Below are 57,671 nucleotides of genomic sequence, written 5' to 3' on the forward strand. Positions count from 1 at the left end.
AGGGCTGTATGCTGATGCAAGCATACGATACTGAAAAAGGGGCAGGGACTATGAGCCCCTATACGTTCCTAAGAGCCATAGGACCGGAACCGTGGAACGCCGCCTATGTCGAACCGTCCAGGCGGCCGGCGGACGGACGTTACGGTGAGAATCCGAACCGGCTTTACCAGCACCACCAGTTTCAGGTGGTTATGAAGCCTTCTCCTGAGAAGATCCAGGAGCTTTATCTGGACAGTCTGAAAGCCCTGGGAATTGATCCGCTTCAACATGATATCCGTTTTGTGGAAGATAACTGGGAAAATCCGTCGCTCGGCTGTGCCGGTTTAGGCTGGGAAGTCTGGCTTGATGGGATGGAAGTTACCCAGTTTACCTACTTTCAGCAAGTAGGAGGACTGGAAGTGGATGCTGTTACGAGTGAGCTGACTTACGGCCTGGAAAGACTGGCTTCCTATATTCAAGACGTAGACAATGTCTACGATATCGAGTGGTCACCCGGGGTTAAATACGGCGAAATTTTCAAGCAGCCCGAGTATGAGCACTCGGCTTATTCTTTCGATTACAGCGATACAGCTTTTCTGTTTGATCAGTTTGCGGCATTTGAGACAGAAGCTTTGAAGCAGATTGAGAATCGGCTGGTGCATCCCGCTTACGATTATGTTCTCAAATGTAGTCACGCTTTCAACTTACTGGATGCCCGTGGTGCAGTATCAGCAACTGACCGTCCGGACTATTTGAAGCGTATCCGTCACATGGCTCGTCTGATTGCAAAAGTATTTCTGAATGAACGTGCCCACCTGTCCTTCCCACTCTTGAGCGAGGATCACAAGCAACAATGGCTTGACAAGTACGTTAGCAAGGAGGAAAAATAAATGACGCATACATTACTGCTTGAAATCGGACTCGAAGAAATGCCAGCCAAGGTGATTGTTCCGGGAGTAGAGTACTTGAAAGAAAAAGTCGCTGCACATTTCAGCGAGCATGAACTGAAATATGAGACCATCGAAACGTTCAGTACTCCCCGCCGCCTGGCGGTTAAGGTAAGCGGGCTGAGCGAAAAGCAAGCTGACAGAACTGAAACTGTAAAAGGACCGGCGAAACGTATTGCGCTAGACAAGGATGGCAACTGGTCCAAGGCAGCTATTGGCTTTACCCGTGGACAGAAAGCTACGGTAGAGGACATTGTCTTTAAAGAAGTCAAAGGGGAGGAGTATGTCTTTGTCCAGAAACATGTTAAAGGCCAAACGGCAGCAGAAGTGACCAGAAAGTTGTCCAAAGTCATAGCGTCCATCCCCTTCCCAGTGTCAATGAAATGGGGAACGCATGCTTACCGTTACATCCGTCCGGTCCACTGGCTGACTGCGATGCTGGACGAGCAAGTCGTTGACATGGATTTATTTGATGTTCAGTCCGGCAGAACAACCGAGGGTCACCGCTTCTTAGGTGGTCAAGTGACACTAACGCATGCAAAAGACTATCCACAAGCGCTTGAAGCAGAGTGGGTAGTGGCTGACCGGTCCCGACGACAGAATCTGATTAGAGAACAGATCAGTAGCCTTTGTAAGGCAAACAACTGGGAGAGTCCTTTGGACAATCAGGAGTTGCTTGATGAAGTCACTGACCTCGTCGAATACCCGACCGCTTTTTCGGGCGCGTTTTCTGCAGCCTTTTTGAACGTTCCAGAAAGTGTTCTGGAGACAGCTATGGCAGATCACCAGCGATACTTCCCAGTCAGAAAAGCAGATCAGAGCCGCTCCTTCCTGCCTTATTTCATTGGGGTCAGAAACGGGAATGCTCACGCTATCGACAAGGTTAAACAAGGAAATGAGAAAGTTCTGTCGGCCCGTCTGTCAGATGCAGCCTTTTTCTACCAAGAAGATCAGAAACTGACTATTGATGAGTTTGTTGAAAAGTTAGCTAGTGTGTCCTTTCATGAAAAGTTGGGCTCCTTGCTAGACAAGCAGCGCCGGCTGACTAAAATTGCTCAGCTGCTGTCTGATCCCTTCAACTTAGATACAGGCGAAACAGAACTGATCGAGCGGGCCGGTAGGATTGCCAAATTTGACTTGGTCACACAGACGGTCAATGAATTTACATCTCTTCAAGGAGAAATTGCTGGAATTTTTGCCGAGGAAAGAGGGGAAGATCCAAACGTTTCCACAGCTCTAGCTGAACAGTACCTACCTAAGAGCATGGATGGCAAACTGCCAAAAAGCCGCCTAGGTGCAGTGATTTCGGTCGCTGACAAGCTGGACTCCCTGTTGTCATTTTTCTCTGTCAATCTGATTCCCTCTGGATCTAACGATCCCTTTGCCTTAAGAAGACAAGCCATGGGTATCGTACGCATCATTAAAGCCTTCGACCTGTCTCTTTCTCTTGATGCACTGATTGATCAGATAGCAGAAACAGTCGATTCTACCGAGACGAAAGCAGCCTATATCCAGTGCAAGTCTCAGGTTATCCAGTTTATCAATGACCGGCTCGATCAGCTCTTGTCCGTTCAGTATAACCTTTCAGGTGATTACGACATTCGCCAAGCAGCATTGGGCTCCGTGGAGACTGATATCAATAAGACAGTGGAAGCCGCTTTGCTGCTGAAGGAAGTGAGAGAGCAGGAGAGCTTCAAAGCTGTCGTCGAGTCCTTGACCCGTGTATCCAATCTGGCGGGCAAGGTAGAAAAAGATGTCTCCTTGTCGGAAGCTTTACTGAAAAGTGAATCTGAACAGGCTCTTTATGCTCAAGTCCTGAAGTCCACTGAGCACTTTGTCGAAGAAAGCTCGGCTAAAGACAAGTGGGAAGTCCTATCCAGCCTTCACCCGCTGATTGATGATTTCTTTGATCAGAACATGGTTATGACAGATGATGAGGCAGTGAAAAACAATCGTTTGGCACTGCTGAAAGCCATCGACGGTCTGTCCCGCACTGTAGCAGCCTTTGACCGGCTTGTCATCAAGTAATAATACGCGAGAAAGAAGGCAGTTGGCTGATATCCCTGCCTTCTTTCTGCTTTATTTATAAAGAAAGAAGGAGATCGCCATCAGAATGCTCAAACATTTTATATCTTACTACAAGCCCTATAAATGGCTGTTTACACTAGACTTTTCAGCTGCTATCGTTGTAGCTGTTTTGGAACTGGCTTTCCCTATCATGGTCCAGCGGGTTGTCGATTCAATCCTGCCGACGGGAAACTGGTCACTGATTGTGTTGGTATCTATCGGTCTGTTTGCGGTCTATGCAGTCAACACCGTGTTGCACTATATCGTCACGTACTATGGACACAAGCTAGGGACCAATATTGAGACGGACATGCGGGGTGACTTATATAATCATCTGCAGAGGCAGTCCTTTTCTTATTTTGATAATCGGGAAACCGGCAAATTGATCACTCGACTGACTTCCGATCTTTTTGAAATTGCGGAGGTGGCTCACCATGGTCCGGAAGATATTTTTATCACACTCTTTACGCTGACCGGCGCTTTTCTGCTGATGCTCAGTGTGCATGTTCAGCTGGCAGTGATGACCTTTATTCTGGTACCTTTTATTGCTCTAGCAGTTGCTTTTTTCAATAAAAAGATGACTCAAGTCAATACCCGTATCTACGACGACCTGGCAGGCTTTAGTGCAGGTATTGAGGCGTCTGTTGGAGGGATTCGGGTTGTGCAGGCTTTTTCCAGAGAAAAGTTTGAGCAGGAGCGGTTTGGTCAGTTGAATACAGCTTACCGCAAGTCGAAATACTTGTTCTACAAGATGATGGCGGTCAGTCATTCTTACAACTATTTTTTGATGCGCCTGATTAGCCTGTTTGCTTTATTCTTCGGAGCTTACTTTACCATCCAGGGGGAAATCAGTTATGGTGATCTGGTTGCCTTTATTCTCTTTGCGAATGTGTTTGTCCGGCCAATCGAAAAAGTAAACACCATGATAGAAAGTTACCCTAAAGGCATTGCAGGCTTCCGTCGTTTGATGGAAGAAATGAACATCCGTCCTGACATAGCAGATGCCCAAAATGCACGGGATATACAGGGGCTTCAAGGAGACATCGTTTATGAGGACGTTTCCTTTAGTTACGAAGACAAGCAGACTATTTTAAAAGAAATCAGTCTTGAAATAAAAGCGGGAGAAACTGTCGCTTTTGTCGGCCCTAGCGGTGCCGGCAAAACGACACTCTGCAACCTGCTTCCCCGCTTTTATGAGATAGACAGCGGCACCATTATGATTGACGGCCATTCGCTTAAGGACATCAAGTTGAAGTCTCTTCGGGAGCAAATTGGTGTGGTCCAGCAAGATGTCTTTCTGTTCCCGGGCACTGTCCGCGAAAATATTCTATACGGCAAACTGGATGCCTGTGAAAGCAAAGTCTGGGAGGCCGTACGTATGGCTAATCTAGAAGAAGTTATCCAGCAGATGCCCAAAGGACTGGACACGGTCATTGGAGAACGGGGAGTTAAGTTGTCCGGGGGACAGAAACAGCGTTTGTCCATTGCACGAATGTTTTTGAAGAATCCAGCCATACTCATTCTTGATGAAGCGACTTCTGCCTTGGATACGGAGACAGAGCAAGCCATACAAGAAGCTTTGGACTCCCTATCCAGAGGCCGGACGACTTTGATTATTGCTCACCGTCTTGCTACAATCAAAAATGCAGACCGCATCGTGGTGGTCACCAGTCAGGGAATTGAAGAAGAAGGCAGCCATGATCAGCTAATCAGCAGAGGAGGAGCCTACAAGGCTTTGTATGATGCTCAGTTTGCCTGATCGTTACTTTGTCTAAAGGAGGAAGAATCATATGGAAGCAGCACAGAGAAGAGAAGCAATCCGGCAGAAGCTTGCAGAAGCACAGGAGGCGGTTGTTGCACGTGAGCTGGCCGAGTCTTTTGATGTCAGCCGCCAAATCATTGTAGGGGATATTGCCTTGCTTCGGGCAGCGGGACTGGACATCTTATCAACACCCAAAGGTTATCTGCTCAAAAAACAGTCGGAAGAGGGAGTCAGGCGGTCCATAGTCAGCCAGCACTTGCCTGAAGAGACCCACGACGAGCTTTATACAATTGTTGATTTGGGTGGAGAAATTCTGGACGTCACGGTGGAACACCCGATTTATGGTCTGATAAAAGGGGATTTAAATATATCCAGCCGGCTGGAAGTGGATGAGTTTATTGAAAAAATAGGCAAAAATCCTTCTGCACTGCTTTCCACCCTGACTGACGGCCTGCACATGCACACCCTAATAGCCAAAGATGAGTTGCGGATGACAACGATTCAAGAAGCCCTCAGAAAAAAAGGATACTTGTACGAATAAGCATATTGACAAAACCCGTGGATAGGGTATACTTATGAAGGTGTCAAGACACCTGTATACATATCTAGTAGGGAGATGTTTAATAATGAAACAAACCAATACACTGAGGCTGACGACTACAGCTCTGCTGACAGCCATTGCTATTGCTATACCTATGGTTATGCCGATCAGAGTCCTGATCGAGCCAGCTTCCTTTACTCTGGCCAGTCATGTGCCGATCTTCTTCGCCATGTTCCTGTCGCCCAAAATCGCGGTGGCCGTATCGCTAGGCTCTGCTTTCGGCTTTTTACTGGCTGGCTTTCCGATTGTTGTGACCATGCGTGCGATGAGTCATGTTGTCTTTGCTCTTTTAGGTGCTTTGTACTTGTCGGGCAAAAGAGAAGAGATATTGTCTTCTCCTTTCAAGAGTCAGCTGTTTTCCTTTGTCATTGCAATGATACATGCATTGGCTGAAGTACTAATTGTGTCACTTTTCTTCTTTGGTTTGATTGATGGACCAGGTTACCAGGATGGCTTCTTTTATGCCGTTTTCCTGCTGGTTGGTGTCGGGACAGTAATCCACAGTATGGTCGACTTTTTCCTGGCTCAGTTTATCTGGCAAAGCCTGGGCAAACGGATGACCCAGATTGCACAGAGAGTCTATTGATCTGCTTGTGTATGTGCCAAAAAGAGAGCCCGACTGATGGGGGCTCTTTTTTTTTGAAGTCAAGAACTGGGCAGCCGGATGTCAGATGTTGTTTCTCAGTTTTTAAAAGATAAGCGCTCTTATTTATCCTGACAGGCTTTCATTTACAATGAGGGGCATATTTGCTATAATATAAGTTGCTTATTATAGGCTAAGTGTGCCTATTCTTTATTTTATTTAATTGTCGAAGGGGGATGAATAGTGAGTAGAATTCCAGAAGAAACCATTCATGCCATTCGGGAGCAGACAGATATTGTTCAAATTATCTCTCAATACCTGCAGCTGCGGAAGTCGGGGCAAAATTATTTTGCATCGTGCCCGTTTCATGATGATAAGACACCTTCATTCTCCGTCAGTGAAAAAAAACAGATTTATCACTGCTTCAGCTGCGGCCGAGGCGGTAACGTCTTCAGTTTCCTTCAGGAAATCGATGGACTGACCTTTGTCGAAGCTGTCGGTAAGACTGCAGAGATGGCTGATATCAAAGTTGATCAGGCTGTTTTTGACCAGGCTAGACAGTCCAGACCTAAAGCCGATTCTACCCATGCTAAGCTGCTTTCTGTTTATGAAAAGGCTGAACATTTTTATCACCATATTCTAATGAATACACAAGCCGGGGAAGAAGCCTATCAGTATCTGATTGACCGTGGAATGTCAAAGGAAAGCATCGAAACGTTCAAGATTGGTTTTTCACCTCCGCAACGGCAGGCACTCAAGCTGTATCTGGACAATGAAGATCTGAATGATTCGGCTGTCCTGAAAAAATCAGGACTGTTTTCAGACCGGGATGATGATACTTTCGTTGACCGCTTTTCTAATCGCATCCTTTTCCCGATCAAAGATAAGCGCGGGCAGACCGTCGCCTTTTCGGGGCGGGCTTTTCTCGAGACAGAAAACAGCCACCGGACAGCTAAATACATGAACAGTCCGGAAACAGAACTGTTTAACAAGAGACGGATTCTGTTCAACTATGACAAGGCGCGTCCGGCTATTCGCCGGGAAGGGGAAGTCGTGCTGTTTGAAGGCTTCATGGATGTGATTTCGGCCTGGGAAGCTGGCGTCAAAAACGGGATTGCCACTATGGGAACCAGTTTGACGGAAGAACAAGTGCGCGTTCTGGATAAGGCTACCGACCATATTGTCTTAGCCTATGACGGAGACAGCGCCGGCATGGAAGCAACTAAGCGGGCAGCAGACTTTGTCAGTAAGGAAACCCATTTTTCAATAGAAGTGGCATCTTTTCCCGAAAACCTGGATCCGGATGATTTTATACAAACAAGAGGTCAGGAAGCTTTCAAAGAATTTCTGTCACACGGCCGGGATACACTAGTCAGTTTTTTGATGAAGTACCACAGGCGGGATGTCAATCTTAAAAACGAGAGTGAGCGTCTGAAGTATATTGAGGTGGTGCTTAAGGAACTGGCTCGTGTGACCTCAGCAGTGGAGCGCGAGCTTTACTTGAATCAGCTGAAAGATGAGTTCGATCTGTCGCTGGATGCTTTAAAAGAGCAGCTGCAAATGTTTGTAGTGGAGCAGCAGAATGCCCGCAGAAAAGAAAAGCGTCAAGACAAACAGAATCAGCAGCAGGAAGCCGAGCCGACAGTTGTATTCCATCACAACAAACCGGCCGTCACGTCTTTGATTCGTGCAGAAAAAGCTCTGCTTCATCGTCTGTTCACGCAGGATGAAGTCTGGTCAGTACTTTCGGCCAGTGAAAAAGATCTGATTTTCTCTGAACAGGACCACCAGCTCCTCTATCTGATTTATGATGAGTACTATCATTCCCGCGAAGAACGCTCGCTACAGGATTTTCTGGATTATCTGCCGGATGAGAAACTGAAAAGTAAAGCTTCAGAAATTGCCTGGATCTCCATGAGTGACGACATTGCTCCGGGTGAAATCGAAGACTACTTGAACGTGATCTGTGACCGTCAGCCGCTGGAAAACCAGCTCAAGCAGAAGCAGATGGAACTCAAAGATGCCCAGCGAAGCGGAGACAAGTCGAGACAGCAGTCGCTGAGCATTGAAATCATTAATTTAATCAAAAAAATGAAAAGCAAATAAAATTATCAGGAGGCATGTCATTACATGGCAAAAAACGATAAAACACCTACCCAAAAGCCCGAAGAAAAATATGAACTAGCCGTTGTCAGGTTCATCAAAGACATGAAAAAGCACCAGCAGCAGACGATTTCTTATGTGGATTTAACAGAAAAGCTGGCTGAACCGTTCGGGCTTGAAAAGGAGCAGATGGAAGATCTGGTCCAGAAGTTCGAAGACGAAGGGATTGGTGTTGTCGATCAGGACGGGAATCCGCTGGCCAAACAGCTGGATAAGGAAGAAGAAGTAGCTGAAGAAGCTAAAAAAGAAGAAATGATTGCTCCTCCTGGAGTTAAAATCAACGATCCGGTTCGCATGTACCTCAAAGAGATTGGTCGAGTTGACTTGCTGAGTGCCAAAGAAGAGATTGCTCTGGCAAAGCGTATTGAAGAAGGAGACACGGAAGCCAAACAGGAACTGGCGGAAGCCAACCTGCGTCTAGTTGTTTCCATCGCTAAGCGTTATGTTGGCCGCGGCATGAGTTTTCTAGATTTAATCCAGGAAGGGAACATGGGTCTGATGAAGGCCGTTGAGAAGTTTGACTACGAGAAGGGCTTTAAGTTCTCCACATATGCAACCTGGTGGATCCGTCAGGCCATCACGCGTGCGATTGCTGACCAGGCCCGTACAATCCGTATTCCTGTTCATATGGTCGAAACAATCAACAAGCTGGTCCGTATTCAGCGTCAACTGCTTCAGGACCTGGGTAGAGAACCAACACCGGAAGAAATCGGAGCAGAAATGGATCTGCCGACTGAAAAAGTCCGTGATATTCTAAAAATTTCTCAGGAACCTGTTTCTTTGGAAACGCCGATTGGTGAAGAAGATGACTCTCATCTGGGTGACTTCATCGAAGACAACGATGCGACCAGCCCGTCCGACAATGCGGCTTATGAACTCTTGAAGAGTGAGTTGGAAGATGTTTTGGATACCCTGACAGACCGGGAAGAAAATGTGCTGAGACTGCGTTTCGGGCTAGACGATGGCCGTCAGCGTACACTTGAGGATGTCGGTAAGGTCTTTGGCGTGACGCGTGAGCGTATCCGTCAGATTGAAGCGAAGGCATTGAGAAAGCTGCGCCATCCAAGCCGCTCCAAACAGTTGAAGGATTTCTTGGAATAAACAGCATAGGTATAGGCGGGAAAAGCGAAGCAAGAACTGTAAAGTAAAAGTTCTTGTCGCTTTTCTTTGCATTATCGTCACATTTTTGATATACTAATTTCTGGCTTGTTCAGTAATGACGTATGCTGTTTATTTAAAATAAAATCGTGGAAGGTGAAATTATATGAAGTTAGCTGCAACGAAACGTACAGAAACAGGAACATCCGCTTCAAAAAAAGCAAGAGCAGAGGGTAAAATCCCAGCTGCGATCTACGGTAAAGAAGTAGAGACCGTATCGGTTCTGATCGACGAGAAAGAGTTCGAAAAAACCATTAAAGAAGTAGGATACAATGGTGTATTCGACGTTGAAGTGGACGGCGATACGTATCACGTATTCGTTAAGGACCAGGCCAACGCTGCTATTAAACCCATCGTTTATCACGTTGACCTGCTGGCCTTCACTAAAGGTCAAAAAGTAACCATGTCTATCCCTGTTCACGTTTCAGGAGAAGAAGGAATCGACGAAGGAATTGTTTCCCAGTCTATTTCTGAACTGGAAGTAAACATTGCGCCTGCGGATGCTCCTTCAGAGTACATCGTGGATGTATCAGAACTTGAAATTGGCGACACGGTACATGTATCCGATATCGAACTTGGAGAAGGCGTTGAACTCCTGACAGACGAAGAGTCTACAGTAGTATCTGTAACTGCTCCTCAAATCGAAGAAGAGCCTGCTGAAGAAACAGATGAAATGCCTGAACCGGAAGTTATCGGTGAAGACAAAGACTCAGAAGAGTAATCTGTTTTTCAGTTAGTCAGCTTATTATGCTAATCAGTTGACTGAAAAGAGCATGCCCCACTGGGGTGTGCTCTTTTTTCTGCTTTTAAGACCCTTCAGAGAGACCCAAAGCCCAAACGAGGTGAATCAGAGGTCAGGATAAGGCGATTAAATTTAAATGCAGAACAAGCCTGTTTTCTAGCTTATGGCCGTCAACGCTTCAGGCTGTTCATTTCTTCCTAGATCACGCAGTGTCTGTTTTCTGGGGATCAAAACCCGGAGAAGCTCTTAATTAGAACAGGATTGTTCAGAATCACAGTCATTATGCTGTTATGCATGATGTCTTAAAGAGGTTGCATGATTTTACATACTGAACACAAGATTGATTTCAATCCGAAAGTAAACCTGTTAAAATAAGAAGGAAGACTTTAGTGAGGTGACGTCATAGATGAATTCTGTAAACTTATCAAAACGGCTGGAACAGGTTGCCGACTATGTAAAAGAAGGAGCGAGGCTGGCGGACATTGGTTCCGACCATGCGTACCTGCCGTGTTATCTGGCGGAAAAGAAACAAATCAGCTATGCGGTCGCAGGAGAGGTCGTTAAAGGTCCATATGAGAATGCTCTGAAGGAAGTCAGACGTAGCGGACACAAAGAGACGGTGGATGTCAGGTTGGGCAATGGCCTGCAAGTGATCGAGTCAGCTGATCAAATCGATACCGTAGTCATTGCTGGGATGGGTGGAGCACTGATTCGTTCAATCCTCCAAGATGGACAGGACCAGGGCAGGATAACCGGACAGGAAACCTTGATCCTTCAGCCCAATGTCTTTGAAGAGACGGTTCGCCAGTACTTGATGAAAAACGCCTACAAGATCGAAGCCGAAACGATCCTGGAAGAAAACGGTAAAATTTATGAAGTGATCAAGGCGGTACCCTCGAAAGAGCCCGTTACTTACAGTAAACAAGAGCTTCTATTCGGTCCGTTTTTAGGCAAGGAAAAAACAGATATCTTTAGGAAAAAATGGGCCCAGCATTTAAAGACAGATACCTTTATTCTGAAGCAGATCGAGCAGTCCAAAGAACCGGATGAAAAGAAAATAACTCAGCTGAAAGAAGAAATAGGGCTGATCAAGGAGATGATTGCATGACTGGCGTAAACGTCAAGACCTTGGCCGCTGAAATCGAAAAGCTGGCTCCGAAAAATCTGGCTGAAGACTGGGATCCAGTCGGCTTGTCTTTTGGCATGCTGAATCAGCCGGTAAAAAAAATTTTGCTGGCTCTGGATGTCGACCAGGATACGATAAGAGAAGCTAAGGAGATGGGGGTCGACCTGATGATCACCCATCACCCGGCAATCTTTAAAGGACAGAAAACCCTCAACGGCGAGGATGCTAGGCGCAGGGACTATATTGAGCTGATCAAGGCAGACATTGCAGTCTACTCGGCGCACACCAATTTGGATGCAGCTGAAAACGGCCTGAACGACTGGCTGGCTGATGCCGTTGGAATAAGTAAAGCAGACCGTCAGATCGTATCGGTTAGCTCACGGACAGGCTATAAAAAGGCAGTTGTCTATGTGCCGGACTATGCAGCAGATAAGGTCAGAGCCGCTATGCACCAAGCAGGGGCGGGAGAAATCGGAGACTATAAAGATGTCTCTTATACACTTGAAGGCTATGGCCGCTTCACTCCGCAAGAAGGTGCCCATCCAGCCGAAGGAAAAGTGGGCAAAGAAGCGCACATAAAGGAACAGCGTATCGAGATGCTGGTCGGTGAACGGGACGTTTTTGCTCTTATTTCAGCTATCCAGAAGAGTCATCCTTATGAAGAACCGGTCTTTGACTTGTTTACACTGGAAAACCTGTCCCGCTCATACGGTTTTGGCCGGGCCGGAAAGCTTGAAAAGCCGGCTACAGCCAAGGACATCGCTCAGCAGCTGCAGCAGACCTTTGAAGTAAACGGACTGCGTTACGGATGCAAAGACGAGTTGCGCATGCATGAAAAAATTGCCGTTTTCGGCGGCTCCGGGGCTAAATTTTATAAGGATGCGATAGCTCAAGGGGCTACGCTGTTTATTACTGGAGACATCTCTTATCATGAAGCCCAGGATATGCTGCGGGACGGTCTGGACTTTATCGATGCCGGTCACTATATCGAAGCAATCTGTGTGCCTAAACTGAAACAGTATCTTGAACAGGCTAAAAAGGACAATGACTGGGAAGTGGATATTTACACGACAACGGAACAGTCGGATGTCTTTAAACATATCAATTAAGAGGACGGGATAAACATGTACAACAACTTACTGAACCGCTTTTTGACCTATGTAAAAATCGACACGCAGTCTGATGCAGACTCACAGACTGTACCTTCCACACAAAAACAGGTCGATTTTGCCAGAATACTGATGGAAGACTTGAAGGAAATCGGAATGAGCGATATCGAGTACACGGAAAGCAATGGGTTTGTTACGGCGACTCTGCCGTCCAATACGGACCAGGACGTGCCGGTAATTGGTTTTATTGCTCACATGGATACAGCTGATTTTAATGCGCAAAATGTCCGTCCGCAAGTCATTGAACATTATGACGGCGAAACGATCGTACTGAATGAGAAAGAAGGCATCCAGCTTTCCCCAAACGAATTCCCAAACCTGAAGAATTACATTGGGCAGACGCTGATCACGACCGACGGAACTACATTACTCGGATCCGATGACAAGTCCGGCATCGTTGAAATCTTCAGTGCCATGGAATACTTGCTGAACAAGCCGGAGATCCCACACGGCAAAATTCGGGTCGCTTTCGGACCGGACGAGGAAATTGGAGTAGGAGCCGACCGCTTTGATGTCGATCATTTCGGTGCCGACTTTGCCTATACTGTTGACGGCGGACCGATCGGTGAGCTGCAGTACGAGAGTTTTAATGCTGCTGGAGCCAAAGTTTATATTAAGGGAAAAAATGTCCACCCAGGAACGGCTAAAGATAAGATGATCAATGCCTTGAAGCTGGCGATTGCCTTTGATCAGTCTTTGCCGGCTGAAGAAGTTCCTGAAAAGACAGAAGGCCGTGAAGGCTTTTACCATTTGCTTGATATAACCGGCACAGTGGATGAAGCTTCAATGGAGTATATTATTCGAGACCATGATCGTGAGCAGTTTGAAGAAAGAAAAAGAGCCTTTCAGCAGGTAGCAGATAAAATGAACGCCATCTATACTGAAGAGAGAATAACCGTCGCTATGCATGACCAGTACTACAATATGAGGGAAGTCATTGAAAAGGATATGCGTCCAGTCGAACTGGCTGAAAAAGCTATGGCCAAGCTGTCGATCGAACCGAATGTCGAAGCCATAAGGGGAGGAACCGACGGCTCCAAGATTTCCTTCATGGGTCTGCCGACACCCAATATCTTTGCCGGTGGAGAAAATTTCCACGGCCGCTATGAATTTGTAGCAGTGGAAAGTATGCAGAAAGCCACCGATGTTCTGCTGGAAATCATTAAACTGGCAGCTAAATGATTTATTTTAACCATGATAAAAAGAGAGGGAAGGGCAACCTTGCTTCTCTTCCTTTTTATCTAGTTAAAGCTGTTGAATGTGTGACATCAATTATTAAAAAGGAGACAAACTATGGCCTTGCAATTTATTCTGGGTAGACTACTGTCTGACAAAAAAGAAGTGCTGGTCGATCAGATGCTTGAGTGGATCGAAGAGGACAAAGAGTCACAAGTCTTTTATCTCGTACCGGATCACATGAAATTTGAATCCGAGATGTCTATATTATCCCACATTAAAGAAGCTCAAAAAAATAACGGCCAGAAAAAAGTAGCCGGCATGATCAATCTGCAGGTATTCAGTTTTACTCGTCTGGCGTGGTATTTCTTACAGGATACGGCTCTATTCAGTCATTCTCAACTGACCGAAGCGGGACTGTCCATGCTGTTGAGGCGTATACTCAAAGAAAAGGAAGAAGAACTGACGATTTTCAGAGGAGAAAGTCAGCAGCAGGGTTTTGTCGACAAGTCCACAGAGTTATTTATGGAGCTCAGAAATGCGCGGGTTCTTCCGTCTGAACTTGAGTACATACTGTCGGAAAGTGACCATCACAGTCAGCAGCAGGGAACAGGAGACTTCACATCCAAGCTGAAGGATATCTCGCTGCTTTATGGCTCTTTTCTAGATCAGCTGGAAGGCAAGTACATTGAAAAAGAAGATGTACTGGAAGCATTAATTGAGGATATTAAAAATAGAGACATGAGTCAGACACGGATCGTGATTGATAACTTTCACCGTTTTACTGCTCAGGAGCAGGAACTTGTCCTTCAGTTAACTGAACGGGCAAAGGAGGTTAAAGTATCTTTAGTGTTGGATAAAAAATATGCCGTTGAAGCACCGGCATTGAATGACTTTTTTTATCAAACAGGTCTAACTTATTACCGGCTATACACTGAGGCCCGGCAGCGTCATTTACCGGTACAAATCGATCAGCTCATCCAAAAAGAAAATCGTGAACACTGTGATGCCCTGAAAGTGTTTGAAGATTACTGGGTCGATTCTTTTGCCCTTACACCGAAACAAGAAACCGACAAGGAAACCGACTTCTCAGAATGCATTGAAATATGGGAAGCAGAAAACAAGCAGGCAGAGGTATTGCATGTAGCAACTAATATAAAACGCTTAGTTGCAAACGGCAATTACCGTTATAAAGATATTCTCTTGGTTTCTCGTACACTTGATGACTACAAGTCTCTGGTCGACTCCACCTTTGCAGAAAATGATATTCCACTCTTCATTGATCAAGCCGATCGGATGGCCAATCACTCTCTGGTCGAGTGTATAAAAAGTCTGTTGAACATCCACAAGCGCCACTATCGATACGAAGATGTGATGCGTTTTTTACGGACAGAACTTTTTATTCCGTTGGCCGAAGGTGAGTCAGTGCCCAAAAACAAAACAGCCCGTTTACCATTCTGGAAAGTCCAGACTGAAAACTGGCGGTCGAGTATCGATACGCTGGAAAATGTCATGCTAGCTTATGGCTATGAAGGCAACGACTGGGTTCGCGATGAAGACTGGATATACGCTCGCTTCCATCTGGAAGAACTGGATGAGCAGCTGGACGCTGATAAGCTGATGCAAAATGAAGCCAACCAGGCCCGTAGGCTTGTACGGTCGGCTTTGCTGCCATTTTTCAGACAACTAAACAAGGCCGAAACAAACAGGGAAGCGATCCGACTGCTTTACCTGTTTTTGGAAAAACAGCGAATTAACGACCAGCTTCTCATTTGGCGTGATCAGTCTCTGGAAGACGGGGAACTGGAAGATGCACGAAAACATGAGCAAGTCTGGCAAACTTTTATTCAGCTCCTGGATGAGTTCATTGAGGTCCTGGGAGACGAAAGCTGGGATATTGATACATTTTTGACTGTGATTGAAACAGGTTTTGATCAAGCTACCTATAGTATTGTACCGCCAAGTATCGATCAGGTCATGCTCACGCAGTATGATAAGACACGAATGAACTGCAAAAAACAGGTGTTTATTTTGGGGTTGACAGATACCCAGCTTCCGCTCAATAGAGAAAACGACTCGATTCTGACGGATGAAGACAGAAGTCTGCTTGCTGAGGCTTTGCCCACTGACAAGTTTTTGCTGCCGTCGACGTCAGGTCGACTGGCCAGTGAGCCCTTTAGCGCCTATCTTGCATTTCTAAATGCTTCAGACAAGCTGGTCTTGAGCTATCCTGTGAGCAATGACGGGTCTGGAGATAACCGCCTGAGTCCATATGTGGAAAGAATGGCCCGTCAGCTGAACATTCCCCTGATGGTCAAATATACTGATGCCACTGCCAAAACAAATCCCTCACTTGAAACAGCTTTGACCTTTATTGGCTCAAGACGCCAGACAGTGGGGCAGCTAGTAACTTTGCTCAGGGCTCGCCTAGATAAAAAGACCCAACCGGCACTGTTCTGGCTAAAACTGTATCAGGCTCTTTACAGGCAGACCTCTACAGTCGAGCGAACCATTTTAAAAAGTTTGGAATACCGTAATATTCCCAAGCGCCTGCCTCCTGAAACAGCTGAGCAGCTTTATGGAAAGGATTTGTATCTTTCCGTCTCGCAGCTCGAGAGTTTTTACCTAGATCCTTACAGCCACTTTCTGCAGTATGGACTCAGATTACGCGAAAGAGCCGTACAAGAACTAACACCGGCTGAGACCGGGACCTTTTTTCACGATGCACTGGACAGTATTTTCAGGGTAATTGTCGAAAAAGATCTTTCGCCCGACACACTCTCTCAGGATCAGCTGAACCAGCTGACTGACCAGGTCCTCTCCGAGCTGATACAGCAAAACAAGTTTAAACTGCTATCCATGTCCAACCGCATGCGCTTCATCCGTAAGCAGCTGAGTGAAACGATTAAGCAAATGGTCTGGGCAATGGCAAATCAGTCCAGACGCACCACCAGCCGCCCACAAAAATCAGAAGTGCTGTTCGGACGCCTTGGGACCAAACAAGGAATACCCGGACTGACCTTTCCACTGAATACTGGTGGGGAGCTGTATGTTCGTGGCAAGATTGACCGGGTTGATACTTTAGAAGTGAACAATGAACTGTATCTCAGCGTCGTTGACTACAAATCCAGCAAAAAAACGCTCAAGTTTGACGAAATCTATCACGGACTGATGATGCAGATGCTGACATACTTGGATACAGCTTTGCATTATTCTGAAGAGTTATTCGGCAAGAAAGCTAAACCAGCAGGGGCATTTTATGCTCATGTAACCAACCCTATGCTTAAAGCTTCAGACTTACAAAAAAAAGAATGGATAGATGAATGGCTCAAAGCCTTCAAAATGGACGGAATTATTCTGGATGAGGAAGAGCTAGTCGAAAAACTGGACCTGACTCTGCCAGAACGCAGTCCATCGCTCATTTATCCGCTTAAATATGTCAAAAAGCGTCAACAGGTTGAAGGCAAGTTGATTGCATATGAAGACCTGCAGCTGATGCTGGAACACAATCGGGAAAAAATCAGGGAGGCGGGCAACCGAATTCTTGCGGGCGAGAATTCGCTGTCGCCTATTTATGACAAAAAAACGTATACGCCCTCTGTCCGGGGGATCTATCAGCCGATTTCACAGTTTGACGTGCTACTGCCTAATGGTCAAAATCAGTACCGCGAACTGGAATCGATAAAAAATCAGTCCCAATTGATTGAAAAATTAAAAACACGCTACCTTGACTTAAGTGAAAGAAAGGAGGAGCTGAAATAATGGCTCATATTCCAACCAAACCTGCTGATGCCCAGTTCACTGACCCTCAGTGGCAGGCAATTTATGATGGAGGCAAAGATATCCTGGTCTCGGCCTCTGCTGGATCAGGAAAGACAACGGTTCTCGTCCAGCGGGTAATTGAAAAAATTAAGGACTTTACCGATATCAATCAACTGCTGGTCGTCACCTACACGAATGCAGCAGCAAGAGAGATGAAAGAGCGCATTCAGCAGGCAATTCAGAAAGAAATCACTTTAGAAACAGATAGCCGCAGGAAGCAGCATCTGATCCGGCAACTACCACTTTTGGGGCATGCGGACATATCGACTTTGCATTCCTTTTGTCTAAAGGTCATTAAACGCTATTATTATCTGATTGACTTTGATCCGGTATTCCGTTTGCTTACAGATGATACGGAAATTTCCCTAATGAAAGAAGATGTTTGGGAAGAGTTGAGAGAGGAACTTTATGGTGAAGAGGGGACGTTGTTTGAAACTCTGGCCGCTGCATATTCGAACGATCGAAGCGATGATGGACTGACAGATCTAATTTTCAGATTGTATGACTTTTCACGTTCTAAAACGGATTCCAAAAAATGGCTGTCTGAACTCTCTAGCCGGTACGCAGTCGAAGATGAAGACCTGGCAACGAGCGCTGTTTATCAGGAACTGGCACGTCCGGATATCCTAGACATTTTAGAGACTGCACATGAGTTACTCAAGGATGCTGAACTGATCAGCAACGGGGAGCCGGAGCTTGATAAGACGCTGGACATCATTCAGGCAGATGTTCAGCAGGTTCAGGCCGTAAAATCGGCCGTTTTAGAAGATCAGCTGGAATTAGCATACAGCCTATTGAACAAGTATACTTTCCCAACCTGGAAGAACCCAGCCAGAAAAGCTCCCGATGAAGTTAAGGAAGCAGCTAAGGATATGAAAGGGTTTCGGGACAAGGCAAAAGAGTTTATGCAGTCAGTTCAAAGCCGCTATTTCCTGCTGACACCTAAAGAACACATTGCAGCCATGGATGAGGTCAAATTACTGGTTGATGAACTTTCTCGAGTGTCTGTGCTGTTCTTTGAGCGCTATCAGGCACATAAAGCAGAGCGGAAAGCCCTCGACTTCAATGATCTGGAGCATCTGACCCTTGACATTCTTGTTCAAGCAGATCAAGGGCAGCTTCTGCCATCAGAAGCCTCTCGGCATTACAGTCAGCAGTTCAGTGAGGTAATGGTGGATGAATACCAGGATATCAACCTGATACAGGAAACAATCCTGAAGTGGCTGACCTGTTCAGAAGCAGGTACGGGCAAACAGTTTATGGTTGGCGATGTAAAGCAGTCAATCTATTCTTTTCGACTGGCCGATCCAAGTCTATTTATCGACAAGTATGAGCGTTACGCAGACGGAAAAGACGGCGAGCGAATCATCTTGGCAGAAAATTTCCGTTCACGCTCAGAGGTGCTTGACTTTACCAACTATATCTTTGAACAACTGATGAACAAGCAAGTTGGGGAGCTGGCTTATGACCAGTCAGCTAAACTGGTCAATGGCTTTACCGCTTTTCCAAAAGCAGAGACATTCTCAACAGAAGTACTGATCTATGAAACAGATGAGGAAGAAACAGACGATTCCGATGATCAGCGGCTGGAAGATATGGACGTGACCTTTCAGATGAATACGAAAACCAAAGGTGAAATCTACATGACTGCCAGCAAGATTCTGGAGCTGGTTTCAGGGGACTTTGAGATTTATGACAAAAAACTCAAAGTCAATCGTCCAGTGACCTTTAAGGATATTGTCCTACTTACTCCGACAAAAAAGAATAATATTGAGATACAGGATATCTTTAAACAACTTAAGATCCCGACTGCCGTCAATGATACTCAGAACTATTTTCAGACAACAGAAATTGCCATCATGATGGCTTTACTAAAAATTATTGATAACCCCAAGCAGGATATCCCCCTAGCAGCTGTTTTGCGTTCGCCGATCGTCGGGATTGATGAAGTGGAAATGGCACGGATCCGACTGCAGGATAAGCAGGGATCCTATTATGATGCATTGACAGCTTTTATCGCGAAAACAAACTGGGAAGATGAACGCAATGTTCGTCTACACGACCGTCTCAGCCTGTTCATGGATCAATTGAACAGCTGGCGGACTCAGTCCAAACGTCGTCCGCTCATTGAGCTGATCTGGCAGATTTACCAGGATACAGGCTTCTTGCATTACGTTGGAGGGATGAGTTCGGGTAGACAGAGAAAAGCCAACTTGCATGCTCTTTATGAGCGGGCTGCGTCTTATGAGCAATCATCATTCAAGGGGTTGTTTCAGTTTATACGTTTCATTGAAAAAATGCAGAAAAAGGACAAAGATCTGGCCGAACCTTCTGCAGCGACCAATGGAGAAGATGCAGTCCGAGTCATGACAATCCATGCCAGTAAGGGGCTGGAGTTTCCGGTCGTCTTTATTATGGATATGTCCAAGCGCTTCAATCTGAATAATATAAAAGGATCCACTGTCTTGGATGAAACATATGGTGTCGGGTCAGAATATATCGATACTCAAAAACGGATCAAGACCCCGACGCTGCCGGAAACAGTCCTGAAAATGCAGAAAAAAAACCGACTGTTGTCTGAGCAGATGCGAGTACTGTATGTGGCTCTGACAAGAGCAGAACAGAAACTCTTCTTAGTCGGCTCCTACAAGAACAAAGAGACAGCCATTGGAAAGTGGGACAAGGTCAGTGGTCATCGTGAGACCGTTCTACCGGCAACCTTGAGGCTGGATGCTCAAAGCTTTATGGACTGGATTGGACGCTGTCTGATCCGTCATCAGGTAATGGCTGACTTGGCTGGGATCCAGTCAGCGAACAGACATGTACGCGATAATCAGACACGGTTTTCAGTCAGCTTTCATCAGACCTCAGAGCTGGAAGAAGAGCTGCTCTCCCACCAGACGGAAGAAGGGGACAGCTGGTTTGAGCAGCTGAAGGAAGGCACGTTGAAAACAGAAGATGACCAGTCCGTCAGTGATGCCATCCGTCAGGCTCTGCATCTGATGAATGCTGAGTATGCCTATGCAGTAGCCACCCAGACGACCAGCTATCAGTCGGTATCGGAAATCAAACGTCTCTTTGAAGAGCCCGATGACGGCATGATGGTCAAAATCGATGTCACCAACCCGAGACAGGCTCACCGCTATGTTGAAGACGAGCTGGAACGGCCGTCCTTTATGTCTGAGGTTCTTCAGCCTAGTGGAGCAGAAGTCGGCAAGGCTACTCACCTGGTTCTTCAGGCGATCGAGCTGAGTGAGGAACTCACTGAAGCGCATATTCGTTCAGAAATCGACCGTCTTGTTAAAGAACAGGTCGTTTCGGAAGAGATTGCCGCACGCATCCCGGTAGAAAAACTGGATGCTTTTTTCCAGACACCCTTCGGCTCCTATATTCTTTCGCATGTGGCAGATATGAAGCGGGAAGTTCCTTTCTCTCTGCTGCTTGAAGCTCAGGATATTTTTAAAGATATGCAGTCAGTTGATGACCATATTCTCATTCACGGAATTATCGACGGCTATATTGAAACAGAAGCTGGGATTGTACTGTTCGACTATAAAACAGATAATGTCGAGCGGTTTGGTGACTCTGCAGCAGATGAAATGCTGAAGAAATACAAAGGTCAGCTACTTATATACAAGCAGGCACTGGAAGCCATCCTAAAAAGGCCGGTCATCCAGACTCAACTGATCATGCTCGATACCGGTGAAACGGTGGAAGTGAGCTGAACAGGTAAAGCTTTGTTTAGTGACTAAAGGTAAAGGAAAATATCTTAAATTGCTAAGCAAACAATCTATGTGAGGCAAGCTTGAGATGAGTCTTTAAGCTTTGTTTGCACGACAGCTTTAGAAGAAATTGAAATGATTTGCTAAAAAAGCCGTGTACGGAGCAATCAAAAAAGAGACGGCTGCGAGCAGTTTTGTAAGTTACTTTGCACGATAGTATTAGCTGAAACACTTGCCAGAAGTCCTTTAGAGAGAATGTCGGAAAACAGGGCATTCCCTGATTCTGCTCATAAATACAAAAGACCTCCATGCCGAAAATCTCATTTAAGAGATTCGGGATGGAGGTCTTTTTATTTAGGTTGATGGTACTAAGATTACTGAAGCACAGGAGGCAGCGATGTGTTTCCGACTGATCAGTCGAAGCTGTAAGTGGCGCCTTCCGAGTAGCGGTTGCCGGCATTCCACAAGAGGAATTCATCGACACCGGCTTCGTTAAGGGCTCTCACCTGCTCACTGACTTCGTGGTCACCGTAGTTCATGTACCAGCCGGAGCCGAGATAAGAAGCCGTAAAGTCCTGAATCCATGGACGGGAGATTGGTGCACGGTCTTCTAGGTTATCTAGGATCTCGTTTTCCAGTTCCATATAGCGGGCCACGACTTCGTAAGGTTCCAAATCGGGCCTTTCGATACCGAGTGAGCCGGCTCCCCAGTGGCTTGGATAAATCATGGAAGAGATGACATCGACATTTTCGGAAATGCGGGAGAAGTTCTGTCCGATACCAGGTGTTTCTTCACGGGTAGCAGCGTAGCCGAAAATATCAACGGATACATCCACGTCGTAGGGCTGCAGTTCACGCCGGGCGTAGGCCACAAATTCAGTAACTGCGTCCACACGCTGCTTGACGTTATCCAGATCGCTTTCCTCATAATCTCCACGAGAGTAGTTTAAGTCTTCGTCACGGTATTCAAAGCCTTCAGGAAAGCGGACATAGTCGAACTGGATGTCCTTGAAGCCAAGCTTGGCCGCCTGACGGGCTACTTCCACATTGTATTCCCATACTTCGCGCTCGTAAGGATTGACGAAACTTTCGCCCCGTCGGTTGGCCCAGACAGAGCCGTCTTCTTCGGTGAAGGAGAGGTCCGGACGTTCATTCGCCAGCTTTGAATCTTTGAATACAACGATACGGGCAATCGGATAGATATCATTTTCCTCAAGGTGTTCCATCAGGGGTTCTGCCTCAACGATATTGCTTGTAAACTGATTGATGTACTCGTGGTCCGATTCGACCGGCATCACAATATCACCATAGTCGTCTTTAACATCGATGACCATTGAATTCAGTTCTGTTGTGTTGAGCAGCTCAGTCAGGGACTCCATGCGGGAGCCTCCGGCTGAATGGGCGGTAACAAAAATACCTTTGACTCCATCTTCAGGATACTCGATATTCACTCCGCTGTCGTATTTGAACTGACTTGGGAAGTCCGCCGGTACACTTAAAAGGGGTTCTTGAGAATAAGTCAGGTAAGTGGTCTCGATATCTTCAGGCTGCTCGGAATCATCCGCTTCGTCCGCCATTACAGCAGTAGGAAGCAGGGAAGCCGCTGCCAGAAGAGCCATAGATTTTAATAAGCGGTGTCTCAACTTTTTGTCCATTATTCAGTTTCCTCACTTTCGTTGTTTTCAGCCGGTATTGACCGGATCAGGTCCGGGTCGACCAGTTCATAGTCTTTATCACGCAGACCTTCAATGATGGCCGGGGTGGCTTCTAGCGTCCAGCTACGGTCGTGCATCAGCAGGTTGGCCCCAGGTCTAAGTAGTTCAGTATTAACCATGATGTCTGCAAGGGCATCAGCTTCCATATAGCCGGATTCCCAGTCATAGCCATAAGTCCAGTTCATCAGGACCATACCGTCTTCCTTGACCACTTTACGGGCATGGTCTGTATTCTGTCCAAACGGGGCTCTGAAGAACCGTGGGCGTTCCCCAATAATTTCTTCAATCAGATCGCTGGTTTTCATGATTTCTTCTGTCTGTTCCTCTTCGCTTAAGGCCGGCAGACTCTGGTGAGTGTGGGTATGATTGCCGATAGCAAAGCCCATTTCATGAATTTCTGTCAGCATGTCCTGTCCGCTTTCGCTTTCAATAAACATCCCGTTGACAAAGAAAATGGCAGGGGCGTTGTGCTCTTTCAGTACTTCAGCAATGTCTACTGCATAATTATCGGGAGCGTCATCATAGGTCAGAAGAGCTACTCGGTCGTTTGCTTCTTCTCCTTCAACAACTTGAATCGTCGCAATGTCTTGTTCGTTGACTTCGTAGAGGTAAGTGTGCTCCTCAGTATCCTCGGATCTCGAGTCGTCATCAGACTCTGCCTGATCTTGGTCGTTATCGTCAGACGTATCCTCCGAGTTTCCAGTTCCTTCGGTCGGATAGCTGTTTTCTTCCAAATCCGAAGCTTCTTCAGCTGTGCTGTTGTCCGTTTCATCCGCATCACAGGCAGTCAGAATCAGGGTGGTGGCTAAAAATAATGAAGTAAGTGTCTTTTTCATTTTATTCTCTCCTTAATCTTCTGCCAGTTGAGCGTCAATGGAAGAGGAAAGGGTGTTTAGGTTTGAACGGTAGCTTACAAGAAACTCGTCCAGTTCCAGTAGTGTCTCTCTTAGTTCATCACGCTCTTCATTAACTGACTGTATGCCTGCAACAAAATCATCGTATGTAGCGTCCGAATCAGATAAGCCGGTAAAGTAAGTATGCTGTTCATTCAATGTTGAGCTGTAGCGGTCACGATACTGGCTCAGGTGATTCTGGAAGGTGTTAACGTTTTCTGAAACAGTGGTCACTTCTTCTGAATCGAGCTGTTCGCCATCATAACTGTCTAGTGTATCCTGGTGCTGTTCCATTTCGTCTTCAAGCTCCTCAATCGTTGACAGAATTGCTTCTCTTGCTTCGATGTTGTCAAAAACCGGCGAGGAACCGTCTTCCATTGTCGACAGTTCAGCGTCTGTTTCCAGTGTATCGCTAAAGGCTTCCTGAAGGTCGGCTTCAGTGGCATACAGTTGATTTAACTCATCGACCGTCTCTGTTTTCAGGCGGTCCAGTTCTTCTGTTGCTTCTTGCATGGTTTCCAGATTTTCTCCGTCGTCACAGCCTGCAAGCAGCAGACTTAATGTCCCGATAGCAGCAAAGGACAAGCGTTTACCTATCATATCATTGACTCCTTTTTGATTTAAAATAATAGTCGTTCTTGTCGAGTATAGCAAACATTTTTAGCAGAAGATACTGAAAAGGGTATAATGGATTGATAATTTCCAGCAATCTTCAGGTAGCGATTTTAAAATCTTCCCAGAATGTTAGGTTTTACAGTTAAAATATTGTACAATATTATAGAGTGAACGAGAGAAAAGGGGATTTTATGATTTTATATTATGTGACCGCACTTGTGATTATTGCACTGGATCAGTGGACAAAGTACTTGACTGTTCAAAACATTCCATTGCATGAAACGGTAGAATGGATACCGGGCGTATTGTCTTTTACCCATCACCGTAACCCCGGAGCAGCCTGGAGCATTCTTGAAGGCCAAATGCTGTTCTTCTATATTGTGACCGTCATTGTTGTAGGCGTTGTGATTTATTACCTGCATACTTACGGCAGAAAAGACAAACTCTTTGCTTGGTCCATGAGTTTCATTTTAGGCGGAGCCATCGGGAATTTTATTGACCGTTTGCTGCACCAAGAAGTCGTCGACATGATTAGAACGGAATTTATAGACTTTCCAATCTTCAATATAGCGGATATCGCCCTCACAGTAGGTGTCGGTCTGATGATCTTTTACCTGATCCTCGACGAAGTCAGAAATTACAAACAGAAGAAAGTGGGATCTTAGCATGTCAGAAACACATTTATTTGAAATTACAAACGAGAAGGGCAGGATTGACAAGTTTCTTTCCGAGCAACTTCCTGACAATTCAAGGTCCCAGATCCAGCAGTGGATTAAGGAAGAAGACGTTCGGGTCAATGAGCTGCCTGCCAAGGCAAACTACAAGGTGCAGACGGGGGACCGGATTGAAGTAACCGTTCCGGATCCAGTTGAAATCGATGCTCAGCCGGAAGATATTGCCATTGATATCGTCTATCAGGACGAAGATGTTGTGGTGGTTAATAAACCTCAAGGCATGGTCGTCCATCCGTCAATCGGACATGACAGTGACACTTTGGTGAATGCCTTACTGTTTCATATCAAAGATCTGTCCGGTATCAACGGTAAAATCCGTCCCGGCATTGTCCACCGCATAGACAAAGACACGTCAGGTTTATTAATGATTGCCAAAAATGACAATGCCCATGAAAAACTGGCTGCTCAGCTGCAGGACAAGACGGCCAGGAGAGAATATATTGGCCTGGTTCATGGAGTGATTTCTAATGACCGTGGAACAATCGATGCACCGATTGGACGGGATCCGAAAAACCGTAAAAAGTTTGCGGTCGTGGAAAAAGGCAAGTCATCGGTGACCCATTTTGAAGTCATGGAACGTTTCAGTGAATTTACCTTGCTCAAGCTCCAGCTGGAAACAGGCCGTACGCATCAAATCAGAGTCCATCTGGATTATATCGGCTTTAGAATGGCAGGAGACCCACTATACGGTCCGCGTAAAACACTGGAAGGAAAGGGACAGTTTCTGCACGCCGCTTCATTAAGCTTTGTTCATCCCCGTACGGATGAGCGCATGTACTTTACTGCTCCATTGCCCAACGAGTTTGAAGAAACACTGGAATATGTCCGAAAACGTTAAATGAAAGGAGTCTGCATATGAGTCAAATCGTATCTATTCTTGATGAAGTCTCACTTAACCGTGCTTTAACTCGGATTTCTTACGAAATCATTGAGCGAAATAAGGGGATTGACAAACTTGTTTTAGCCGGCATTAAAACAAGAGGAGTCTATATTGCTGACCGAATTGCCAAGAAAATCAGTGAAATTGAAGGGGGACAGATCCCCGTTGGAGAATTGGATATTACCCTTTACCGGGATGACCGCCATTTTCCTGAAGAAGTAGATGATCCAGAAGTCAAAGGGCAGACTTTCCCTGTAGATGTCAAAGGGAAAGTCGTTATCTTAGTTGATGATGTCATTTATACCGGGCGGACAATACGGGCAGCTATGGATGCGGTCATTGATCTTGGCCGACCGGAAAAAATTATGGTTGCTTCACTGATCGATAGGGGACACAGAGAAATTCCGATCAAGGCTGACTATATAGGTAAAAATATTCCTACTTCTAAATCAGAACAAGTTAAAGTATCCATGAAAGAAGTCGACGGTAAAGACGGCGTTGAAATCATTAAGGACAACTGATAAAAAACAGAGTACCAGGGACAAAAAGTCCTCAGTACTCTGTTTTTTTTTGCTACTCGGTGATTTCAACTGCATGTACATAAATACGGCCATCATCTACAGTGTAGTTACAGGAAATAAGTGTCAGCAGTTTTTCCTCTCCTGTGAACTCTCTGCCTAAATCAAATAGAGACTGGCTCTCAAGCGTTTCGAAATAGGCATGCAGGTCAGGATTGGTAAAGGATTCATTGATAAAAAAGGGATCAGCAGGCGCTACATGAACGGAAAAGAGTTCAAAGGTCCGTTCACCGAACAGGCTTTCAAAGGTGATGGTCGGGTTCTCATTCACAAAATCTTCTGACAAAAACTTCTCCAGATCAGCAAACATATGGCCGTTTTGAGTATAGTGGCCATATATGATGGTATGGTCATCCTGGCCCATGCCCAAGTTCCGGTGATCGATAAAGATGGATCCGAAAGGATGAGGTTCTCTGTTAAAATCGTGATCAAGATAGAATGAATTGTCTCTGCCGCGAACGACAGGGTAGTCAATTGCTGTATTTTCTATATTCAGCCAGCCATTGAAATCTGGATTGATATCCATAAAACGCGAAAGCGTATTGGGCGAGAATGCGAAGGGAATGTTATCTTCTTCCAGTTCTTCCATGACTTGCTGCATAGGATCTTCATCCTGATCAGTGCTGTCAATGGATGTGTCGTCTGAACTGCCTCTACTTACTGCTTCGTCAGAGGTGACTTCTTCATCACTACTCAGCCAGTCTTCAGTCTGGGAGTTCTGACCCAGAACAATATCGTCATAGCTGATTTCAACCGGATTGGATTGAACCCAGAAAGTATGCAAAGCATAAACCGCCTGAGCAATAAAGGCTGATCCGATAATGATCAGCAGGATTTTTTTCATCATGTTGACCGCTCCCAAAAATAGTTTTGAATTCGAAGAGCAATAAATTGACTTAGCTATTCTTCAACTATATTATATAGTTGTAAAGTTGATAAATCAATTTTGCGAATTTAAATCAAGAGGGAGAGATATACCATGTCCAAAATGTTCAAAGGCTTTATGTCGTTCATCACTGCACTCATGCTCACATTCGCGCTCGCACCCACCGCATTCGCTGATAACCACGGAGACGATCCGGGAACCATTGTTGATATTGCCGTAGGCAACGACGACTTCAGTATCCTGGTGTCTGCGCTACAGACAGCTGACCTAGTTGAAACCCTTCAGGGTGACGGTCCATTCACTGTATTTGCACCAACAAATGATGCATTTGCTGATTTGCTGGAAGCACTAGATGTTACAGCTGAAGAACTGCTGGCTCAGCCGGACCTGGCCAATGTCCTCCTGTATCACGTGATTGCAGGCGAAGTATTTGCGGGCGACTTGGAAGACGGACTGGAAGCTGAAACAGTAAACGGCGAAACTGTAACCTTTGATCTAAGTGGCGACACGCCAATGGTTAATGAATCTGGCATCATCGATACTGATATCGAAGCTTCAAACGGCGTCATCCACGTAATTGATACTGTTTTAGTTCCTTCTAACTTCACTCTACAGGACGTAGAAATGGAAGAAGACGAAGTACCGGCAACAGGAATTGAAAGCAACACGTTCCTACTGGTAGGTATGATTGCGACAGCTGGAGCCTTTATCTTTGTTTTTACCAAAAAGCCAGTTAAAGTAAGAAAATAATTTATTCACTTAATATACTATATAGTTGATTCAATATAGCGACAAGCCATAAATATAAAAGGAAGGTCAGTATGTAGTCATACATACTGATCTTCCTTTTTTTGTTTCTTGTCAAATCGTTTCGGGCAGTTGCCCCATTCTATGATTAAAAGTGTAAACTACAGAAAGCAGATGGTCAAAAAAATTCATTTACTGGCTATCTATTCAATTCAAACAAGCCTAACTTATGGCATATAACCTTTAATCATTATGAGTGGGGCCTTTTTGATAGGTAGAATAGGATGATTAAGGCCAATCCTTTTATTTATTGTTATGATTGAACGCCACTTATCATAAATAGCACTTAATTCTTTTAAGCAGCCCCTGATTGAACCCACACGTGCAACGAAAATAGCAAAGTGGTTTTTGTATTGACATTATCGTGAGCATAAAAGGTTAAATAGTGGAGACTATTTTTGTTGGGCGAAAATACACGACCTTAAAGGGCTTTATATGTGTATCACTTACATCAGATAGATCGTACTCGGAGAAAAAAGAAGAGGCAGCAATTTACTTTGACACCTGCCACCGTCACGACTATCTATTTATATGTAGTGCATTCGAGGACAAGAGAATGTATAGGCCTTTTCTGTTGGTACTAGATGAATTCTTTCAGCGTGCGAATTAAAACGCAGCATCAAGGTAAATAATAACAAACATTTTGTGCAGGTAAAGACCTGATTACTGTCTTGTGTTTAAGGTAAACAGAGTGATCTTTTAAATTTGATAAAAAATAGCGTGCCAAAAAGCGCTGCATTAAGTAAGTAACTACTATCTTAATGCAGCGCTTTTTTTGTATGAGTAATGACGTACTGAGCGAGTTTGAGTTGTGCTAAAGATGACCGCTCACTTTATTTTTGCTTCAGCTCATTGACTAGACCAGCTTCAGGAGTCACATAGTAGGTAGTCTGGCCTTCGTAAATGACATAACCCGGTTTAGCCCCGTTTGGTTTTCTGATGTGCTTGACCTGAACGACATCAACCGGCACGGAAGAGGACAGCCGGAACTTGCTGTAGTAAGCTGCCAGCATACAGGCTTCCTCTAGTGTCTGCTCTGAAGGATCACTGTCTTCAATAATTACGTGTGAACCCGGTATGTCTTTAGCATGAGCCCACCAGTAAGACTTTCTCGCTTTTTTCATCGTCAGTTCGTCGTTTTGAGTATTATTTTTACCGACTAGAATTGAGGTACCGTCTGTCGCTTTAAATGCTTCCGGCTTAGCTTTTGCTTTATTGTGCTTTTTCTTACTGGCTGTTTTCTTTTTAAGATAACGACCGTCCCGCAACTCTTGTCTGATTTCTTCCAAGTCAGAAAGCGAAGCAATCGACAGCTGGGTCAGTAGGGTATCAAAATAATCGAGTTCACTTTTGGTGGCTTTGATTTGTTTAGTTAAATGAATTTTAGCACTTTTGAGTTTTTGATACTTGGAGAAGTAGCGCTGGGCATTTTCCGCCGGCGTTTTTTGAGGATCCAAAGCAATTGACAGCACTTCATCTTCTTCATAAAAGTTGTGCAACTCTACGTGTTCAGCTCCTTTGTTAACTTCGTGTAAGTAAGCCGTAAGCACTTCACCTTTTATACGGAACTGGTCAGCCTTTTCTGTTTCAGCTAGTTCCTTAGTGAGTTTTTGGAGTTTCTTTTCATTTTTTTGATGATAGGTATTAACCAGTTGAGTGAGGTCATTAGCTTGCTGATTAACCCGGTCGCGCTCAGCCTTGTCTTGGAAATAGCGGTCCATTAGTTCACTGAGGGTACCATAGGAATGACGTTCACCTTTGAAGTGAGCATAATCGAAAGGGACAAAGAATTCATTGTTTTGCTCTTTAATCAGGGTCGGCTGAATTTTATCCGGCTGAAAGGTTTGCATGAACTGCTGAAATACAGGTCGGGGTGCATCATCTGTATGATGGATCAGCCGGTGTACAAGCTCTGTAGCAGAATCTCGGCCGAAACCCTGAAAAGTGTGCTGGACCCACTTAATCTTTTCCTTTTCATTAAGCTGGTCGATTGGAAAAGGACCTTTATAATGGAAGGGATTATGCTTGTTCTGGCTGGGAGCTTCTATATAAGACACACCAGGTAGTAGGGTCCGGTAAGTATTTTGACTAGCCGGTACGTGCCTGATTGTATCAATCAGCTTGTTTGTGTCTGTATCTACCAGCAAAATATTACTGTGCCGGCCCATAATCTCGACAATCAAAGACAGGTAGCTGGTGTCTCCCAGTTCGTTTCTATTTTTAAAGGAAAAAATGAGCTGCCGATCATTTTCTTTCTGTTCGATTTTTTCGATGATGGCGCCGTCCAGATACTTGCGTAAAATCATGCAGTAATGAGGAGGAGCCGACGGATTATCGAAGGGGATGGTGGTCAGCTGGACCCGGGCATATTGCGGATGAGCTGACAGTAGCAGGGAGACATTCTTTCGATTGGCTCTGATTTTCAAAATAATTTCATTTGGGTAAGGTTGTTGAATTTTAGCGATGCGTCCACCTTCACATGTTTCTTTCAATTCATGGGTAAGGGCATGGACAAACAGGCCGTCAAAAGACATAAAAAAACTCCTTTCACTTTACAAGGTCACTAACAGTATAGCATTCTAGAGGGCTCTTCAACAAACATTCAGAAAGTGATTGCTCATTTATTTCCAACATGATATATTTGACGTATACAAATGAATATGCATTGTATAAATTAATGAATACGAGAGGGGTAATGTAGTGGAGATGCCTGAGAAAACAGATGTCCTGCTGGAGAAAGTATCAGATTTGAATATCCTGTATAAACACGTAACGGGAATGATGCTTCAGGAGCATGGACTGTCTCATTCAGCCATCAATTTGATGAAGCTGATCGGCAGCAATGAATACACACTTAAGCAAATAACTGAACACAGTAAGTTGGACAAATCAACTGTCAGCCGTCAGATGAATGCACTGGTAAAAAAAGGACTGGTTACTAAAACAACTGGTCGTGACAAGCGCTATGCTTACTTTACTGTGACTGATGAAGCGCAGCAAATTTACAAGGAATTTCATGCACATATGGAAGATAAATTTGAGACCATCCTGTCTGGATGGACGCAAGAAGAAGTACATATGCTAACCGTACTGCTTGGGCGTCTAAACAGAAGCATGACTAACCGTATCTGACAGGGACACCCTGAACAGCTAAAGAGAAGAGGAAACCAATATGATGAATAGAAACAAACAAAAACCATCGAATGCCCACCGGATTGCTCTGTTGGGCATTTTGACCGCCATTATTCTAATCCAGAATTTTGTGCCCTTTTTAGGGAATATTCCAATTCCGCCTTTGAATCCGACGATCATTCATATTACGGTAATCGTCGCAACGCTGACGATGAGTACAACAGACGGAATTATTATTGGAACAGTATGGGGACTTACTCGCATGATTCGGGCCTATACTATGCCGGCCTCTCCGCTTGATCTGCTGCTGTGGACCAACCCAATGATTGCTTTGGTTCCACGCATGCTTATTGGCCTGACAACCGGATGGACGTATAAACTGTCCCATAAACTGCTGCCCAACAAAGATAAAATCGCTTTGGCTAGTTCGTCTGTCGTGGGATCGTTTACAAACACGATTTTTGTATTGCTGTTTATTTATTTGCTGTTTGGGGATGCCTATGCAGAGGCTGTTGGCGTAGACGTCAGTAATCTGGCGGGTGCATTGGCTGTTATCGTTGGGACCAATGGTGTAGCTGAAGCTGTGGCTGCAGCGATTATTGCCCCGCTAGTGACGATTCCACTCCGTAAGATCACTCATAAGAAATAAGGTTAAGTTGTTGATCTGCTTAATAACTATTGTACGACGTCAATCAAAGCAGCTGTCGTTCAGCATGTAAAAGCAAGACGATCATCATAGAAGACCTTAAAAAACTGAATAGAAAAGAGAAGTTATAATGATCAATAAAACTGCAGAATCAAAGTCATTTCGTATTTCACTTTTAGGTATCTTGACCTCTATTATTTTGATCCAGACATTTGTCCCTTTCTTAGGCAATATACCTATTCCGCCTTTAAATCCGACGATTATTCACATTACCGTTATTATTGCTGCCCTGACAATGAGCACAAAAGATGGCATGATAATCGGTGCAGTGTGGGGTATGGCAACGATGGTCCGAGCCTATACTATGCCAGCCTCCCCCCTGTCTCTACTGCTATGGACACACCCGCTTATTGCTCTTTTTCCTAGAGTGCTAATCGGGCTATTTACTGGTATGACCTTTAGACTGCTTCAAAAACTTATGCCCCAAAAGGAGAAGCTAGCATTGGCCAGTGCCTCAGTTGTCGGGTCGTTTACCAATACTATTTTTGTTTTACTGTTTATTTATCTACTGTTTGGTGACACCTATGCGCAGGCTGTCGGTGTGGACGTCAGCAACCTGGTTGGAGCTTTAGCTGTTGTAGTCGGAACGAATGGTGTGGCTGAGGCTGTAGCCGCAGCAATCATTGCTCCTCTTGTAACGATACCGCTGCGTAGAATAACCTATAAAAGTAAATAGATACTATTCTCCTGAGCTCTCATGCTGCCCTACATGTTGAATGTAGGGCAGTTTTTATGTGTAAAGCTGATTCTGGTATAATAAACACAAGTCAGAAATCTGGTAATGAAAGACACCCAGTTGTCAGTTTTGTATTGGTTTTGTTACCTTGCTCTATACAATCTTATGATAAAATTTTTAGTGGCACAAGATTACCGTAAACATACAGGAGGAATTATATATATGAAACAGACGCGAGCCAATCGTAGAAAGAAGGCAGACACAGCTGCCGGCAAAGAAACACCTAGTCCAAAATCACCGAAAGGGAAGGGACCTGAACGTATTTATTATGCTATCATTACCGTTTTGCTGGTCATTCTTGCAGGAATCATGCTGTTTATTTTTATGAACCGTGATGCAGGAACGGACTTTGGTGGAGACGATGGAACCTTCGATTCCCAAGTCATTACCGAATCCAACGAGGATGAAGAAGAGTCGGAAGAAGACAGCGATTCAGTGGAGGAAGACACTGAGCAGGATACGGATGATGAAGAGGACAGTGATACTGAATCAGAAGAGGCAGACACAGAAGCGTCTGAGGACGAAGAGGACACCGACGAATCTGAGGACGAAACCGAAGAAGACTTAGATACTGAAGAAGGGGATGAAACTAGCTCAGACACGATCATTTCAGAAAATGCGCCGCTTGATGAAAGCCATACGCCAAACTTCAGTGATGGATCAAGCGACCGTAATGCGATTGCGAGTCTAGCCACTTCAGCTAGTGGAATCGACCCGTCCAACTTTATTACGTGGTGGGTCGGAAACAATGGACCAGGGCGTGCGTTCACAGTCATTTCAAGCCAAGGACAGGAAGATGTCTACCGTGTATTCCTGCAGTTTGGTGAAGGTGAGTGGCATGTAACGGAGGTCGAACAGTTGTCTTCCGTACCGTCGGAATACAGATAATCTATAAGAATACAAAGTGCCGATACAATCAACTGTATCGGCACTTTTTTATTACGGACCATCCTGGTATAAAAAATGAACAGGTGTATATCAAATAAAGTGAACTTTTTCGTTTTACTAGACGTCTCGTGTTAAAATGGAACAAAGGATAAGGAGGTCAACAATGAAGTTCCCAGACAAAAAATATAATATGATTCAGGAAATTCTTGAAAAAACTGAAGCAGAAATCGAAAAAATGGATCCAGTCAATATTTTGATCGCTGGTAAGACCGGGGTGGGCAAGAGTACACTAATCAATAATGTCTTTAGAGAAAAGCTGGCAGACACAGGTATCGGCAAACCAGTTACGAAGCACTTGCGCCGCATTTCTAAAGAAGGGATTCCCATTGTTTTATATGATACGAGAGGACTTGAGCTGGAAGAAAGCGTACAGAAGCAAGTCAAGGGTGAGATTTTTGATATTGTCGCGAAAAACAAGCAAACAAAAGAGGCGATCCATGCGGTTTATTATTGCTTGCAGGCTAATTCATCCCGTATTGAAGAGTCAGAAATTGATCTAATCAAAGCGATTTCGAATAAACTTCCGGTCATTTTGGTTCTGACTCAGTCTATTGGCAAGCCAGCTGAAGAATTTAATACCTATTTGGAAAATTTGAACTTGCCTGTAGCAGCTGTCCAAAATATCATGGCGGAACCCTTTGAGATAACCGACGACTACGTCATTCCCGCCTTTGGTTTAAAGGAACTGATTGACAAGACTTTACAGCTTATCCCTAAGGAAGCGCATGACGCTTTTATGAACGCCCAGCAGGCAGACATTGAGCGAAAGGCCAAAGCGGCCCGCCGCTGGGCTTCCCGATATGTAGCAACCACTTTCGGTGTCGGGTTTGTCCCGATTCCCTTCTCGGATGCTTCGGTCCTAGTGCCTATGCAGGTGACGCTTTTAGCGCACATCACGGCAATTTTTGGGATCTCCATGGATAAAGCAACCATTGTCAGCCTGATTGCTGCTGTTGGTGGGACCGGCTCAGCGACCATGATTGGTAAAATGCTGGTCGGCAATGCGCTTAAATTTATTCCTGGAGCCGGAACAGTCATCGGAGGAATCATCAGTGGGACAACGGCTTCAGTAGTGACCAGCGCACTAGGCTTGAGTTATATAGAAGTGCTGAGCATTATTGCGACAAAGGAAAAAGAAGGAGAAAGCATTGACCTGGGGTTAATTGAACGACTGATGCGCAATCAATTCAAGAAAAATATCCGCTTAAACCGAAAAAAGTTGAATACGAAAGAGCTGGAGTTTGGCTCAGATAAAGCGCTGAATGAGGCTTACGAGTCTTACCGTAATATGGAAGAAGGAGAGGGATTGGAAACTAAGGTTGGAAAAGTAAAACGGGCGGTCCACACCTTTATCGACAAGCGCAAAAAGAGACATTAAAGAAGATGTCAAAATGCCCTCGGCAAAAGGCCGAGGGCATTTTTTTATGGTTCGGTTTTCAGTCACGAAAACGGTAAGCCAGACCTTTCAAGAAATTTCTGGCGTAGCGGTCACCGCAGACTTTGTAGTTCCGGTGGCCTTGTTTTCTCAAAACGGCACTTAATTCGCTGTTGGACAGGCGGACCCCTGTTTCATCTAGAATATCCAAAATATCATCACTCGTCAAAGCCAGAGCAATTTTAACTTTTTTGATCAGGACATTGTTGGCATCCTGATCCTTCTCTAGCAGATAAGTTGGCTGGATCGGCTCGCCATGAGCATTATACTGCTGGCCGCGTTCATAAATGATGAAGCCGTTCAGAAAACTCTCAAGTAGACGGTTACTGCAGCTTTTTTCATAAAGAGTCTCAGCACTATAGTCGTCTCTGTCACTAGGTTCCCTATCCAGCTGGCTGTTTTCTTCTGTTTTTGCCTTTTTCAAAAGCTCTTGGACCTCTGCCTTACTTATATCCTGCTGGCCCAGTTTGAAAATCTCAACAAGCTGTTCATCTTTCACGTCCAATGCATACCTTAAACGCACCAAGCGGTCATTATTGTTCATCTAAAAATCCTTTCTGTCTGTCTTTCCGTGTAACTCAAACAGTATAACAGATATTTTCTTCGATTTAATTACTTTCGTTTTCTGTTATACTACTTAGGAGTGAAATAGTTTAGGAGTGAAGAGTCATGAAAAAAAGAAAACAGAACCGTCCACATAAACAGACTGGGCCTAGGCGCAAAAGTACAACCCAGCTAAATAAGCGGGGAACGACTAATTATACTGTTGATATAGACACAACCTTATTGCCCTTTTTGCTTGAGACCATCAGCAACAAAAGCCGTAATGCAGTGAAATCGATTTTGACCAGAGGACAGGTGTCAGTTGACGGCAAAGTGACGACCAAGCATAATCATCCGCTAAAAGCCGGTCAAGTGGTAGGAGTTCTGAGTAATAAGGAGTCCAAGAAGCAGTCACAGCTGATGGGCCTGGAAATTTTACATGAAGATCAGGAGATTATTGTCATCAATAAAGAGGCTGGACTGCTATCGATTGCTGCTGACGATCCGACTGACTTGACCGCTTACCAGCAGCTCAGCGATTATGTTAAAAAAGAAAATCCGGACAATAAAATCTTTGTCGTGCACCGTCTTGACCGAGACACGTCAGGCGTCATGCTTTATGCTAAGTCTGAAGCGGTCAAGGAAACTCTTCAAAAAGACTGGAAAAATACCGTTAAGGAACGGATCTATACGGCACTGGTTGAAGGCAATGTCAAGGAAGAGCACGGGAAATATGCCTCTTTTCTTAAAGAGAGCAAAGGAATCAAAATGTATTCAAACCTGGATGACAACGGTGGGAAGCATGCCGTCACACATTTCAGAAAAGTACTCGGAAACGAAAACTATTCTCTTTTGGAAGTGGAACTGGAAACGGGCCGTAAGCACCAGATACGTGTACATCTGAAAGAAATGGGGCATCCGATTGCTGGAGACAAGCTCTATGATGCGGAGACCAATCCGATCAAACGCCTGGGTCTTCATGCCACCACATTGGTACTGGTCCACCCGGGTACAAACAAACTAGTCCGTTACACAGCTGAAGTCCCACCAGCTTTCCTTAAACGAGTGAAGTAATAAGAGCTTTAAGTAGATTTTGCTTGCTGCCTGAAATCTGTCGGGTGCACTTTTCTTTAAACAGAACCGTAGAGTCTCCATAGAGGGCTCTGCGGTTTTTTATCGTCCGATTGACTGTGAAAGCAAGGGTATCGTTTCTATAGCTCCACTATTTTTTAGGAGCTATATACAATTCAAGCGCTGTACCTTTGTTGTTTACGAATGAAAAATTGAAGGGGCTGTATCAATAGAGTTTAATCTTGCGTGGGATATGTTGACCTATTTAGGGCCATGTTTTGACAGAGAGAGGCGATGACGTCTGGTTTGCTTTTTAATAGGAGGGAAATGTGAAAAAAATATAACAGGACCTATAGAAGAATACGCTTTCAATCAGAAGGAGACCGCTTTTTCCAAGAAATCCATTGCATAAGATTTCAAACGTGCTACAATCGAAGTACAGCCGAAAAGACGGGACATTTACCCGCCCATCGACTTACTTAGAGATAGACTGTAATCTACTCGCGTCGGAAGGGAGGTTTTTTTTTGAAAACTTATATGAACGCATTATGGGAAGACATCGTCGACAATAAAGAAGTGATTCTTCTGTTGTCGTTAGTATGGCTTATTTTGTTTGAACAGTTGACGATTGGAACGGCCTTGACAGGTGTTGTCATGTCCATTCTAGTTGTTGTCTTTACAGACCGTTTTCTTCTAAAAGGAAACTATGAACATTCATACATGATCGGGCTAGGTACTTTAGTCAAGTACACACTGCGCCTGTTTATTGAAATATTTATTGCGGGAATCGATGTTATTCCAAACATCATTACCGGCAATGCAGACGTGCAGATCATTACCTGCGAGACTAAGCTGGAAGATGAGCTGCTGATTGATATTCTGGCAAACTCGATCACGCTGACTCCAGGGACTGTTACTGTAGAAAAGAAGGGAAGCACCCTTCAGGTACTGGCTTTGAGTGCCCCGGCAGAAGATGAAGATCCACGCGGTGTCATCCCGCTTAAACTGGAAGACATCTTGCTGCGCTACGAAGAGACTCTGGACGGCAAAGCCTAAGGAAAAACGGAAGAGAGAGGAAGAAGGAAAACAAATGGACTTTGATTCAATTGTTTTAGCTATTGTTGCTGGACTGTCTGTATTCGGACTGGTCCGCGTACTGGACGGACCGACTGTTTGGGACCGCATGCTTGGATTTGCACTATTCTCATCTAAAGTTATTGTGGCTGCCGTTATGATCGGGATCGTTATTAACCGGACGTACATGATCGATGTCGCTTTAATTTACGGCGTGCTCGGCTTTATCGGGACGATCATGATTGCCCGCTTTATTGAGAGAAGAGGAGATGTATAATGACACAGGCACTGGAATGGATTGCTAACATCGTCATTGTCATCGGCCTTATTTTTATGGCCTTAGGCGTCTTCGGCGTGTTTCGGTTCAGAGATTATTATTCACGGATCCTAGTCACGGCCAAAGTCGATACCGTCGGTTTTATCACTGTCATGTTCGGCTTGATCATCCGTCACGGTTTTGACTTTTTTACAGGAAAAATCGTCCTGGTTTTAGCCCTATATATTATTACTAACCCGATTGCAACGCATGCGATCACCCGATCAGCCCACCTTAGTGGGTATAGAATCAAGAAGGAGAGATAAGAGACATGTTTGAAACGTTTGTATTGCTGACGCTGCTAGTTCTGGCGTGTGTCGCTGTCTTCTCCGATAACCTGCGCCGGTCGATCATCTTTCTTGGCGCATTTTCGCTGACAATCGCTTTGGCCTATCTGCACTACAGTGCACCGGACGTGGCGCTGGCGGAAGCAGCGATTGGTGTCGGACTGTCGACAATCATGTACTTAGTCGCGCTGAAAAAAGTGTCTGTTTACGACATCTGCTATGTCAATGAAGACGTTGAAGTATTTGATGACCGTCAGATTAATGAAATCATGAACTCGATTGTTCGTCCACTAGAACTTTTTGTTGAGCGTACAGAAGAGATTGAGCCTCAGCTGGCCTATACCAACCGGTCACTGGAAGCGGTGATGAGGGAAGACGATCACGACTGCATGATTCACCGTAAAGGAAACCTAACGTATATTTATGGCGACACGACTGATCAGGTTTTTCAGGATATTGTTGCCAACCTGAACGAGATTATTACAGATATTGAAGACATCCGTGTTATTTATAGAGATGAGGTGACCTTAGATGGCACAGACTAGTCGCATATTTCACGCTGTTCGTATTCTTTTTGCTGTTTTAGGGGCAGCCGTCGTTTTATTTCTGTTCTTGAACCATTCTGAACAGCTCGATACTCCCCTAATGGATTATTTCACGGATGATTTCCTCGGTCAGACAGGCGCGCAGAATTCGGTCGCAGCCATTTATCTGAACTACCGCGTATTCGATACACTGTTTGAAGCATTGATGTTAATGGTATCCGTTATGGAGGTTATTAACGTCTCTTGGGCAAACAAACATGCCGAACAGTACCGCTTTGAAAAAGATGACTTTAACCGTAAAAACAACTCCGAGATTGTTATCCGAATGGTCGGAATCATTTATCCTTTCGTCCTGCTGATCGGTCTGTATATCATCATCAATGGACATGTTTCCCCAGGTGGAGGCTTCCAGGGTGGAGCCGTACTGGCGACTGCTTTAATCACGCGTTACCTGGTTTATCCCAACTTTGACCTTGATTTGCATGTACTGGAAAAACTGGAAAAGTTCCTGTTCCTTTCCATCGTGATGACTCCGGTCCTGTACGTCTTCATGCAGCTGCAGCCGGCAGATACGACACTGACCAATCAGATTTACCTGGTTGCAATGAACTCGCTGATCGGAATGAAAGTATTCTCCGGCTTGAGTATCATTTTTTACCGCTTCGTATTCTACGAAGGCAGGTAGGAGTCAGGTCCTGAATCGTTGCTGTTCGTTTCTCAATTAATAAAAGAAAGAAGATGAAACCATTGGATTTTATCACTGGAGAGATTGTAGGGATACTACTGTTCTTCATCGGCTTGTACGGCCTGATGACGAAAAAAACAATCGTTAAGACCATCATGTCCATGTCTATCATGGAATCAGGTATATTTTTATTTTACATCACCATCAACTTTACAGAAGGGGCTGTGCCGCCGATTGGTCAGGCACAGGAAGCCGCTTTTGTTGATCCGGTTCCTTCGGCTCTGATGATCACAGCCATCGTTATCGGTATCGGTGTGACGGCAATCGGCTTGACAATGTTCATGCACTACAAACAGAAGCACGGCATTACACACTGGTCGCGTAACCGAAATCAGACAGGAAGTGGACATTAAGTGTTAGGATTATTGGTACTGACGCCGATCATCGTCGGAGCAATCGCTTATCTGCTTCGGGGAAATGCTGCAAAGGCGTTGCTATATATTTTTCAGGTCGCTTACGTTGGACTGGCCTTTTATGTGTTTTTAAACGTCAAGCAAAACGGCCCCATAATCTGGAATGCGGGAGGGTATACAGACGGCCTAGCGCTAAGCCTGTATGCCGATTCGATTTCCATCTTTATGGTTCTGATGACGGCTGTTTTTTACATTGCCTTTCTGGTCTATGCCACACGCGAACCGTACTTTAAACACCGCTTTTATTTCATGTTCATGGCTTTGCAGGGGCTGATGATGGGCTTGTTCCTGTCAAGTGACTTGTTCAATATTTTTGTGTTTTTGGAAGTGTCAACGGTGGTTGTGTCCATTTTGATCATGTTCAACAAGGAAAAGCAGGCGATTTATGACGGGATGATTTATTTCTTTGTCAACGTCATCGGGACAGCTTTTTTGCTGTTCGGAATCGGCATGCTTTATCGGACCTTCGGTTTATTGGATATCCGGGCGCTGAGAGAAGCCATGACTGGCCTTGAAAGCCCACGAGCCGTCGTTTTACCTTATGGGATGATGATGGTGACCGTTTCTTTGAAGACAGCCGTGACTCCGCTGTTCAGCTGGCTGCCAAAGGCACACGGGACACCAAGTGCACCACCTGTTGTGTCTGCTGTTTTAAGCGGTCTGTATATCAAGAGTGGGGTGTACATGTTCATCCGCTTTAATGATATGTTCAGTCCAGTTATCGATATGCATGTGTTCTTTTTCTGGATTGGTTTCTTCACATCCCTGATCGGCTTTATCATGGCCTTAGGGCAGAAGGATATCAAGCTAATCCTGGCCTACCATACGGTATCTCAAGTCGGCTTGATCATGATGGGGATCAATATGGCGTCTGAAATTGCCTTCTGGGGAGCTGTTTACCATATCTTCAACCACGCCATCTTCAAGTCGACCCTGTTTTTGACTGCCGGTCTGATTTACGAAGAATACGGGACCCGAAACGTCTACAAAATCCGTGGGCTCTTTAAACGCATGCCGTGGGTAGCGGTAGCGACTGTCTTTGCTATTTTAGGAATCACTGGAGCGCCATTCTTCAACGGGTCAATCTCCAAGTACATGATTGCTCACGGGACGTACGACTATACGGTTACTTTGCTGCTAAACATCATCAACCTGGGAACGGTCATGTCCTTTGTCAAATATTCAACCATGCTGTTCGGTAAAAACCCGGAAGAGGGAACAGCCAAGACCGATGTGTACGCTTTGACGGCTTCAGTTATCATGGGAGTGGCATCTTTTATGACCGGCATCTTCGGCGAAGCGCTAACCCAGTTCTTCTTTAACTATGAAGTGCACGTGAACGTGGACGAATACATTCAAAAAGGCATGGTCTACTTTTTAATGATCATTGCCGGAGTGGCTTTCTACCACGGGATTGTCAAGCACGGGGGCCTGATTACCCGAATCGGTCACTTGGAACTGACTTTCAACGGAATCATTACCTCGATGGCAGGCTACTTTATTGTCATGGTCGTTTACCTGTCGCTAATTCTTTAATGGATTGGCACGCAGAATCATATATTTAGTTTTAAGCCTTATCTATTAAATAAAAAGGAGTGAGTGGATGTTATACTGGCTGATCATTGTTCCAATCTTAATCGCTGTTGTCAATATTGGATTTTTTCATAGTGATTCCAGAAAACTTATTCTGTTTTCTCAACTGGGGGTCACCCTGTATGCATCATACTTGTTCTACCTTGTACGTACGGAGGGCACGGTCGTGGACAACATGGCCGGCTATCCCCGTAATTTTGCCATCACTTTATATGCCGACAGCATTTCCATGGTGCTAGTGTGGCTGACGACCTTACTGTTTCTGGGGCTGCTGATTTTTGCCTACTCCGGAGACTACTTCGACAGCCAATTTGGCTTCCTTTACTTAACGCTTCAATCACTGATCATCGGCCTATTTTTGTCGACGGATCTATTCAACATATACGTTCTGCTTGAAGTCTCCACAGTGGTTGTGGCCATTCTGATCATGCTCAGAAAGGACCGGCAGTCGGTATACGACGGGATGATTTATCTCTTCGTGAGCGTTATTTCTTCCGGCTTCTGGCTGTTCGGGGTGGGCTTTTTGTACCGGACTTTCGGACACTTGGACATGCACGCCATTGCGGAAGTGATTACGGAAGTAGAGGATCCGCGTTCGCTGATCCTGCCGTTTGCCTTTATTCTGACTACGATCAGTTTGAAGATTGCTTTGTTTCCACTATCCAGCTGGCTACCGATAGCCTACGGGACACCGAGTGCACCACCGGTGATTCCGGCCATTTTGTCGGGGGTTTATGAAACAACGGGACTGTACCTGTTCATCCGTCTGACGGCTATGTTCTCCGAAGTGGTCGAGCTGAATGCCTTTTTCCTGATTATTGGCTTCATCACCAGTATCGTCGGCTTTGTGTTGGCGGTCGCCCAGGACGATCTCCGTCTGCTGCTGGCGTATTCGACCATTTCACAGGTCGGACTGATTACGGTCGGCCTGTCTTTAGGTACCGACGCGGGCTTTTGGGGAAGCATGTATCACATGTTTGCCCACGCGCTGTTCAAGACCGTTCTGTTTTTAAGCGTTGGGGTCCTGTCCCATCATTACGGTACGAGAAACATCTACAAAATTAGAGGAGTCATGAAGGCACTGCCGGTCACCGGTATAGCCATGACCCTGGGCCTTTTGGGAATTACCGGGGCGCCACTGTTCAACGGCTCGATTTCTAAGTATATGATTACCTACGGCAGCGATAATTTTGCTGTCCAGCTGTTATTGAATTTAATCAATCTGGGGACACTGCTCTACAGCATTAAGTTTGCTTCCATGCTCTTCGGTAAAAATACCCAGCCGGATGAGCTGAAAGATACGAATGCTCTGCATGACGTCCCGCAATGGACAACATTGACTTTCGGCTTGCTGACTCTAGTCAGTGGACTGTTTGGGACAACGTTTTTGGAATTTTTGTACGGCTACAGCTTCGATATCCAGCCTATGGAATACCTGGAAAAATCTTTGATTTACCTGCTGTTGATGCTTGCTGCCTTTGCCTTGTACCGCGCATGGGTCAGAGGGCGGGATCTTTTCGCCAAAATCGGTTACTTGCAGTTGTCCTTTAATGCCATGATTACGGCCCAGGTTGTTTTTTTCCTCAGTATCATTGGCTACATGTACTTGCTGACATAACTAAAGAATTTAGAAAGAAGGGTATACACTTTGCTTTATTTACTCGTAATTGGACCCATTCTGGCAGGTATCGTGAGTATCCTGTTCAAGAAAAGAGATACGCGGCTGTTTATTGTTGGAGCCCAGATTGTCCAGTTCATTTATTCTCTGATCATCTTCATCCAGGTCCGAACAGATGGAACGGTATTTAATTACATGTCACGCCTGCCGGAAGGGGTAGCCATTACGCTAATGGCCGATATTATTTCTTCCGTTTTTGTCCTGCTGACAACAATCATCTTTTTGATGCTGATGCTCTATGCTTTTCATAAAGATTACTTTACTACTCAGTTCGGCTTTTTGTTTCTAGTTCTGCAGGGTCTAATCATTTCTCTATTTTTTACGACTGATTTGTTCAACATCTTCGTGATGTTGGAAGTGGCCACAGTAGTTGTAGCCATTCTGATCATGATCAACAAGGAAAAGCAGGCCATCTATGACGGCATGATTTATTTCTTTGTCAACGTCATCGGAACAGCTTTCCTGCTGCTGGGGATCGGTATGCTATACCGGACGACCGGCCTATTGGACATGAGAGCCATCAGTGAAGCGCTGGAACTTCTGGACAGCCCGAGAGCAGTCATCCTGCCTTTCGCCATGATGATGACCACACTCAGCTTGAAGACAGCGGTTGTGCCGCTTTTCAGCTGGCTACCTAAAGCACATGGTACACCAAGTGCCCCACCAGTCGTGTCTGCTGTCTTGTCCGGTCTCTTTATTAAAACGGGTGTGTATATGTTTATCCGCTTCAGCGCTATGTTTGAACCGGTGATTCAGGCGCAGGAACTTTTCTTCATTATCGGCTTTATTACGTCTATTTTCGGCTTCATCATGGCACTGAGTCAAAACGACATCAAGATGATCCTGGCATACTCTACCGTCTCTCAAATCGGACTCATCATGATTGGACTGAATATGGGATCGGACATAGCTTATTGGGGCGCCTTGTTCCATGTCGTCAGTCACGCCTTGTTTAAGTCCACTTTGTTTTTGGCTGCGGGTCAGGTTTACAACCAGTACGGCACCCGAGACATCCGTATGATGCGCGGCGTTCTGCGGTCCATGCCGCTGACCGGAATGGCCATCATCTTTGGAATCCTGGGTGTGACTGGGGCACCGATGTTTAATGGATCCATTTCCAAATACATGATCAGTTATGGCAGTTACCGTCCAATGGTTCAGCTGGGATTGAACCTGATCAACCTAGGAACGATCATGTACTTCCTAAAATTTAGCACAATTCTGTTCGGTAAAGACAACCGTCCGGAAGACGAGCGTCCGCCAAAAGAGGATCTCCTGTCTGAACTGCTCGTGTTTATTATGGGCGGACTGATCCTTCTGACCGGGGTATACGGTCCAGTGTCCATGGATATCCTATTCGGTTACCAAGTGGAAGTTTTCTCGACTGAATACTTTGAAAAAGGCTTTGTTTATGCCTTGATGATTATAGCTGCTATCGGGCTTTACAACGGGGTCATCAACAAAGGGGGACTGCTTGACCGCATCAGTCACGTCGAGCTGACCTTCAATGCCGTTATTACCTCCATGACCGGCTTCTTTATTTTCGTTGCCAGTTATGTCTATTTCATTCTCTAAAAGATAGTTAGGAACACCTCGTCTGCGGACGAGGTGTTTTTTTATTATATCGAAGGGCTCTGGTGGGGCGGGGTGTGGGCTAACCTCTTTGAGGAGAAAGGGAAAGCAGCCTGCTGGATCTGAGGTTGCTGGATACATTTGCAGGAGCGCTCGTGTTTTGCCTGTCCAGCTTCAAATAAGTAGGCTTTTATTGAAGGAGAGCACGCTACCGAGCTGTACTCCTTGAAATAAAGCACCCATAATTGAAGGAGCGCTCTTGTTTTGATTGTTTAGCTTCAAATAAGTAGGCTTTTATTGAAGAAGAGCGCGCTACCAAGCTGTGCTCCTTAAAATAAAGCACCCATAATTGAAGGAGCGCGCCTGTTTTGCTTGTCTAGCTTCAAATAAGCCGGCTTTTATTGAAGGAGAACACGCTACCGAACTGTGCTCCTTAAAATAAAGCACCCATAATTGAAGGAGCGCTCGTGTTTTGCCTGTCCAGCTTCAAATAAGCCGGCTTTTATTGAAGGAGAGCACGCTACCAAACTGTGCTCCTTAAAATAAAGCACCCATAATTCAAATAGCGCCTGTTTATACTGTCCAGATCCAAATTAACCAGCTCAACAAGACCAAACTGGCCAGACCAGTTTGTCCAGCTTATTTTCATGCCTTTGACTGTGCTTCAACTATGCTTGCCTGCCCACTTAGTGGTATGATGATGTAAACAAGCATAGATGGAGGAATACTATATGAACCCGAATTTTTTAAACAACCAGCTGGAGTATACTTACGATAACGGCAAGTGGACAGTAGACGAAGACCGGGTGGAACTGATCACGTCACCCCATACTGACTTATGGCAGCGGACCTACTACGGCTTTCAAAATGACAATGCCCCGATGATTCAGATAGGAACCGACAAGCCTTACTTCTCCTTTGTTGCCAAGGTGGAGTTTGACTCTAGTCACCGCTTTGACCAGGCGGGCGTCGTCTTGTACCTGGATTCAGACAACTGGATCAAAGGCTCGGTTGAATACGAGAACCAGGACTTCCAGCGTCTCGGGAGTGTCGTCACTCATAACGGCTACTCTGACTGGGCTACCCAGGATATCGCGGCCTCCATCCAAACGGTCTGGTACCGGTTAAGCAGGAGGGAATCAGACTATCAGCTGGAATACAGCTTAGATGGAAAAGATTTCAAGCAGATGCGGATTACTCACTTAGACAAGGGGGCAGACACCATTCAGTTCGGCATCTATGCCTGTAGCCCGGAAGACTCGTCTTTTAAGGCCACTTTTTCAGAACTCAGTATCCTGCCCTGCCAGTGGGACGCACATGCTTAATTAAAGGGACAAACGCATATATTGCAGCACGAAAAAGTGGAGGAGGGGCTTCCATTGAAACTGACCGACTTTATCGAAACCGTCGATCCGAAAATCCTCGAACGCGGACGGGACTACTACATGAACGGACACATCACTAAAGCAGAAAAGACGCTCGATGGCCTGTATATTTTTGCTGTTACAGGCAAGGAGATATACACAGTGACCGTCACCTTGCATTCCGATGAGGAAACCATTGCTCGGGCTGCCTGTACCTGCCCCTACAAAAAAGGCGGCTACTGCAAGCACCAGGCCGCGGCCTTCTATTTTCTGAGCGACGAGCAGTCCCCAAGAGGCGCTGCTTTTGACACCCCTCAGGCTGAAGCGCTTTTGAAGAACATGGACAAAAAGGAACTGATCCAGTTGCTGTCTGACGTGCTGATCCGCTACCCCAGCGAACGCAACCGGCTGATCCTGAGCCAGACGGACTATACCGATGGCCGCACCGCTAAGCAGATTCAGGGCACCATTCAGGAACTCATTTCCTGCTACAAGGGGCCGCGCGGCTATATCAACTACTATGACACCATGGAACTGTCTCACGAACTGACAGGCCTACTGGACGGACTGACCCATTTTGAGAACACACCGGCCAAACTGGATCTGCTGCTGGACTTTCATACACAAAGTCTGAAGCTGATCCCCCAGGCCGACGATTCAAGCGGGGCCATCGGTGATCTGCTGATGCTCATCCGGCATGAAATCAAGGATACCCTGGCTAAACTCTCTTTTTCCTCAGCAGAAGACCAGCAGGAAGCCCTGAAGCATCTTGAGGAAACCCTGAAAGAGGAATTGTATCTGACACATGTGGAACAGGCTGTGTACCTCCTGAAAGCCTGGACCCCTTTTGTGAAGGATCAGATGTCCAAAGGGGCCTACCTTGCTTTGATTGACCGCCAGCTGCAGCAGCTTAATGGACGCGAAGAGCGCTACTTCGGCAGTCAGCTGCTCCTGACTCAGGCTGAAATCATTAATGCCCATGACTCCAAGGACGACTATATCGCCTTTATGGAAAAGCATGCCGGCTGGGAAGAGATCCGGCTGGAGCTTTTAACGTTTCTGCTCAGTAACGATGACTGCCTGAATATTATCGAAGTGATCAATCCGGACCCAAACCGTCCCTTCCTTGACCAGGTAGACACGGAGACAGCCAGGATTTTGTATGCCACCTACGAAAGGATGGGCCAAACGGACCGGCAGATCGCTTTAGGGACCGAGCTGCTGCTGGACGGAGACATCGACTACTATGACAAGGTCAAGCCGCTCGTTTTTGATCCGGATGCTTTTTACAGAGAAATAAAAGAAAAGTTGAAAGAGCGGTCGGTGGATATTGCTATTCTGCTCACCTATACTAAGCTTTTAAAAAAGGAACAGGACCATGACAGTCTGCTTCAGCTGACCCGGGACAATCCCTACCTGATCGAGTCGGTGGTAGATCTGTTGAAAGGCGACTACGAAGAAGAAACAAGGCTAGTCTATGTCGAATATCTCCAGGAAGAAGCGAAGCGCGCCTGCAATCGCAAGGATTACCGACAGGTAAGAAAGAAACTGAAAGCGTATGGCGAGCGTTACGGAAAAGAAGAACGCACTGCCTTGGTCAGACAGCTGAAAAAACGCTACAAGCGCAAGGCTGCTTTTCTGGAAGAACTGAATAGGTTAAAATAAAGAAACGGGTCTGACTCATCAGACAGACCAAAGCAGACCAGACAGAAGACAGAGGACGTGGACCAGGTGATGGAGAAAAAATGCCCCTTCTGCGGGGAAGAGACGGTTGAAGAAGTGAGCGAGGACCACAAGAGAAAAGAGACAAGCTTAAAGTACCAGTGCGAAAGCTGCGGGCAGACGTTCGGTGTGCACCCGACAGACCCGGCGGACGCACCGGAAAAGCACTGTGACGGCTTTGCCTTTTCTTACGAAGGCTTTAATGCGGGTTACCGCTCGATTCGCATCGACCAGAGAGACGGCTATGCCGAATTGGTCATCAAGCCTGCTTTAAGCGAAATGACGGGGGAGGCTGCCCGTTTCCGAATCATGCTGAGTGAATGGCAGGACATCAAGCAGACCCTGTTTTATGACCTGTCTGTTTTGTCTTGGAATGAAGACTATACCGACTACAGCATTCTGGACGGGACCCAGTGGCATCTAAGACTGGAGTTTGACAACCAGCCCACGATCGAAATATCCGGCTCCAACGCCTATCCTGCTCTCTACCAGGACCTCCAAGCTTTCCTCAAGCCTTATTTTGACCAGGGGGATTTTGAGTTGGACTAGGACGTGCATCTGACAAAAAGGATCTGGAATTTTTTGATGATATCCTTTTCAGGCCTTTGGTTAAGAGAACATTGCATGAAAAAAGCCATTAGACATTGAAACGAGGAGAGGGACCTTATGGTTACTAAAACAGATCTTAAGCATCTTAGACGGTGCGTTGACCTGGCCAGAACGGCGGTGGAAAAAGGGGATCAGCCCTTTGGCTCAGTCCTGGTGTCCAGTGAGGGAAAAGTGCTGGCAGAAGACCACAATCACGTGGCGAGCGGAGACCATACCCAGCACCCGGAGTTTGCCCTGGCACGCTTTGCAGCAGCCAATTTGACACCAAAAGAGCGAAAAAAGGCCACTGTCTACACTTCAGGCGAACACTGTCCCATGTGCGCAGCTGCCCACGGCTGGGTCGGCCTGGGCAGAATTGTCTATGCCAGCTCTTCAAAGCAGCTGGTGCAGTGGATGGAAGACATGGGGGCACCCCAATCACCGGTTCGAAACCTCGCGATCGAGGACCTGATCCGGGATGCAGAGGTCGACGGCCCCGTTCTGGCATTTGCAGAAGAAATAAGGGAGCTGCACCGGCAAGCCTATGAAAAGCAGGGTTAGAGTAGAGACTCATTTATTCAGTGTACTTATTCTATCGTGAGGTGATTACCGGAAAGTGACGATTGAGTAGGTGGGTTTGGACAATGGTTTATACTTTAGATAGCCTTACATGTCATCGTATATCTTTTTCTGACGTTATATCTTCATAGATCCAGAAGGCACTAATAATGTTGAGTCCCAGTTTTTCTATAGAGATCGAGCTCTTTCGCTGATCTTAAATTTGTTAGCCTGCTCAGTGTGTGATAAAGTTGACCTATTAACATGTAAGCAGGTGTCAGGATTCTCTATTGAATGGTCAAACAGGTAATCATCAGCAACGGCAGATGTGAACAGCACTACACAGCTTAGGAAAGGAGACATAAGATGGTTGAAAATTACATGGAAAGTTTAGTTGACCGTTTGTTACCGAGTCTGGTTGAGGAAAACAAGCATATTTTAGCTTGTCAGAAATGCCAGGATGACGTGAAAGCCATAGCCTTAAACAACTTGAAGCCTGTATACGTCGTCACAGACAAAGGGAGTTTATATGCAAAAACAAAAGAATTTGATCCCCAGTTCCAGGTCGATGTCCAAAAGGAAATCATTCAAGCGATTGACAAGGTCATGAGTCATCCGCAGCATGCTCAATAACCCCAAGAGTGCAATGAATAAATACTTAGATATTTAATAGTGGCATCATATTTTTGAGGCAGTAACTGTTTTGGTTGCTGCTTTTTGTGTTAGTCTAGAAATTACTCACAACCTTTTAAGAGAAAAACCTCGCTGCTTAACTTTCTGACACTGTCAATGCTTAGATTCTACTCATAAATAAATGAAAACTAAATTGTTTACAGCGGGTTTATTAGTGGTGCCTTAAATCATATGTTTTATGTTAATATATTCTGTATAGGAGGTGCAATATGTCAGATATTCATTCACCAGAGATTTATGAAGTAGATTATTCAGCGAAGGCACTGTCTGCACTTAAACATGATCTTTCAGAAAAATCCAGACAGGCAGAAAAATTAATTTTTGAATATCCAACTGTATACATAATTAACCATAAAGAGAATCACGGTATTTCTGTCTATGTAGGAGAGACGGCAAATATTAGTAGAAGAACAATACAGCATCTCGGGGAAGATTCTCCTGACAAACAAGATTGGCTAAAAATAAACCGAGCAGAAAATGTCAAAATGTTTGTAGTGGGACATGATTTTTTCAACAAATCACTTACTTTGGACATTGAAAACAAGCTGATGCTGTACATGTCCACTCTCGACGGTGTAAAGAATCTTTATAACAGACGATCAAACGACCAAAATGATTACTACACATCCGATATGCTCGATGACATTTTTTCTAAAGTCTGGTGTAAATTAAGAGAAAAAAATCGGGAGCTTTTTCCATTAGAACGTTTGGTAAAGGATTCTGCTTTATTTAAAGCATCACCCTTTCATAAACTGACCAAAGAACAGACTGATGCAAAAGACAAAATACACTTAAAAATACTGGAAGCCTTGACCCGTGATATCGATGAACAATTGATATTTGTAGATGGAGCTGCTGGTACGGGTAAGACCGTCTTATTGAGCAGTCTGTTTTATGACTTGTTTAAAGAGGATAACGAGTATGATCCAATTTACCGCCAGAAGAAGAATTATTTACTAGTCAACCATGACGAACAGCTGAACGTATATCAGCAGATAATGGAGAAGCTTGGTGTTCTTAAAAATAACAAACAATCGGTGACTAAGCCTACAAGTTTTATCAATAAAGTATCTCCTGAGGAAAAAGCAGATGTTGTTTTGATAGACGAGGGGCATTTACTCCTAACTCAAGGCAAGCAGTCTTATAGGGGCAAGAACCATCTAGAAGACATCCTAAAAAGAGCTAAAGTAGTAATCTTGATTTTTGACAAAAATCAGATTCTGACAACCGAGCAGTACTGGGAAGATCACAAACTCATCGCCTATCAGCAAGAAGCACGAGTAAGAGATAACTATATCGAACTGAAAAATCAGATCCGTATCAATGCTGAACAGAAAACGATTAACTGGATTAGGACTCTCGTAGATCACCAGCATGTGCTGCCAGTTCCAAACGATTCGCGTTATGATTTAAGAATAATGGATACACCTGAGGCGCTCAACGATTTGATTGAGGTTAAAGCTAAAGACCAGGAATACGGTCTTTCCAGATTGCTAGCAACCTATGATTGGCCCTACAGCAGCAATAAGCTGGATTCAAAAAACGAGTATTGGAAAGTGAAAATAGATAATTGGACTAAGCCCTGGAATTTGTTGTCCCACGAGCCAAAAGATATTAAGCGAAAAATTAAAGGACTGGCTTGGGCCGAGCAACCTCAAACTATCAACCAGGTCGGTTCGACGTTTACGATCCAAGGATTTGATTTGAATTATGCAGGAGTCATTATTGGCCCTTCTGTCGTATATAGGAACGGAAAAGTACAGTTCAGGCCATCAAAAAGTGCAAACAAGAAAGCTACTAGAAGAAGAACTCTCGATGATGGCTCAAAGCAATCCTTTGGCGATACTTTTTTGCGCAATGAGCTAAATGTATTGCTCACAAGAGGGGTAAATGGGCTTTACATTTATGCCGTAGATAATGAGTTGAGAGAAGCACTGCTAAAAGCAGATTTAAGATTATAGGAGATGCAAACATGGATAGACTTGAAGAAATAGAGAAACAAATCGAACAGTTTAGAAACGATAGGGACTGGGCCCAATATCACAATCCAAAAGATCTTGCGATTTCTTTATCAATTGAAGTAGCAGAACTTCTTGAAAACTTTCAATGGAAAATTAGTGAAGATGCGGTTCAAAAAAATAAAGAAGACATTAAACGAGAGCTAGCGGACGTGCTGATATACAGTATCATGCTCAGCAACGAAATGGATTTAGACCTTGAGACAATCATAAAAGAAAAGCTAAAAGAAAATGAAGAGAAATACCCGATAGACAAAAGTAAAGGTTCAAATAGTAAGTATACTGAATTTACCAATTAGTCTTGATGCTAACTCAAAATAATATTATTAATCTCACCTCTATCTATAGAACATAAACAATTGTGTAATGAGGTGCCATTGCATAAACATAAATTAATAGCGTATCATAGTAATGATGTCATTGCTAAACTGTATTGATCAGTAGCGGGAGCGAATGTTTTCTTGGACATTTTTTAAGAGATTAAAGTGATTGACTTTCTGTATTATATTAGATTGAGTACGCCAAGGGACACTTTTATTTTTTTCGTTGTACTAAAAGAAATCATTCTAAATGGCCAAAGACCCTTCATAAGCTGAATTGACGAGGGTATAAATTTTATAGGAGATAGCCCTTGTCAAACCGTTGGTTTGCGGCCGTTCAATCTACCTAGACCACCTATAGTGTGCACCACAATCAGAGTGAACAACTGGCTTTGCATCGAAAGGAAGTGTCTCACGCGCTTGATTAAGCATACTATAAACTAACGCGGCATTTGAACGTGTATTGATTGGCCAATTGACCTCTATTCCATCAAAGTAAAGTGGATTATGCGGTTTTGCATGCTTAGCTAAAGCACCCTCCGCCTCGTGGATGTATTTACAGAACTCTTTGAAGAAGTTGCTTCAAAAGACATTAGCGTTTCGAGTAGCTTCTTCAAAAAGCCTTACACCTGCATCGATAATTTCATTTGTTTCTTTGTTTATGATTCCCCAGCCGACACTGGAAACTCCAATATCTAAGCCCAGAACTAAATTACTCATTTATATTCCTCCCGACAAATGTAATTTTTTTAATTGTAACATGAAAAGGATTACAATATGTCTATCAATTTCACTTTATGCGATATATAAATGGTATACTTTAATTAACTTATACACTATTACAATTGGAGGCATTTATATGGATAATTCTTCTGTTTTACAAGTAGAGGTGAAGTCATACCAGTCTTTAGCTGATTCAGATTTTAATCTTTATCAAGCTATTTTTGATATCGAAAATGAAATAAGTTTATTATCCAACCAGCCGGATACAAATGACTATTTAGTTTCAATTGGTAGTGGTATTTTAAGCGGACTATTAGATACCTTATGGGTAGGGAAATTCAACCTTGAACGAGGGCGAGCTATAGCAGCTGAAGAAGTTGACCGATTTGTTGTCAAAACAGCAAAATTGCTTGGATCAAAGTCTAATGATCTAGAATCTTCCGTTCGCTTTCTTGAAAATAAATTCCCGATACCAAGTGACGGTAATACTGCAGATTTAGGTGGTAGCCTTCAGCATCATCTGCGTGATTTTGGCCATCATCCTACCATCGTTGGTCTAATGTTTTCTCTTTTAACTCAATTTACATATAAATCATATGGAACCGACACAATAGGGCAATTTAAAGTAGTTGATGTTCCAGAAAGAAGCAAAGTATATATTGGTGACGATGTCCCGTCAAAAATTTTCAAAGGTACAATAATATGGTTTTTTCACCTTGTAAGTGACATGGCAGGGTCAAGTAATACAGTAGGTAAAAGTGGGGGTACAGGCATACCCGGTCCATTGCTTTCACTAGCTAAAGAGTTGTCTGCCTTACCTATTTTTAAAGAAATGACTGTAAAAGACCACTCACTTTCAGTCTTTTTATCTAAGTTATTTAATGGGACTCTATTAGCTAAACGAGATCAGCATGGAAACATCATTAAAGGGGAAGAACTCCGCTTTGATTTACGCGCAGAGATGGGTTTAGGAATTGAAGTCAGCCGTCAGGCATTACCCGTAATTGCAAATGAATGCATGGTGAGAAGTTTTTACTTTATTAGACGACTAGGTCTTGAATTGCAGAAGTACCCGATTCATTCAGAGAGTAATCTAAAACAAATTAGATGGGAAAATGTGAAACCTATTAACAATCCTACTCTTAGCCGGATGCTTACCATTTCTACTGGTGTATTTACCTCAATAGATATTAGCGAAGCTTTTATTTCTCAAAAAAACTGGATAGCTGTTAACTATGTAGGCATAGGTCGATTCATGGTTGCTGTAGGTTCAGAAATTTCTTGGGGATTAAGCAAGAGAAATTTATTAAATATTAGAGAAATGTACAAAGTCATCGAAAGCAACACCTATTTAGAATTGGATAACAATATAAATAAAAGAGTGGGTGAAGATATGGTCGAAGACAGTTTCGGGTTAACATTAGAACAAACAGAGATTCTTTATAACTTAGAATATTACAAGACACTAAATGATATAAGAACTACTAAAACACCTAGGAAATCAGGAGATATTAAAGTTTTAAAACATTTATGGCTTGTCGAATGGAAAGAAATCATGAGCAAAAACTTCGCAGGTTTTGTTAACATTCAGGATTCTGAGCTTAGATGGTTTACAGAAGAAGAGTTAAAAGAAGTTATCGAAACTAATCAACCAACTAATAGATGGTTTAAATTAGTTTTATTAGAAACCATGCTGTTCGAACCTTATTATACTTTAGAGCTGGAAGAAGATAATAAAGGAAAAACTAAGCCAGACAACAAGTACAAATCAATTCAAAATAAATTAAACGGGTACAATAAAAAAGCAGGGGATCATTTCATTAATTCGTTTTTCGTTGAGAGTTATTATCCCCAAAATTATATTTTCAGGTTGCGCAAAACATATAATAAAATAATTAACGAATTGAGCGAGACTTTGAAAACGGCCATATTATCTCTTTCAGTAACTTCTCTTATAACCATTTTAACTCTTGTCACAGCAGGTGCCTTTGCCCCAGCTATTGCCGTTACTTTAGTTGGATCTAAATTTGCCGGACTCAGTGGAGCTGCTTTAACTGCTGCCTCACTCGCTTATTTAGGTGGTGGAGCTGTAGCCGCTGGAGGTGCGGGTATGGCTGGAGGGACTATTGCAATAGTTGGTGGAGGGGCTCTTTTAGGAGCGGGCGTTGGCACAGGTATCGGTGGAGCTGTTGGTGTGTTTGGACTTCTTGGGAAAAAGAATACGATTAAACAATCTGCTAAACTGCTAGTATCGATTAGAGAAATCTTTTTAAATGATGAACACGACTTGGCATATTCTAATACCGTTTATGAACAATATGTAAATAAGATTATGGTAATTGAGAAAGGTATCATTGAATTAAATATGCGGGTTAGTGAATTATCAGGACAAGAGAAGAAACAACTTCAGAGAAAAATAAAAAATGCTGAAGAATCTGTAAAAGCAATGAAAATTGCGAAAAACAGTATGAGAAAATTTATCAGCTCATTTGAAGTTGGAAAAGATTATGAATAATACTAATCATTCAAATTATTTATGGTCGCGTTTGATATACATGAGCAAGTTAAAGATCTAAACTTAAAAATCAAACAACTTTGCATCTAAAATAAGTGCTGTAGATTATTAGAAATAATTTACGAGGAAATAAGGATTAGTTTAAAAGAAACTGGAGACTGATACTTACATGGAAACTAGATATTCATTCTTCTACAAGCAGGGGCACTGTATTAATGAATATCTTGATATCTTTTAAAAAATAATAGTATCGTATAATACCAGCAGCTTCAAATTGTGCTCAAAGGAAAAGATTTACAACTACAGGTGATATTTCCCCTATGACAAAAAAGGAGAGTATTATGTATAATAGTAAAATACAACAATTCCCCAATGAGGTAATAGAAGAGCTAAAATATTATGTCTACAGGCTAATTGATCCGAGAAATGGCGAAACATTTTATGTTGGTAAAGGTAAAGGAAACAGAGTGTTTAACCATATGAAAGCTTATGATAGAGTTGATCACTTTGAAGAGGCTGATGATAAAATACGAATTATAAGAGAAATAGATCGCGCGGGGCTTGAAGTCATTCATGTCATTCACAGGCATGGCATGGACGAAAAAGGGGCTTTAGAAGTTGAAGCTGCTTTAATCGATGCATACCCAAGCGCATCGAACATAGTAGGTGGACAGGGCAGCAACGACTATGGACCAATGCACGCATTGGAAATAATTGATAAATATATGTCAGAAGAAGCAAACTTTGAGCACAAGGTCCTTATGATTACTATTAATAAAACTGTTTTTGACCAAAACATTTACGATGCTACAAGATTTGCCTGGAAAATAAGCAAGGCTAAATCAGAAAAAGTTGAGTATGTTCTAGCCGTCATGCAAGGAATCATTATAGGTGTATTTGTTCCGACTGAATGGAAGGCTGCGACCTTAGACAACTTCCCGGAATTTAATTTTGAAGAGCCTAAAAGAATCGGATTTGTTGGACATGAAGCAGATAGCTCTATAAAAGAGTTATATTTACGTAAGAGAGTGCCCGTAAAATATAGAAAAAAGGGGGCAGCAAATCCGATTAAATATAATTTTTAGTGTGCCTACGATAGATACCTATTTACTTACAATCTAGCCCAAAGGAGTGACACCTATGCCTAATGAACTGCTTTTATTACGCAACGGTAAGGCTGAAAACCGCTCAGCTGATAAAAATGATGGGCTGAGAGAATTGACTGAAAAGGGGAAAGAAGAATTTCGTGCGTTTTTAGATAACACGGGAGGCAACTTAACAACACAAAACAATATAGTGGTTTGGACGAGCCCGCTCATTCGGGCCAGACAAACAGCTGATCTGTTTACGGAAGTCTTTGGTTTAAACAGTGCAGAGGAAAAAGACTTTATTGCTAATGGAGACTTCAGCGCACTAGCAGCAGCAATAAGCGCATTGGACGCTGATACCCGTATTGTCTGTGTAGGGCATGAGCCATCTTTAGGTCACTGGGTTAGAGAACTGGTGGGTTCTGAGTTTTCCTTTAAAAAAGGCGGCATGGCGCTGCTAAAATTGCAGGAAGGTAATCTATTCAAAGGAAAGCTCTTATGGGAGAGCGACCCTAAAGCTTACGGCAAGTAGTTAATCAATTATAAAGTGACAAAAAGGGCTATCTTCAAACACTTATTCCTTATGAATGATGCAAGGAGCTGAAACTGTAAATGTTTTGCAAGTAATATTTCGACAAAGGAGCACCTTATGTTAGTAACTATCATTTTCTATATTTTGATTATTCCGCTGTGTACTTTGATGCATGAGATTGGGCACGGTATAGCTGCTGTCATGTCGTCTAGAGCAACCGCACATGTACATTTGGGTCGTTTAAGTGATCCTGACAAAAGAAGCTTCAATATCGGAAGACTCCACTTTCATTTAAAGTGGTCTTATTATGGCTTCTGCAGCTCAAAGGGTGAGATGGACAAAAAACAAAGAATCATAAATATCATTGGAGGGCCGCTTGTGTCTTTGCTTATGGCCATTGGCTTTGGCCTCCTGCTCCCTTTGGCTTCTAATTTGGATGTTCAAACGTTACTGTCTGCAACAGCCAGTTTCTGTGCTGTAAGTTTTCTGGTGACAGCCGTACCCGTTAAGTATCCTAGATGGATGGGATCATATTCTGGGCATCCATCAGATGGGCTTCAAGTATTGCATCTCTTGAAAGAAAAGAGCTAAGTGTGTCACATTATTTATAATCAAGCAAATGTGGACAGGC

Annotated in this window: 50 protein-coding genes (1 of these 50 cut by a window edge); 43 read left to right on the top strand and 7 right to left on the bottom strand. The window is 44.3% G+C overall.

The features are described from left to right. From glyQ to addA, 13 genes are all read left to right on the top strand, one after another. A protein-coding gene (gene glyQ / locus ADIAL_RS10000; RefSeq protein WP_034303138.1) for a glycine--tRNA ligase subunit alpha crosses the window boundary here: on the top strand, positions 1 to 869 show its 3' portion. It extends 61 nt beyond the left edge of the window; the window shows 869 of its 930 coding nt (coding positions 62-930); its start codon lies off the left edge, out of view; its stop codon occupies positions 867 to 869. Continuing rightward, positions 870 to 2,954 (top strand): glycine--tRNA ligase subunit beta, encoded by a 2,085-nt coding sequence (gene glyS, locus ADIAL_RS10005; RefSeq protein ID WP_034303141.1) that lies wholly within the window; start codon positions 870 to 872, stop codon positions 2,952 to 2,954. Between the two features lie 85 nt (positions 2,955 to 3,039). Next, on the top strand, positions 3,040 to 4,752 hold the full coding sequence (locus ADIAL_RS10010; RefSeq protein WP_034303143.1) for an ABC transporter ATP-binding protein: 1,713 nt from the start codon (positions 3,040 to 3,042) through the stop codon (positions 4,750 to 4,752). A 31-nt stretch (positions 4,753 to 4,783) separates the two neighbouring features. Then, positions 4,784 to 5,296 (top strand): transcription repressor NadR, encoded by a 513-nt coding sequence (locus tag ADIAL_RS10015; RefSeq protein ID WP_034303145.1) that lies wholly within the window; start codon positions 4,784 to 4,786, stop codon positions 5,294 to 5,296. Between the two features lie 85 nt (positions 5,297 to 5,381). Then, complete coding sequence (locus ADIAL_RS10020; RefSeq protein WP_034303147.1) at positions 5,382 to 5,942, top strand: membrane protein; 561 nt, start codon at positions 5,382 to 5,384, stop codon at positions 5,940 to 5,942. Positions 5,943 to 6,182: 240 nt separating this feature from the next. Beyond that, positions 6,183 to 8,045: a DNA primase gene (gene dnaG, locus ADIAL_RS10025; protein ID WP_034303149.1), complete on the top strand. Its 1,863-nt coding sequence runs from the start codon at positions 6,183 to 6,185 to the stop codon at positions 8,043 to 8,045. 24 nt (positions 8,046 to 8,069) lie between these two features. Continuing rightward, the gene (gene rpoD, locus ADIAL_RS10030) at positions 8,070 to 9,203 is read left to right on the top strand and encodes an RNA polymerase sigma factor RpoD (RefSeq protein ID WP_034303152.1); all 1,134 of its coding nucleotides are present in this window, start codon (positions 8,070 to 8,072) and stop codon (positions 9,201 to 9,203) included. A 163-nt stretch (positions 9,204 to 9,366) separates the two neighbouring features. Further along, on the top strand, positions 9,367 to 9,981 hold the full coding sequence (locus ADIAL_RS10035; RefSeq protein ID WP_034303154.1) for a 50S ribosomal protein L25: 615 nt from the start codon (positions 9,367 to 9,369) through the stop codon (positions 9,979 to 9,981). A 427-nt stretch (positions 9,982 to 10,408) separates the two neighbouring features. Continuing rightward, positions 10,409 to 11,110: a tRNA (adenine(22)-N(1))-methyltransferase gene (locus ADIAL_RS10040; RefSeq protein ID WP_034303157.1), complete on the top strand. Its 702-nt coding sequence runs from the start codon at positions 10,409 to 10,411 to the stop codon at positions 11,108 to 11,110. Next, a complete protein-coding gene (locus tag ADIAL_RS10045) occupies positions 11,107 to 12,237 on the top strand; it encodes a Nif3-like dinuclear metal center hexameric protein (protein WP_034303160.1) in 1,131 nt (376 codons plus the stop codon). Before ADIAL_RS10040 ends, ADIAL_RS10045 begins: the two co-directional genes overlap by 4 nt. 15 nt (positions 12,238 to 12,252) lie before the next feature. Then, positions 12,253 to 13,479 carry a peptidase T gene (pepT, locus tag ADIAL_RS10050; protein ID WP_034303163.1) on the top strand — a complete coding sequence of 409 codons (1,227 nt, stop codon included), beginning with the start codon at positions 12,253 to 12,255 and terminating at the stop codon, positions 13,477 to 13,479. 111 nt (positions 13,480 to 13,590) lie between these two features. Then, positions 13,591 to 17,235, top strand: coding sequence for a PD-(D/E)XK nuclease family protein (locus ADIAL_RS10055; protein ID WP_051503854.1), 3,645 nt, complete (start codon positions 13,591 to 13,593; stop codon positions 17,233 to 17,235). Continuing rightward, positions 17,235 to 21,020, top strand: coding sequence for a helicase-exonuclease AddAB subunit AddA (addA, locus tag ADIAL_RS10060; protein WP_034303166.1), 3,786 nt, complete (start codon positions 17,235 to 17,237; stop codon positions 21,018 to 21,020). Before ADIAL_RS10055 ends, addA begins: the two co-directional genes overlap by 1 nt. 410 nt (positions 21,021 to 21,430) lie before the next feature. Here addA and ADIAL_RS10065 read toward each other — a convergent pair whose 3' ends face one another. Genes ADIAL_RS10065 through ADIAL_RS10075 form a run of 3 tightly spaced genes read right to left on the bottom strand, consistent with a single transcriptional unit; the run spans position 21,431 to position 24,225 of the window. Next, the gene (locus ADIAL_RS10065; RefSeq protein ID WP_034303170.1) at positions 21,431 to 22,672 is read right to left on the bottom strand and encodes a putative glycoside hydrolase; all 1,242 of its coding nucleotides are present in this window, start codon (positions 22,670 to 22,672) and stop codon (positions 21,431 to 21,433) included. Then, positions 22,672 to 23,568, bottom strand: a complete 897-nt coding sequence (locus tag ADIAL_RS10070; protein ID WP_051503855.1) for a polysaccharide deacetylase family protein — start codon at positions 23,566 to 23,568, stop codon at positions 22,672 to 22,674. The genes ADIAL_RS10065 and ADIAL_RS10070 overlap by 1 nt, the downstream gene beginning before the upstream one ends. Positions 23,569 to 23,580: 12 nt before the next feature. Beyond that, positions 23,581 to 24,225: a YkyA family protein gene (locus ADIAL_RS10075; protein ID WP_034303173.1), complete on the bottom strand. Its 645-nt coding sequence runs from the start codon at positions 24,223 to 24,225 to the stop codon at positions 23,581 to 23,583. Between the two features lie 206 nt (positions 24,226 to 24,431). Between ADIAL_RS10075 and lspA the strand changes: the two genes are divergently transcribed. The 3 genes from lspA to pyrR are packed head-to-tail and all read left to right on the top strand — an operon-like array spanning position 24,432 to position 26,375. Next, complete coding sequence (gene lspA / locus ADIAL_RS10080) at positions 24,432 to 24,905, top strand: signal peptidase II (protein ID WP_034303176.1); 474 nt, start codon at positions 24,432 to 24,434, stop codon at positions 24,903 to 24,905. A 1-nt stretch (position 24,906) separates the two neighbouring features. Further along, a complete protein-coding gene (locus tag ADIAL_RS10085) occupies positions 24,907 to 25,812 on the top strand; it encodes an RluA family pseudouridine synthase (RefSeq protein ID WP_034303179.1) in 906 nt (301 codons plus the stop codon). Positions 25,813 to 25,829: 17 nt separating this feature from the next. Further along, the gene (gene pyrR, locus ADIAL_RS10090; RefSeq protein WP_034303181.1) at positions 25,830 to 26,375 is read left to right on the top strand and encodes a bifunctional pyr operon transcriptional regulator/uracil phosphoribosyltransferase PyrR; all 546 of its coding nucleotides are present in this window, start codon (positions 25,830 to 25,832) and stop codon (positions 26,373 to 26,375) included. 52 nt (positions 26,376 to 26,427) lie between these two features. On the opposite strand, the gene srtB is transcribed toward pyrR, so the two are convergent. Next, positions 26,428 to 27,279: a class B sortase gene (srtB, locus tag ADIAL_RS10095; protein WP_034303183.1), complete on the bottom strand. Its 852-nt coding sequence runs from the start codon at positions 27,277 to 27,279 to the stop codon at positions 26,428 to 26,430. 132 nt (positions 27,280 to 27,411) lie between these two features. Here srtB and ADIAL_RS10100 point away from each other — a divergent pair, with 132 nt between their 5' ends. Continuing rightward, entirely contained in the window at positions 27,412 to 28,068 is a 657-nt protein-coding gene (locus ADIAL_RS10100; RefSeq protein WP_197017799.1) for a fasciclin domain-containing protein, read from the top strand. 890 nt (positions 28,069 to 28,958) lie between these two features. Here the strand turns inward: ADIAL_RS10100 and ADIAL_RS10105 are convergent. After that, on the bottom strand, positions 28,959 to 30,659 hold the full coding sequence (locus ADIAL_RS10105; protein ID WP_034303185.1) for an NFACT RNA binding domain-containing protein: 1,701 nt from the start codon (positions 30,657 to 30,659) through the stop codon (positions 28,959 to 28,961). 172 nt (positions 30,660 to 30,831) lie between these two features. Between ADIAL_RS10105 and ADIAL_RS10110 the strand changes: the two genes are divergently transcribed. The 5 genes from ADIAL_RS10110 to ADIAL_RS10130 all read left to right on the top strand — a co-directional run bounded on the left by ADIAL_RS10110 (position 30,832) and on the right by ADIAL_RS10130 (position 35,025). Then, positions 30,832 to 31,257: a MarR family winged helix-turn-helix transcriptional regulator gene (locus ADIAL_RS10110; RefSeq protein ID WP_034303472.1), complete on the top strand. Its 426-nt coding sequence runs from the start codon at positions 30,832 to 30,834 to the stop codon at positions 31,255 to 31,257. Positions 31,258 to 31,297: 40 nt separating this feature from the next. Next, positions 31,298 to 31,906 (top strand): ECF transporter S component, encoded by a 609-nt coding sequence (locus tag ADIAL_RS10115; RefSeq protein WP_331279806.1) that lies wholly within the window; start codon positions 31,298 to 31,300, stop codon positions 31,904 to 31,906. A gap of 127 nt (positions 31,907 to 32,033) precedes the next feature. Beyond that, a complete protein-coding gene (locus ADIAL_RS10120; RefSeq protein ID WP_034303187.1) occupies positions 32,034 to 32,639 on the top strand; it encodes an ECF transporter S component in 606 nt (201 codons plus the stop codon). A gap of 222 nt (positions 32,640 to 32,861) precedes the next feature. Next, positions 32,862 to 33,587, top strand: a complete 726-nt coding sequence (locus ADIAL_RS10125; RefSeq protein ID WP_034303189.1) for a YrrS family protein — start codon at positions 32,862 to 32,864, stop codon at positions 33,585 to 33,587. Positions 33,588 to 33,750: 163 nt separating this feature from the next. Beyond that, complete coding sequence (locus ADIAL_RS10130) at positions 33,751 to 35,025, top strand: YcjF family protein (RefSeq protein ID WP_081757807.1); 1,275 nt, start codon at positions 33,751 to 33,753, stop codon at positions 35,023 to 35,025. A 58-nt stretch (positions 35,026 to 35,083) separates the two neighbouring features. Here the strand turns inward: ADIAL_RS10130 and ADIAL_RS10135 are convergent, their stop codons facing one another. Continuing rightward, a complete protein-coding gene (locus ADIAL_RS10135; RefSeq protein ID WP_034303192.1) occupies positions 35,084 to 35,626 on the bottom strand; it encodes a DUF1456 family protein in 543 nt (180 codons plus the stop codon). 125 nt (positions 35,627 to 35,751) lie between these two features. On the opposite strand from ADIAL_RS10135, the gene ADIAL_RS10140 reads away from it, so the two are divergent. The 17 genes from ADIAL_RS10140 (at position 35,752) to ADIAL_RS10220 (ending at position 52,161) form a co-directional block, all read left to right on the top strand. Then, the gene (locus tag ADIAL_RS10140; RefSeq protein WP_051503857.1) at positions 35,752 to 36,699 is read left to right on the top strand and encodes an RluA family pseudouridine synthase; all 948 of its coding nucleotides are present in this window, start codon (positions 35,752 to 35,754) and stop codon (positions 36,697 to 36,699) included. 522 nt (positions 36,700 to 37,221) lie between these two features. Beyond that, entirely contained in the window at positions 37,222 to 37,752 is a 531-nt protein-coding gene (locus tag ADIAL_RS10145; protein ID WP_034303194.1) for a Na+/H+ antiporter subunit E, read from the top strand. Between the two features lie 34 nt (positions 37,753 to 37,786). Continuing rightward, complete coding sequence (locus ADIAL_RS10150; RefSeq protein WP_034303196.1) at positions 37,787 to 38,047, top strand: monovalent cation/H+ antiporter complex subunit F; 261 nt, start codon at positions 37,787 to 37,789, stop codon at positions 38,045 to 38,047. Next, entirely contained in the window at positions 38,047 to 38,352 is a 306-nt protein-coding gene (gene mnhG / locus ADIAL_RS10155; RefSeq protein WP_034303198.1) for a monovalent cation/H(+) antiporter subunit G, read from the top strand. Before ADIAL_RS10150 ends, mnhG begins: the two co-directional genes overlap by 1 nt. A 5-nt stretch (positions 38,353 to 38,357) precedes the next feature. Continuing rightward, positions 38,358 to 38,918, top strand: coding sequence for a Na(+)/H(+) antiporter subunit B (locus tag ADIAL_RS10160; protein WP_034303199.1), 561 nt, complete (start codon positions 38,358 to 38,360; stop codon positions 38,916 to 38,918). Continuing rightward, a complete protein-coding gene (locus ADIAL_RS10165) occupies positions 38,905 to 39,603 on the top strand; it encodes an MnhB domain-containing protein (RefSeq protein WP_034303200.1) in 699 nt (232 codons plus the stop codon). The genes ADIAL_RS10160 and ADIAL_RS10165 overlap by 14 nt, the downstream gene beginning before the upstream one ends. A 53-nt stretch (positions 39,604 to 39,656) precedes the next feature. Beyond that, positions 39,657 to 40,016 (top strand): sodium:proton antiporter, encoded by a 360-nt coding sequence (locus ADIAL_RS10170; protein WP_231492166.1) that lies wholly within the window; start codon positions 39,657 to 39,659, stop codon positions 40,014 to 40,016. Next, positions 40,017 to 41,612 (top strand): complex I subunit 5 family protein, encoded by a 1,596-nt coding sequence (locus ADIAL_RS10175; RefSeq protein WP_034303204.1) that lies wholly within the window; start codon positions 40,017 to 40,019, stop codon positions 41,610 to 41,612. A gap of 67 nt (positions 41,613 to 41,679) precedes the next feature. Then, positions 41,680 to 43,287, top strand: coding sequence for a complex I subunit 5 family protein (locus ADIAL_RS10180; RefSeq protein WP_034303206.1), 1,608 nt, complete (start codon positions 41,680 to 41,682; stop codon positions 43,285 to 43,287). A 30-nt stretch (positions 43,288 to 43,317) separates the two neighbouring features. Continuing rightward, positions 43,318 to 44,922 carry a complex I subunit 5 family protein gene (locus ADIAL_RS10185; protein WP_034303208.1) on the top strand — a complete coding sequence of 535 codons (1,605 nt, stop codon included), beginning with the start codon at positions 43,318 to 43,320 and terminating at the stop codon, positions 44,920 to 44,922. A gap of 728 nt (positions 44,923 to 45,650) precedes the next feature. Continuing rightward, the gene (locus ADIAL_RS10190; RefSeq protein WP_034303210.1) at positions 45,651 to 46,244 is read left to right on the top strand and encodes a DUF1349 domain-containing protein; all 594 of its coding nucleotides are present in this window, start codon (positions 45,651 to 45,653) and stop codon (positions 46,242 to 46,244) included. A 54-nt stretch (positions 46,245 to 46,298) separates the two neighbouring features. Then, positions 46,299 to 47,948 (top strand): SWIM zinc finger family protein, encoded by a 1,650-nt coding sequence (locus ADIAL_RS10195; RefSeq protein WP_034303212.1) that lies wholly within the window; start codon positions 46,299 to 46,301, stop codon positions 47,946 to 47,948. A 66-nt stretch (positions 47,949 to 48,014) separates the two neighbouring features. Beyond that, positions 48,015 to 48,554 carry a hypothetical protein gene (locus tag ADIAL_RS10200; protein WP_155849214.1) on the top strand — a complete coding sequence of 180 codons (540 nt, stop codon included), beginning with the start codon at positions 48,015 to 48,017 and terminating at the stop codon, positions 48,552 to 48,554. 117 nt (positions 48,555 to 48,671) lie between these two features. Then, positions 48,672 to 49,154, top strand: a complete 483-nt coding sequence (locus ADIAL_RS10205) for a nucleoside deaminase (RefSeq protein ID WP_034303216.1) — start codon at positions 48,672 to 48,674, stop codon at positions 49,152 to 49,154. A 363-nt stretch (positions 49,155 to 49,517) separates the two neighbouring features. Then, positions 49,518 to 49,784, top strand: coding sequence for a late competence development ComFB family protein (locus ADIAL_RS10210; protein ID WP_034303218.1), 267 nt, complete (start codon positions 49,518 to 49,520; stop codon positions 49,782 to 49,784). Between the two features lie 269 nt (positions 49,785 to 50,053). Continuing rightward, positions 50,054 to 51,805, top strand: a complete 1,752-nt coding sequence (locus ADIAL_RS10215; RefSeq protein WP_034303220.1) for a DUF2075 domain-containing protein — start codon at positions 50,054 to 50,056, stop codon at positions 51,803 to 51,805. Between the two features lie 11 nt (positions 51,806 to 51,816). Next, on the top strand, positions 51,817 to 52,161 hold the full coding sequence (locus ADIAL_RS10220; protein WP_034303222.1) for a nucleotide pyrophosphohydrolase: 345 nt from the start codon (positions 51,817 to 51,819) through the stop codon (positions 52,159 to 52,161). Between the two features lie 603 nt (positions 52,162 to 52,764). On the opposite strand, the gene ADIAL_RS11405 is transcribed toward ADIAL_RS10220, so the two are convergent. Further along, a complete protein-coding gene (locus ADIAL_RS11405) occupies positions 52,765 to 52,902 on the bottom strand; it encodes a hypothetical protein (RefSeq protein ID WP_155849215.1) in 138 nt (45 codons plus the stop codon). A 139-nt stretch (positions 52,903 to 53,041) separates the two neighbouring features. Between ADIAL_RS11405 and ADIAL_RS10225 the strand changes: the two genes are divergently transcribed. The 4 genes from ADIAL_RS10225 (at position 53,042) to ADIAL_RS10240 (ending at position 57,631) form a co-directional block, all read left to right on the top strand. After that, entirely contained in the window at positions 53,042 to 55,420 is a 2,379-nt protein-coding gene (locus ADIAL_RS10225) for a hypothetical protein (RefSeq protein WP_155849216.1), read from the top strand. A gap of 341 nt (positions 55,421 to 55,761) precedes the next feature. Beyond that, positions 55,762 to 56,505: an LEM-3-like GIY-YIG domain-containing protein gene (locus ADIAL_RS10230; protein WP_034303224.1), complete on the top strand. Its 744-nt coding sequence runs from the start codon at positions 55,762 to 55,764 to the stop codon at positions 56,503 to 56,505. A gap of 55 nt (positions 56,506 to 56,560) precedes the next feature. Further along, positions 56,561 to 57,040, top strand: a complete 480-nt coding sequence (locus tag ADIAL_RS10235) for a SixA phosphatase family protein (protein ID WP_051503858.1) — start codon at positions 56,561 to 56,563, stop codon at positions 57,038 to 57,040. Positions 57,041 to 57,157: 117 nt separating this feature from the next. Then, positions 57,158 to 57,631, top strand: a complete 474-nt coding sequence (locus tag ADIAL_RS10240; RefSeq protein WP_034303226.1) for a hypothetical protein — start codon at positions 57,158 to 57,160, stop codon at positions 57,629 to 57,631. Positions 57,632 to 57,671: the final 40 nt, after the last annotated feature.

The organism is Alkalibacterium sp. AK22, assembly GCF_000585255.1.
Taxonomy (GTDB): domain Bacteria; phylum Bacillota; class Bacilli; order Lactobacillales; family Carnobacteriaceae_A; genus Alkalibacterium.

Excerpts from the sequence above, each read along its gene's own strand:
- glyS (WP_034303141.1), top strand. The coding sequence starts at position 870 with ATGACGCATACATTACTGCTTGAAATCGGACTCGAAGAAATGCCAGCC.
- ADIAL_RS10010 (WP_034303143.1), top strand. The coding sequence starts at position 3,040 with ATGCTCAAACATTTTATATCTTACTACAAGCCCTATAAATGGCTGTTT.
- ADIAL_RS10015 (WP_034303145.1), top strand. The coding sequence starts at position 4,784 with ATGGAAGCAGCACAGAGAAGAGAAGCAATCCGGCAGAAGCTTGCAGAA.
- ADIAL_RS10020 (WP_034303147.1), top strand. The coding sequence starts at position 5,382 with ATGAAACAAACCAATACACTGAGGCTGACGACTACAGCTCTGCTGACA.
- rpoD (WP_034303152.1), top strand. The coding sequence starts at position 8,070 with ATGGCAAAAAACGATAAAACACCTACCCAAAAGCCCGAAGAAAAATAT.
- ADIAL_RS10035 (WP_034303154.1), top strand. The coding sequence starts at position 9,367 with ATGAAGTTAGCTGCAACGAAACGTACAGAAACAGGAACATCCGCTTCA.
- ADIAL_RS10040 (WP_034303157.1), top strand. The coding sequence starts at position 10,409 with ATGAATTCTGTAAACTTATCAAAACGGCTGGAACAGGTTGCCGACTAT.
- ADIAL_RS10045 (WP_034303160.1), top strand. The coding sequence starts at position 11,107 with ATGACTGGCGTAAACGTCAAGACCTTGGCCGCTGAAATCGAAAAGCTG.
- pepT (WP_034303163.1), top strand. The coding sequence starts at position 12,253 with ATGTACAACAACTTACTGAACCGCTTTTTGACCTATGTAAAAATCGAC.
- ADIAL_RS10055 (WP_051503854.1), top strand. The coding sequence starts at position 13,591 with ATGGCCTTGCAATTTATTCTGGGTAGACTACTGTCTGACAAAAAAGAA.
- addA (WP_034303166.1), top strand. The coding sequence starts at position 17,235 with ATGGCTCATATTCCAACCAAACCTGCTGATGCCCAGTTCACTGACCCT.
- ADIAL_RS10065 (WP_034303170.1), bottom strand. The coding sequence starts at position 22,672 with ATGGACAAAAAGTTGAGACACCGCTTATTAAAATCTATGGCTCTTCTG.
- ADIAL_RS10070 (WP_051503855.1), bottom strand. The coding sequence starts at position 23,568 with ATGAAAAAGACACTTACTTCATTATTTTTAGCCACCACCCTGATTCTG.
- ADIAL_RS10075 (WP_034303173.1), bottom strand. The coding sequence starts at position 24,225 with ATGATAGGTAAACGCTTGTCCTTTGCTGCTATCGGGACATTAAGTCTG.
- lspA (WP_034303176.1), top strand. The coding sequence starts at position 24,432 with ATGATTTTATATTATGTGACCGCACTTGTGATTATTGCACTGGATCAG.
- ADIAL_RS10085 (WP_034303179.1), top strand. The coding sequence starts at position 24,907 with ATGTCAGAAACACATTTATTTGAAATTACAAACGAGAAGGGCAGGATT.
- pyrR (WP_034303181.1), top strand. The coding sequence starts at position 25,830 with ATGAGTCAAATCGTATCTATTCTTGATGAAGTCTCACTTAACCGTGCT.
- srtB (WP_034303183.1), bottom strand. The coding sequence starts at position 27,279 with ATGATGAAAAAAATCCTGCTGATCATTATCGGATCAGCCTTTATTGCT.
- ADIAL_RS10100 (WP_197017799.1), top strand. The coding sequence starts at position 27,412 with ATGTCCAAAATGTTCAAAGGCTTTATGTCGTTCATCACTGCACTCATG.
- ADIAL_RS10105 (WP_034303185.1), bottom strand. The coding sequence starts at position 30,659 with ATGTCTTTTGACGGCCTGTTTGTCCATGCCCTTACCCATGAATTGAAA.
- ADIAL_RS10110 (WP_034303472.1), top strand. The coding sequence starts at position 30,832 with ATGCCTGAGAAAACAGATGTCCTGCTGGAGAAAGTATCAGATTTGAAT.
- ADIAL_RS10115 (WP_331279806.1), top strand. The coding sequence starts at position 31,298 with ATGATGAATAGAAACAAACAAAAACCATCGAATGCCCACCGGATTGCT.
- ADIAL_RS10120 (WP_034303187.1), top strand. The coding sequence starts at position 32,034 with ATGATCAATAAAACTGCAGAATCAAAGTCATTTCGTATTTCACTTTTA.
- ADIAL_RS10125 (WP_034303189.1), top strand. The coding sequence starts at position 32,862 with ATGAAACAGACGCGAGCCAATCGTAGAAAGAAGGCAGACACAGCTGCC.
- ADIAL_RS10130 (WP_081757807.1), top strand. The coding sequence starts at position 33,751 with ATGAAGTTCCCAGACAAAAAATATAATATGATTCAGGAAATTCTTGAA.
- ADIAL_RS10135 (WP_034303192.1), bottom strand. The coding sequence starts at position 35,626 with ATGAACAATAATGACCGCTTGGTGCGTTTAAGGTATGCATTGGACGTG.
- ADIAL_RS10140 (WP_051503857.1), top strand. The coding sequence starts at position 35,752 with ATGAAAAAAAGAAAACAGAACCGTCCACATAAACAGACTGGGCCTAGG.
- ADIAL_RS10150 (WP_034303196.1), top strand. The coding sequence starts at position 37,787 with ATGGACTTTGATTCAATTGTTTTAGCTATTGTTGCTGGACTGTCTGTA.
- mnhG (WP_034303198.1), top strand. The coding sequence starts at position 38,047 with ATGACACAGGCACTGGAATGGATTGCTAACATCGTCATTGTCATCGGC.
- ADIAL_RS10160 (WP_034303199.1), top strand. The coding sequence starts at position 38,358 with ATGTTTGAAACGTTTGTATTGCTGACGCTGCTAGTTCTGGCGTGTGTC.
- ADIAL_RS10165 (WP_034303200.1), top strand. The coding sequence starts at position 38,905 with ATGGCACAGACTAGTCGCATATTTCACGCTGTTCGTATTCTTTTTGCT.
- ADIAL_RS10170 (WP_231492166.1), top strand. The coding sequence starts at position 39,657 with ATGAAACCATTGGATTTTATCACTGGAGAGATTGTAGGGATACTACTG.
- ADIAL_RS10180 (WP_034303206.1), top strand. The coding sequence starts at position 41,680 with ATGTTATACTGGCTGATCATTGTTCCAATCTTAATCGCTGTTGTCAAT.
- ADIAL_RS10190 (WP_034303210.1), top strand. The coding sequence starts at position 45,651 with ATGAACCCGAATTTTTTAAACAACCAGCTGGAGTATACTTACGATAAC.
- ADIAL_RS10205 (WP_034303216.1), top strand. The coding sequence starts at position 48,672 with ATGGTTACTAAAACAGATCTTAAGCATCTTAGACGGTGCGTTGACCTG.
- ADIAL_RS10210 (WP_034303218.1), top strand. The coding sequence starts at position 49,518 with ATGGTTGAAAATTACATGGAAAGTTTAGTTGACCGTTTGTTACCGAGT.
- ADIAL_RS10215 (WP_034303220.1), top strand. The coding sequence starts at position 50,054 with ATGTCAGATATTCATTCACCAGAGATTTATGAAGTAGATTATTCAGCG.
- ADIAL_RS10220 (WP_034303222.1), top strand. The coding sequence starts at position 51,817 with ATGGATAGACTTGAAGAAATAGAGAAACAAATCGAACAGTTTAGAAAC.
- ADIAL_RS11405 (WP_155849215.1), bottom strand. The coding sequence starts at position 52,902 with ATGAGTAATTTAGTTCTGGGCTTAGATATTGGAGTTTCCAGTGTCGGC.
- ADIAL_RS10225 (WP_155849216.1), top strand. The coding sequence starts at position 53,042 with ATGGATAATTCTTCTGTTTTACAAGTAGAGGTGAAGTCATACCAGTCT.
- ADIAL_RS10230 (WP_034303224.1), top strand. The coding sequence starts at position 55,762 with ATGTATAATAGTAAAATACAACAATTCCCCAATGAGGTAATAGAAGAG.
- ADIAL_RS10235 (WP_051503858.1), top strand. The coding sequence starts at position 56,561 with ATGCCTAATGAACTGCTTTTATTACGCAACGGTAAGGCTGAAAACCGC.
- ADIAL_RS10240 (WP_034303226.1), top strand. The coding sequence starts at position 57,158 with ATGTTAGTAACTATCATTTTCTATATTTTGATTATTCCGCTGTGTACT.